Origin of the sequence: Pantoea conspicua (assembly GCF_002095315.1) — a bacterium.
GTDB lineage: Bacteria > Pseudomonadota > Gammaproteobacteria > Enterobacterales > Enterobacteriaceae > Pantoea > Pantoea conspicua.
Map to the genome: position 1 here is coordinate 1 of NZ_MLFN01000008.1, position 57,671 is coordinate 57,671.

53 protein-coding genes and 3 pseudogenes are annotated in these 57,671 nt (G+C 57.4%); 33 read left to right on the forward strand and 23 right to left on the reverse strand.

Translation table 11 applies throughout. The annotated features are described in order from the left end of the window. Together xylB and xylA are read right to left on the reverse strand one after the other, a co-directional pair. Positions 1–1,310: xylulokinase (gene xylB / locus HA41_RS04810; protein ID WP_094119814.1), on the reverse strand; the 1,310-nt coding region annotated here is incomplete at its 3' end. Between the two features lie 17 nt (positions 1,311–1,327). Continuing rightward, a complete protein-coding gene (xylA, locus tag HA41_RS04815) occupies positions 1,328–2,650 on the reverse strand; it encodes a xylose isomerase (RefSeq protein ID WP_094119815.1) in 1,323 nt (440 codons plus the stop codon). Between the two features lie 343 nt (positions 2,651–2,993). Here xylA and xylF point away from each other — a divergent pair, with 343 nt between their 5' ends. From xylF to HA41_RS04865, 8 genes are all read left to right on the forward strand, one after another. Next, complete coding sequence (gene xylF, locus HA41_RS04825) at positions 2,994–3,986, forward strand: D-xylose ABC transporter substrate-binding protein (RefSeq protein ID WP_094119816.1); 993 nt, start codon at positions 2,994–2,996, stop codon at positions 3,984–3,986. A gap of 28 nt (positions 3,987–4,014) precedes the next feature. Further along, a complete protein-coding gene (locus HA41_RS04830; protein ID WP_094119817.1) occupies positions 4,015–5,535 on the forward strand; it encodes a xylose ABC transporter ATP-binding protein in 1,521 nt (506 codons plus the stop codon). Next, positions 5,528–6,718 carry a xylose ABC transporter permease XylH gene (xylH, locus tag HA41_RS04835; RefSeq protein ID WP_094119818.1) on the forward strand — a complete coding sequence of 397 codons (1,191 nt, stop codon included), beginning with the start codon at positions 5,528–5,530 and terminating at the stop codon, positions 6,716–6,718. The genes HA41_RS04830 and xylH overlap by 8 nt, the downstream gene beginning before the upstream one ends. Positions 6,719–6,812: 94 nt before the next feature. Then, positions 6,813–7,991 carry a D-xylose utilization transcriptional activator XylR gene (xylR, locus tag HA41_RS04840; RefSeq protein ID WP_094119819.1) on the forward strand — a complete coding sequence of 393 codons (1,179 nt, stop codon included), beginning with the start codon at positions 6,813–6,815 and terminating at the stop codon, positions 7,989–7,991. Positions 7,992–8,221: 230 nt separating this feature from the next. Then, on the forward strand, positions 8,222–8,713 hold the full coding sequence (locus HA41_RS04845) for an Hcp family type VI secretion system effector (protein ID WP_094119820.1): 492 nt from the start codon (positions 8,222–8,224) through the stop codon (positions 8,711–8,713). A gap of 89 nt (positions 8,714–8,802) precedes the next feature. Next, entirely contained in the window at positions 8,803–9,123 is a 321-nt protein-coding gene (locus tag HA41_RS04850; protein WP_244175092.1) for a polymorphic toxin type 44 domain-containing protein, read from the forward strand. Continuing rightward, on the forward strand, positions 9,068–9,529 hold the full coding sequence (locus HA41_RS04855; RefSeq protein WP_244175087.1) for a hypothetical protein: 462 nt from the start codon (positions 9,068–9,070) through the stop codon (positions 9,527–9,529). Before HA41_RS04850 ends, HA41_RS04855 begins: the two co-directional genes overlap by 56 nt. 561 nt (positions 9,530–10,090) lie before the next feature. Further along, complete coding sequence (locus HA41_RS04865) at positions 10,091–11,542, forward strand: sugar porter family MFS transporter (protein ID WP_094119824.1); 1,452 nt, start codon at positions 10,091–10,093, stop codon at positions 11,540–11,542. Positions 11,543–11,575: 33 nt separating this feature from the next. Here the strand turns inward: HA41_RS04865 and HA41_RS04870 are convergent, their stop codons facing one another. The 6 genes and pseudogenes from HA41_RS04870 to HA41_RS04895 form a co-directional block, all read right to left on the reverse strand. Beyond that, a complete protein-coding gene (locus HA41_RS04870; RefSeq protein ID WP_094119825.1) occupies positions 11,576–12,709 on the reverse strand; it encodes an ROK family protein in 1,134 nt (377 codons plus the stop codon). A gap of 127 nt (positions 12,710–12,836) precedes the next feature. Beyond that, positions 12,837–14,348, reverse strand: coding sequence for a sodium:solute symporter family protein (locus HA41_RS04875; protein WP_094119826.1), 1,512 nt, complete (start codon positions 14,346–14,348; stop codon positions 12,837–12,839). A gap of 150 nt (positions 14,349–14,498) precedes the next feature. Next, positions 14,499–15,239, reverse strand: coding sequence for a replicative helicase loader DnaC (dnaC, locus tag HA41_RS04880; protein WP_094119827.1), 741 nt, complete (start codon positions 15,237–15,239; stop codon positions 14,499–14,501). Then, complete coding sequence (gene dnaT, locus HA41_RS04885) at positions 15,239–15,775, reverse strand: primosomal protein DnaT (protein ID WP_094119828.1); 537 nt, start codon at positions 15,773–15,775, stop codon at positions 15,239–15,241. The genes dnaC and dnaT overlap by 1 nt, the downstream gene beginning before the upstream one ends. A 110-nt stretch (positions 15,776–15,885) precedes the next feature. Further along, positions 15,886–16,559 (reverse strand): annotated as a pseudogene (locus HA41_RS04890) (hypothetical protein). A gap of 75 nt (positions 16,560–16,634) precedes the next feature. Next, positions 16,635–17,264: an autotransporter gene (locus HA41_RS04895; protein WP_244175088.1), complete on the reverse strand. Its 630-nt coding sequence runs from the start codon at positions 17,262–17,264 to the stop codon at positions 16,635–16,637. A gap of 253 nt (positions 17,265–17,517) precedes the next feature. Here HA41_RS04895 and HA41_RS04900 point away from each other — a divergent pair, with 253 nt between their 5' ends. The 9 genes from HA41_RS04900 (at position 17,518) to HA41_RS04940 (ending at position 26,642) form a co-directional block, all read left to right on the forward strand. After that, complete coding sequence (locus HA41_RS04900) at positions 17,518–18,078, forward strand: DNA-3-methyladenine glycosylase I (RefSeq protein ID WP_094119830.1); 561 nt, start codon at positions 17,518–17,520, stop codon at positions 18,076–18,078. Positions 18,079–18,193: 115 nt separating this feature from the next. Beyond that, on the forward strand, positions 18,194–18,856 hold the full coding sequence (locus tag HA41_RS04905; protein ID WP_094119831.1) for an OmpA family lipoprotein: 663 nt from the start codon (positions 18,194–18,196) through the stop codon (positions 18,854–18,856). 148 nt (positions 18,857–19,004) lie between these two features. Then, positions 19,005–19,985 carry a LacI family DNA-binding transcriptional regulator gene (locus HA41_RS04910; protein ID WP_094119832.1) on the forward strand — a complete coding sequence of 327 codons (981 nt, stop codon included), beginning with the start codon at positions 19,005–19,007 and terminating at the stop codon, positions 19,983–19,985. Between the two features lie 72 nt (positions 19,986–20,057). After that, a complete protein-coding gene (locus HA41_RS04915; RefSeq protein WP_094119833.1) occupies positions 20,058–21,083 on the forward strand; it encodes a LacI family DNA-binding transcriptional regulator in 1,026 nt (341 codons plus the stop codon). Positions 21,084–21,225: 142 nt separating this feature from the next. After that, positions 21,226–21,972: a sugar phosphate isomerase/epimerase family protein gene (locus HA41_RS04920; protein ID WP_094119834.1), complete on the forward strand. Its 747-nt coding sequence runs from the start codon at positions 21,226–21,228 to the stop codon at positions 21,970–21,972. Between the two features lie 9 nt (positions 21,973–21,981). Then, on the forward strand, positions 21,982–22,935 hold the full coding sequence (locus HA41_RS04925; protein ID WP_094119835.1) for a sugar kinase: 954 nt from the start codon (positions 21,982–21,984) through the stop codon (positions 22,933–22,935). Between the two features lie 33 nt (positions 22,936–22,968). Further along, on the forward strand, positions 22,969–24,252 hold the full coding sequence (locus HA41_RS04930) for an MFS transporter (protein WP_094119836.1): 1,284 nt from the start codon (positions 22,969–22,971) through the stop codon (positions 24,250–24,252). Between the two features lie 83 nt (positions 24,253–24,335). Further along, positions 24,336–25,310, forward strand: coding sequence for a glyoxylate/hydroxypyruvate reductase GhrB (gene ghrB / locus HA41_RS04935; protein ID WP_094119837.1), 975 nt, complete (start codon positions 24,336–24,338; stop codon positions 25,308–25,310). An 81-nt stretch (positions 25,311–25,391) separates the two neighbouring features. Beyond that, positions 25,392–26,642 (forward strand): valine--pyruvate transaminase, encoded by a 1,251-nt coding sequence (locus HA41_RS04940; protein ID WP_094119838.1) that lies wholly within the window; start codon positions 25,392–25,394, stop codon positions 26,640–26,642. On the opposite strand, the gene HA41_RS04945 is transcribed toward HA41_RS04940, so the two are convergent. Further along, positions 26,639–28,090 (reverse strand): aminotransferase-like domain-containing protein, encoded by a 1,452-nt coding sequence (locus HA41_RS04945; RefSeq protein ID WP_094119839.1) that lies wholly within the window; start codon positions 28,088–28,090, stop codon positions 26,639–26,641. The two genes, HA41_RS04940 and HA41_RS04945, sit on opposite strands and share 4 nt — an antisense overlap. Before the next feature lie 227 nt (positions 28,091–28,317). Here HA41_RS04945 and HA41_RS04950 point away from each other — a divergent pair, with 227 nt between their 5' ends. Genes HA41_RS04950 through HA41_RS04975 form a run of 7 tightly spaced genes read left to right on the forward strand, consistent with a single transcriptional unit; the run spans position 28,318 to position 34,038 of the window. Beyond that, positions 28,318–29,784, forward strand: coding sequence for a hypothetical protein (locus HA41_RS04950; RefSeq protein ID WP_094119840.1), 1,467 nt, complete (start codon positions 28,318–28,320; stop codon positions 29,782–29,784). A gap of 17 nt (positions 29,785–29,801) precedes the next feature. Beyond that, on the forward strand, positions 29,802–30,158 hold the full coding sequence (locus HA41_RS21310) for a hypothetical protein (protein WP_244175089.1): 357 nt from the start codon (positions 29,802–29,804) through the stop codon (positions 30,156–30,158). Further along, a complete protein-coding gene (locus tag HA41_RS04955; protein ID WP_244175090.1) occupies positions 30,089–31,075 on the forward strand; it encodes an ATP-grasp domain-containing protein in 987 nt (328 codons plus the stop codon). Before HA41_RS21310 ends, HA41_RS04955 begins: the two co-directional genes overlap by 70 nt. Further along, positions 31,063–31,770, forward strand: a complete 708-nt coding sequence (locus HA41_RS04960; RefSeq protein ID WP_094119841.1) for a class II glutamine amidotransferase — start codon at positions 31,063–31,065, stop codon at positions 31,768–31,770. Before HA41_RS04955 ends, HA41_RS04960 begins: the two co-directional genes overlap by 13 nt. A 5-nt stretch (positions 31,771–31,775) precedes the next feature. Next, complete coding sequence (locus HA41_RS04965) at positions 31,776–32,576, forward strand: 2OG-Fe(II)-dependent halogenase WelO5 family protein (RefSeq protein WP_094119842.1); 801 nt, start codon at positions 31,776–31,778, stop codon at positions 32,574–32,576. Positions 32,577–32,605: 29 nt separating this feature from the next. After that, entirely contained in the window at positions 32,606–33,106 is a 501-nt protein-coding gene (locus HA41_RS04970) for a YbaK/EbsC family protein (protein WP_094119843.1), read from the forward strand. Positions 33,107–33,126: 20 nt separating this feature from the next. Then, complete coding sequence (locus tag HA41_RS04975) at positions 33,127–34,038, forward strand: EamA family transporter (RefSeq protein ID WP_094119844.1); 912 nt, start codon at positions 33,127–33,129, stop codon at positions 34,036–34,038. Positions 34,039–34,077: 39 nt separating this feature from the next. Here HA41_RS04975 and ibpA read toward each other — a convergent pair whose 3' ends face one another. Next, positions 34,078–34,494 (reverse strand): small heat shock chaperone IbpA, encoded by a 417-nt coding sequence (ibpA, locus tag HA41_RS04980; RefSeq protein ID WP_046289498.1) that lies wholly within the window; start codon positions 34,492–34,494, stop codon positions 34,078–34,080. A 288-nt stretch (positions 34,495–34,782) separates the two neighbouring features. Here ibpA and HA41_RS04985 point away from each other — a divergent pair, with 288 nt between their 5' ends. Further along, positions 34,783–35,154 (forward strand): YceK/YidQ family lipoprotein, encoded by a 372-nt coding sequence (locus HA41_RS04985; RefSeq protein ID WP_094119845.1) that lies wholly within the window; start codon positions 34,783–34,785, stop codon positions 35,152–35,154. Here the strand turns inward: HA41_RS04985 and HA41_RS04990 are convergent. The 12 genes and pseudogenes from HA41_RS04990 to dnaA all read right to left on the reverse strand — a co-directional run bounded on the left by HA41_RS04990 (position 35,126) and on the right by dnaA (position 49,246). Continuing rightward, positions 35,126–36,388, reverse strand: a complete 1,263-nt coding sequence (locus HA41_RS04990) for a YidR family protein (protein ID WP_094119846.1) — start codon at positions 36,386–36,388, stop codon at positions 35,126–35,128. The two genes, HA41_RS04985 and HA41_RS04990, sit on opposite strands and share 29 nt — an antisense overlap. A 47-nt stretch (positions 36,389–36,435) precedes the next feature. Then, positions 36,436–37,707, reverse strand: coding sequence for an MFS transporter (locus HA41_RS04995; RefSeq protein ID WP_244175091.1), 1,272 nt, complete (start codon positions 37,705–37,707; stop codon positions 36,436–36,438). Positions 37,708–37,870: 163 nt separating this feature from the next. After that, positions 37,871–39,019 (reverse strand): galactonate dehydratase, encoded by a 1,149-nt coding sequence (gene dgoD, locus HA41_RS05000; protein ID WP_094119848.1) that lies wholly within the window; start codon positions 39,017–39,019, stop codon positions 37,871–37,873. Then, a complete protein-coding gene (locus HA41_RS05005) occupies positions 39,016–39,633 on the reverse strand; it encodes a 2-dehydro-3-deoxy-6-phosphogalactonate aldolase (protein WP_094119849.1) in 618 nt (205 codons plus the stop codon). Before HA41_RS05005 ends, dgoD begins: the two co-directional genes overlap by 4 nt. Then, complete coding sequence (locus tag HA41_RS05010) at positions 39,617–40,492, reverse strand: 2-dehydro-3-deoxygalactonokinase (RefSeq protein ID WP_094119850.1); 876 nt, start codon at positions 40,490–40,492, stop codon at positions 39,617–39,619. Before HA41_RS05010 ends, HA41_RS05005 begins: the two co-directional genes overlap by 17 nt. Then, positions 40,489–41,187, reverse strand: a complete 699-nt coding sequence (locus tag HA41_RS05015; protein WP_094119851.1) for a FadR/GntR family transcriptional regulator — start codon at positions 41,185–41,187, stop codon at positions 40,489–40,491. Before HA41_RS05015 ends, HA41_RS05010 begins: the two co-directional genes overlap by 4 nt. Before the next feature lie 130 nt (positions 41,188–41,317). Next, the gene (yidA, locus tag HA41_RS05020; protein WP_094119852.1) at positions 41,318–42,127 is read right to left on the reverse strand and encodes a sugar-phosphatase; all 810 of its coding nucleotides are present in this window, start codon (positions 42,125–42,127) and stop codon (positions 41,318–41,320) included. A gap of 100 nt (positions 42,128–42,227) precedes the next feature. Then, positions 42,228–42,707 carry a NanQ anomerase/TabA/YiaL family protein gene (locus HA41_RS05025; protein ID WP_094119853.1) on the reverse strand — a complete coding sequence of 160 codons (480 nt, stop codon included), beginning with the start codon at positions 42,705–42,707 and terminating at the stop codon, positions 42,228–42,230. A gap of 194 nt (positions 42,708–42,901) precedes the next feature. After that, positions 42,902–45,310 carry a DNA topoisomerase (ATP-hydrolyzing) subunit B gene (gene gyrB, locus HA41_RS05030; protein WP_094119854.1) on the reverse strand — a complete coding sequence of 803 codons (2,409 nt, stop codon included), beginning with the start codon at positions 45,308–45,310 and terminating at the stop codon, positions 42,902–42,904. Between the two features lie 18 nt (positions 45,311–45,328). Next, positions 45,329–46,414: pseudogene (gene recF / locus HA41_RS05035) on the reverse strand (DNA replication/repair protein RecF). A gap of 314 nt (positions 46,415–46,728) precedes the next feature. Continuing rightward, positions 46,729–47,829, reverse strand: coding sequence for a DNA polymerase III subunit beta (dnaN, locus tag HA41_RS05045; RefSeq protein WP_094119855.1), 1,101 nt, complete (start codon positions 47,827–47,829; stop codon positions 46,729–46,731). A 4-nt stretch (positions 47,830–47,833) separates the two neighbouring features. After that, complete coding sequence (dnaA, locus tag HA41_RS05050; protein WP_031375181.1) at positions 47,834–49,246, reverse strand: chromosomal replication initiator protein DnaA; 1,413 nt, start codon at positions 49,244–49,246, stop codon at positions 47,834–47,836. A 596-nt stretch (positions 49,247–49,842) separates the two neighbouring features. On the opposite strand from dnaA, the gene rpmH reads away from it, so the two are divergent. From rpmH to HA41_RS05095, 8 genes and pseudogenes are all read left to right on the forward strand, one after another. Beyond that, a complete protein-coding gene (rpmH, locus tag HA41_RS05060; RefSeq protein ID WP_003849659.1) occupies positions 49,843–49,983 on the forward strand; it encodes a 50S ribosomal protein L34 in 141 nt (46 codons plus the stop codon). Positions 49,984–49,997: 14 nt separating this feature from the next. Continuing rightward, positions 49,998–50,357 carry a ribonuclease P protein component gene (gene rnpA / locus HA41_RS05065; protein WP_008926396.1) on the forward strand — a complete coding sequence of 120 codons (360 nt, stop codon included), beginning with the start codon at positions 49,998–50,000 and terminating at the stop codon, positions 50,355–50,357. Beyond that, a complete protein-coding gene (gene yidD / locus HA41_RS05070; protein ID WP_072051038.1) occupies positions 50,321–50,578 on the forward strand; it encodes a membrane protein insertion efficiency factor YidD in 258 nt (85 codons plus the stop codon). The genes rnpA and yidD overlap by 37 nt, the downstream gene beginning before the upstream one ends. Before the next feature lie 2 nt (positions 50,579–50,580). Continuing rightward, positions 50,581–52,227 (forward strand): membrane protein insertase YidC, encoded by a 1,647-nt coding sequence (yidC, locus tag HA41_RS05075; RefSeq protein ID WP_094119857.1) that lies wholly within the window; start codon positions 50,581–50,583, stop codon positions 52,225–52,227. 91 nt (positions 52,228–52,318) lie between these two features. After that, on the forward strand, positions 52,319–53,683 hold the full coding sequence (mnmE, locus tag HA41_RS05080) for a tRNA uridine-5-carboxymethylaminomethyl(34) synthesis GTPase MnmE (protein ID WP_094119858.1): 1,365 nt from the start codon (positions 52,319–52,321) through the stop codon (positions 53,681–53,683). Positions 53,684–53,985: 302 nt separating this feature from the next. Then, positions 53,986–54,575, forward strand: a pseudogene (locus HA41_RS05085) (malonic semialdehyde reductase). A gap of 189 nt (positions 54,576–54,764) precedes the next feature. Further along, the gene (locus HA41_RS05090; protein ID WP_094119859.1) at positions 54,765–55,514 is read left to right on the forward strand and encodes a 4'-phosphopantetheinyl transferase family protein; all 750 of its coding nucleotides are present in this window, start codon (positions 54,765–54,767) and stop codon (positions 55,512–55,514) included. A gap of 308 nt (positions 55,515–55,822) precedes the next feature. Continuing rightward, the gene (locus HA41_RS05095; protein WP_094119860.1) at positions 55,823–56,683 is read left to right on the forward strand and encodes a sugar phosphate isomerase/epimerase family protein; all 861 of its coding nucleotides are present in this window, start codon (positions 55,823–55,825) and stop codon (positions 56,681–56,683) included. A 43-nt stretch (positions 56,684–56,726) separates the two neighbouring features. Here HA41_RS05095 and HA41_RS05100 read toward each other — a convergent pair whose 3' ends face one another. Continuing rightward, a complete protein-coding gene (locus HA41_RS05100; protein ID WP_158086614.1) occupies positions 56,727–57,638 on the reverse strand; it encodes a sugar phosphate isomerase/epimerase family protein in 912 nt (303 codons plus the stop codon). Between the last annotated feature and the right edge of the window lie 33 nt (positions 57,639–57,671).

The window sequence follows — 57,671 nt, forward strand, 5'->3', positions numbered from 1 at the left end:
TCCAGCGCCAGCTGGGCCAGCCTGGCCGCACCGAGCGCCGGACCGACTTCACCACCGTGACAGTAATCAAGCGTCTGGCCGCTGATGTCCGCCAGCATCTGACGCCACATTGCACTGCGCGCGCCGCCCCCGATCAGCATAATACTTTTCGGCTGTACGCCGCAGTCGTGCAGCACATCAATGCCCTGTGCCAGCGCGAAACCGACACCTTCCAGCACCGCCCGCGCCAGCTCCGGCCGACCATGCTGGTGGGTAAAGCCAAAAAAGGCGCCTCTGGCGTTGGGGTTGTTATGCGGCGTGCGCTCACCCGAGAGATAGGGCAAAAACCACAGCGGCGGCACATCATCTCGTGCCCGTGACGCCTCATTCAGCAGCGCGGGCACATCGTTGCAGCCGGTCAGCGCAGCCGCCCAGTCGAGGCAGGAGGCAGCGCTGAGCATCACTGACATCAGATGCCAGCGCTGCGGTAAGGCATGACAAAAACTGTGAACCGCCCGCTCAGGATTACTGAGATAGCCTTCACTAACCACAAAGTAAACGCCAGAGGTGCCCAGCGACAGCATGCCCTGACCCGGCTCGGTCATGCCGACGCCAACCGCACCCGCCGCATTGTCGCCACCGCCCGCCGCCAGCGGCACCGGTTTCATTTTCCAGCGCGCCGCCAGGTCAGCATTCAGCGTGCCGGTCAACGCGTTGCCTTCATACAGCTGCGGCATCTGCGCACGGCTGAGGTCACAGGCACGCAGCATCTCATCACTCCAGTCACGCCGCGCCACATCCAGCCACAGCGTGCCAGCCGCGTCGGACAGATCGGTGGCGAAGTCGCCACTCATCCGCCAGCGCAGGTAATCTTTCGGCAACAGCACTTTGGCAACCTGACTAAAGATAGCCGGTTCGTGCTGCTGCACCCACAGCAGCTTGGGCGCTGTGAAGCCCGGCATCATCAGGTTACCGGTGATCGCCCGGGCGTCCGGCACCTTCTGCTCCAGCTCACGACACTGCGCCTCGCTGCGCCCATCATTCCACAGTATCGCCGGACGCAGAACGCGGCTGGCGCTGTCAAGCAGGGTCGCGCCATGCATCTGGCCGCTCAGCCCGATCGCCTCAACGGCGCGCAGATCGTGCTGCCCGCTGAGCGCCTGCATGGCGTGGTCCAGCGCCTGCCACCAGCTTTCGGGATCCTGCTCGCTCCACAGCGGCTGTGGACGTGAAACCTGCAGCGACGCCGTTTCTGTCGCCATCACCTGGCCGGCGGCATCCACCAGCACCACTTTGATGCCGGAGGTGCCTAAATCGATCCCGATAAACATGCTCTGCTCCTGAAATTTTAAAAATCAAACAGATAGTGATTCACCAGGTTTTCCAGCTGCTCCTGGCGTCCGCTCTGATGCTGCGGATTCAGCTGCTGTTGCTGAGCATGCGCCGCCAGCGAGGCGAGGGAAAACTCGCCTTTTAAAATTTGCTGGCCGAACTCACCATTCCAGCCGCTGTAACGCTGTGCTACGCGCTTATCCAGCTCGCCGTCGCTGATCATCCGGGCCGCGACCTTCAGCGCCAGCGCCATGGTATCCATTGCGCCGATATGACCGTAGAACAGATCGTATTTGTCGGTGCTCTGACGCCGCACTTTGGCATCAAAGTTTAAGCCGCCGGTGGTAAAGCCGCCCGCCTTGAGGATCTCATACATCACCAGCGCATTCTCTTCCACGCTGACCGGGAACTGATCGGTGTCCCAGCCACACTGCGCGTCACCGCGGTTGGCATCGACCGAGCCAAAAATGCCCAGCGCAATGGCGGTAGCAATTTCGTGATGAAAAGAGTGACCCGCCAGCGTGGCATGGTTCGCCTCGACGTTGACCTTGATCTCCTTCTCCAGCCCGAACTGTTTCAGGAAGCCATACACGGTGGCCACGTCGTAGTCGTACTGATGTTTGGTCGGCTCCTGCGGCTTCGGCTCAATCAGCAGTGTGCCCTGGAAGCCAATCTTGTGTTTGTGCTCAACCACCATCTGCATAAAGCGGCCAATCTGCTCACGCTCCTGGCGCAGATCGGTATTCAGCAGGGTTTCATACCCTTCGCGGCCGCCCCACAGCACATAGTTTTCACCGCCAAGGGTTTTGGTGGCCTGCATCGCGCTGCACACCTGGGTTGCGGCCCAGGCGAAAACGTCCGGATCGGGATTGGTGGCGGCACCGGCACCGTAGCGCGGATGGGTAAAGCAGTTCGCCGTGCCCCACAGCAGCTTCACCCCGGTCTCCTGCTGCTTCTCCAGCAGCTTATCGGTCATCACGGCAAAGTTATCCTGATAGCTGCGCAGCGAATCGCCTTCAGGCGAGACATCAACGTCATGGAAGCAGTAATAGGGCACGTTCAGCTTGTGAAAGAACTCAAAGGCGACGTCCGCTTTTTGCTTCGCCAGCTGCAGGGCATCCCCGCTCTTTTGCCAGGGACGGTCAAACGCGCCGACGCCAAACATATCCGCGCCATTCCAGCAGAAGGTGTGCCAGTAACAGGCCGCAAAGCGCAGATGTTCGGCCATGGTCTTGCCGAGGATCACCTCGTCAGGATTGTAATGACGAAAGGCGAGAGGCTGAGTCGATTTGGTGCCTTCATAACGGACGCGATCGATCTGATCGAAATAAGCGTGCATGGTTTGCTCCTTAGCATCAGGACCCGAATGGTCTGCATTGAAGCGATATTTGATAATGGCTGTCGGCGCGTCTCAATTACGATATTTCACACTGACGGTCAGATAATTATTATTTGTGGACTGGCTCGCAAAATAACCCCTTTTTTTTACGCTGCCACGCCAGTGATATTGGTTACTCCGAAAAAGATGAAATATCGATCGCGCTCATAAAAAAAGAAATAAACCAAAAAACGTAATAGCTGGATAAAAATCAGTAATTGATGTGGCGGGAAAATCAGGGCAACAATTCATCCGCCTGGTTCATGGGCCAACGACAATAGCCTCAACCTACAGGATGCACATAATGAAGATAAAACATGCGCTGTTAGCCGCCTGCGCTGCGCTGGCTCTGTTCAGCCAGACCAGCGTGGCCAAAGAAGTAAAGATCGGCATGGCAATTGATGATTTGCGTCTGGAACGCTGGCAAAAAGACCGCGATATTTTCGTCAAACAGGCGGAGTCGCTGGGCGCGCAGGTGTTCGTTCAGTCGGCAAACGGCAATGAAGAGACCCAGATGTCGCAGATTGAAAATATGATTAACCGCGGCGTCGATGTGCTGGTGATTATTCCCTACAACGGCCAGGTTCTGAGTAATGTGGTGGCGGAAGCGAAACGGGAAGGGATTAAAGTTCTGGCGTATGACCGCATGATAAATAACGCCGATATCGATTTTTATATCTCGTTTGATAATGAAAAAGTGGGTGAAATGCAGGCCGAAAGCATAGTGAAGCAGGTGCCTAAGGGTAACTACTTTTTAATGGGCGGCTCCCCGGTCGATAATAACGCCCGCCTGTTCCGTGCCGGCCAGATGAAAGTATTAAAACCCTTTATTGATAACGGCAACATTAAAATTGTCGGCGATCAGTGGGTCGATGCCTGGCTACCGGAAAACGCACTGAAAATTATGGAAAACGCGCTGACCGCTAACGGTAACCACATCGATGCGGTGGTGGCTTCGAATGATGCCACCGCGGGCGGCGCGATTCAGGCACTGAGCGCGCAGGGACTGGCGGGCAAAATCGCCATCTCCGGTCAGGATGCCGATCTGGCCGCCATCAAACGGATTAAAGCCGGTACCCAGACCATGACGGTCTATAAGCCGATCACGGAACTGGCCACCGAGGCGGCAAAAATTGCGGTCGAGCTGGGTGATGGCAAAACGCCGGCCAGCAACAGCACGCTGAACAACGGGCTTAAAGAGGTGCCGTCGCGGCTGCTGACGCCGATTCAGGTCAACAAAGACAATATCGAAAGCACCGTGGTGAAAGACGGTTTCCACAAACAGAGCGAACTCTGACCGCGCCTGGCGTGAGGGAGAACAGTCGATGCTGCTGGAAATGAACAACATCACTAAGCGTTTCGGCGCGGTGAAAGCGCTGAATGATGTCAGCCTGCGGCTGGATGCGGGTGAAGTGATGTCGCTGTGTGGCGAAAATGGCTCGGGCAAATCGACCCTGATGAAAATCCTGTGCGGACTCTACCCGCACGGTGATTTTGATGGCCAGATTCACTTCTCCGGTGACGAAATTCAGGCGCAGACCATTCGGGATACCGAGCGCAAAGGCATTGTGATCATTCATCAGGAGCTGGCGCTGGTGCGGCAGCTGACGGTGATGGAGAACATTTTCCTCGGTGCCGAGCTGGGGCGCTTCGGTCTGGTGGATGATGAAACCATGACGCTACGCTGCCAGCAGTTGCTGGCGCGGGTCGGGCTGAACGTCTCGCCTGCCACACGGGTAGGGGATTTGGGCCTCGGTCAGCAGCAGCTGGTGGAGATCGCCCGCGCGCTGAATAAACAGGTGCGATTACTGATTCTGGATGAGCCCACCTCCTCACTGACCGAACAGGAGACGGAGGTGCTGCTCGGCATCATCCGTAACCTGCGTGAACACGGCATCGCCTGCATCTACATCTCCCACAAGCTGAACGAGGTCAAAGCGATCTCCGATACCATCTGCGTGATTCGCGACGGCCAGCATATCGCTACCCGGGCGGCAGCGGGCCTGAGTGAAGATGACATCATCACCATGATGGTGGGACGTGAACTGACCGCGCTCTATCCTCATGCCCCGCATCAGATTGGCGACACGGTGTTGAAGGTGGAGAACCTGACGGCCTGGCATCCGGTTAACCGCCATATCCGCCGCGTCAACAATGTCTCGTTCAGCCTGAAGCGTGGCGAAATTCTCGGTATCGCCGGGCTGGTCGGTGCGGGCAGAACCGAAACCGTGCAGTGTCTGTTTGGCGTCTGGCCGGGACGCTGGCAGGGCGATATCTCGATCAACGGCAAGCCGGTCAGGATCACCGATTGCCGTGCTGCCATTGCGCACGGTATCGCCATGGTGCCGGAAGATCGTAAAAAAGATGGCATCGTGCCGCTGATGGCGGTGGGGAAAAATATCACCCTCGCGGCGCTGGACCAGTTCAGCCACCGGCTTTCCACGCTTGATGAGGCGCAGGAGCAGCAGGCGATCAACGCGGCGATCACCCGCTTACGGGTGAAGACCTCCTCATCCGAATTGCCGATTGGCCGGCTCAGCGGCGGTAATCAGCAAAAAGCGATTCTGGCGAAGTGCCTGCTGCTGAATCCGCAAATCCTGATTCTGGATGAACCGACGCGCGGCATTGATGTGGGCGCGCGTCAGGAGATCTATCTGCTGATCAATGCGCTGGTGCAGCAGGGCATTGCGGTGATTGTGATTTCGTCCGAGCTGCCTGAAGTGCTGGGCCTGAGCGATCGGGTGCTGGTGATGCATGAAGGGCAAATCAAAGCTGATTTGATCAACGATAACCTGACTCAGGAGCAGGTGATGGAAGCCGCCCTGCGGAGTGAACATTATGCTTAAAAGTGAAAGTACCCAAAGCAGCCTGTCCGGGTCCGGTACGCCGGGCAAGCCGTCGCCCGGCAAATTCTCCCTGCCCAACTTACAGGTGCTGGTGATGCTGGGGGCGATTGTGCTGCTGGCGCTGTTCTTCACCTGGACCACCGACGGTGCCTGGCTCAGCCCGCGTAACGTCTCCAACCTGCTGCGCCAGACCGCCATTACTGGCATCCTGGCGGTGGGAATGGTGTTTGTGATTATCTCCGCGGAGATCGATCTGTCGGTCGGTTCAATGATGGGACTGCTGGGCGGTGCTGCGGCAATTTTTGATGTCTGGCTGGGCTGGCCGCTGCCGCTGACCATTGTGGTAACGCTGGTCATGGGACTATTGCTCGGTACCTGGAACGGCTGGTGGGTCGCCTATCGCAAAGTGCCGTCATTTATCGTCACGCTGGCCGGCATGCTGGCTTTTCGCGGCATCCTGGTGGGCATTACTGATGGCACCACGGTGGCGCCAATCACGCCGGGCATGTCGCAGATTGGCCAGAGTTATCTGCCGGGCGGCGTCGGGTTTGGTTTTGGTTTTGCCGGACTGGCGCTGTTTATGCTGTGGCAATGGCGTTTGCGTCTGCGCCGTCAGCAGCTCGGGCTGGCACAGAGCGCCGCCAGCGGCACCGTCGCGCGTCAGGCGATCACCGCCATTCTGGTGCTGGGCGCAATCTGGCTGCTGAACGATTATCGCGGTGTGCCAACCCCGGTGTTACTGCTCGCCTTGCTGCTACTGGCCGGGATGTTTATGGCGACGCGTACCGCTTTTGGCCGCCGCATTTACGCTATCGGCGGCAATATTGATGCAGCGCGGCTGTCAGGAATTAACGTGGCGCGCACCAAACTGGCAGTGTTTGCGATTAACGGCGTGATGGTGGCGATTGCCGGGCTGATCCTCAGTTCGCGACTGGGTGCCGGCTCGCCTTCGGCGGGCAACATTGCCGAGCTCGACGCCATCGCCGCCTGTGTCATTGGCGGCACCAGTCTGGCCGGCGGGGTTGGCTCGGTAGCGGGCGCGGTGATGGGGGCCTTTATCATGGCCTCACTGGATAACGGCATGAGCATGATGGACGTGCCGACGTTCTGGCAGTACATCGTCAAGGGTGCCATTCTGCTGCTGGCGGTGTGGATGGATACCGCCACACGGCGTCGGGTGTAATCGCGCGGACGATCACATTGTGACGCAAACCCTTTTTATGCCTGCTGTCAGCCGTGCTATGCAATGCGCTGAGAATCTAAGGGAACGCGCCACTATGCATGATAAACGTTACCGCATTACCTTGCTGTTCAACGCCAATAAGGTCTATGACCGTCAGGTTGTCGAAGGCGTCGGGGAATATTTACAGGCGTCGCAAACCGACTGGGATATTTTCATTGAGGAGGATTTCCGCTGCCGTATCGACAACATTCGCGAGTGGCTGGGTGACGGCGTGATCGCCGATTATGACGATCGCTCCATCGAAACCCTGCTGTCGAATGTGCCGGTGCCGATCGTTGGCGTCGGTGGCTCTTATCACCGACAGGAGGATTATCCGCCGGTGCATTACATCGCCACGGATAATGCGGCGCTGGTGGAGCGGGCCTTTATGCATCTCAAAGAGAAAGGCATCAACCGCTTTGCTTTCTACGGGTTGCCGGCCTCAGGCGGTAAGCGCTGGGCGCAGGAGCGGGAACAGGCGTTTCGTCAGCTGGTGATGCGTGAGCGCTATCAGGGCGTGGTCTATCAGGGCATGGAAACCGCCCCGGAAAACTGGCAACACGCCCAGAACCGGCTCGCCGACTGGCTGCAGACGCTGCCCCCGCAAACCGGCATTATCGCCGTCACCGATTCACGGGCGCGCCATCTGCTGCAGGCCTGTGAGCACCTGAAAATCCCGGTGCCGGAAAAGCTGGCAGTCATTGGCATTGATAACGAAGAGCTGACGCGCTACCTGTCGCGCGTTGCGCTCTCCTCGGTGGCGCAGGGCTCGCGGCAAATGGGCTATCAGGCGGCCAAACTGCTGCACCGTCTGCTGGATAAGCAATTACTGCCGCTCCAGCGCATTCTGGTGCCGCCAGTGAAAGTGATTGCCCGCCGCTCTACTGACTTCCGTTCACTGCGCGATCCCGCTGTTATCCAGGCGATGCACTACATCCGCTTTAACGCCTGTAAAGGCATCAAAGTCGAGCAGGTGCTGGATGCTATCGGTATGTCCCGATCCAATCTGGAAAAACGATTTCGCGATGAAACCGGCGACACTATCCATGCAATGATCCACCGCGAAAAGCTGGAAAAAGCCCGTGAGCTGCTGGCGTCATCGTCACTCAATATCAATGAAATCTCGCAGATGTGCGGTTATCCGTCTCTGCAATATTTCTATTCGGTCTTCAGGAAAGGGTACGACACCACGCCGAAAGAATATCGCCAGCTTTATGGTGAAAACGTGTTGTAACAGCGCGGCAGGTCTGATCAGGGTAATCGATGGGAAGAGGCTGGGAATCAGGAGATAGCCCTGGAAAAGCGTGTTTTTATGAACAGGCTCAATGGAGGTTTTACCTGTCCCGTCGCCCTCCTGGGCAACCTTATTTCATAATAGCGTGCCGTTCAATTTGGTTATTTACTCAGCAATGGCAATTACATACACTTTGTAGGGATTTAATCACAACACAAGGATGAAGGAACATGGCTATTCCTGCCTACTTATGGCTCAAAGACGACGGCGGCACTCACATTCAAGGATCGGTGGATGTTCAGGACCGCGATGGCAGCATTGAGATCAACGGTTTTTCCCATAACCTGAGCATCCCGACAGATGGAATGACCGGAAAGATTACCGGGACACGCAGGCATTCCGCTGTGATTATTCAAAAAGAGTTTGATAGGTCCAGCCCCTGGCTTTATAAAGCCGTTGCCACGGGACAAATCCTCAGGTCAGCAGAGTTTAAATGGTATCGCATTGATGACGCTGGACAGGAAAGGGAATACTTCAACATGCTGCTTGAAGGTGTGAGGATTGTCGGCATCTCTCCTGTGATGCATGACACGAAAGATCCGACCAAAGAAAAACATAACCACCTTGAGTGTGTAGAACTTCGCTACGAAAAAATCACCTGGAAGCACTGCGACGGCAACATCATGTTTACTGATAGCTGGAACGAGAGAGTGCAGGCGTGAGATACCCAACTTTAGCTGCATCACCTCATCCTCCCTATGATGTCGCCTCTTTTACACCTTCTGGAGTCAGCATTGTCAATAACATGATGATGGCGCGATTTCATCGCGGACCCTCAGCGCTGACCTATTTATGGTTTTATCAGCAGGTGAGAGGACATGGCCCATGGGATTACAAACAGCGCGGCCCGCAATTCGAAAACTTCGGTAACTTTCATTACGGTGCTGTTGGTCATGCTGCCGGGATTACCGATGAGGTGTTACTCAGAGGCGCAGGATGGGCACAAAGCAGGGCAGGAACAGCTGACCCAGCCTGGGGGAACTGGACAGGCTCAGCGCCTTACGGTGATGATCCTGATGATCAGTATTGGATTAGGGCGGGCATTGATTATGCAAAACGCGCGGGCTTTTAAGAAGCGATACCTTCTCCTGATGCTGCTGGTCGCGGCCGTTTTCGGCGCTTACCGGATGTGGCACTTCTCACCGCTTAAGCAAGAGTTGGTCAGGAAAGAGAAGGTAAACAACCTGGCGAATCTTTACATCACACAAGTCAGTGCCGGTGCCACTACCGGCTTCTCGTATCGCTTCTATTTGTATGATGCCTCCAAAGATGACAACGCGTTTATGGCAAGTCTGAACGATGATGATAATGCACCTTTCATCATCACCACGGATAAAGAGGCCCTGAAGAAGATCAGCAATAACGCGGTCTTTTTGGCGGTGAAAGGAACCGTTTATGCGTTTCATAGTCCTGCGGATTATCGGGCAGGCGGGGCAATTTATTCCGTTCCGGTTTACCTCTCATCCTCACCTTTCTGAGCGCGGTAAGGCTATCGGACATTTTTGTAGGATCAGCTCTTTTTTTAAACAGACCGCCAATAGTCAGAACGGTTTTTTGTTCTGAAAAAATCATGACTGGAAATTATATTTCATCAGCCGGGCAGGGACATTGATTCTGAGACGCTGCCCGCCCGGCGGCCGCAAACCGCTCTCTCTGCACCGACCCGCATACCCTTAAAAATCAGCCGTATGGCAGCAGCCTTCTCCGGTCTCATTTCGCGCGCTTTTTCACCAGACTTGCTCTTTTTCACTTTCTTATCGGCACCCACCGTCGCCGCTGCAATCATGCGTATAGTGAGGTGAATTGCGCAGTTATGTTTTATAGCATTGATTATTAATAGATTTAATGATGGTTTTTCCTCATCGCGCGCAAAAAAATTCCAACGCGGCTCACACTTCCGAAAGAATTAATCCAAATTATCTTATTTAGAAAATATATTTCACAAGTACCCAAGCGCTGAAACACTTAAACCACGGACAATCATACCTCCTCTTTCTGAACCGATCCGGTTCAGGCAGTAGAGAACAGGAGCCTGAAAAATGGAAACCCGGCAAAAACGCTACAACATGAAATATGTCATGCTCTGTTGCACCGTCGCCGCCTTTGGCGGTCTGCTGATGGGCTATGACTCATCGATTATCTCTGGTGCTATCGAACCGCTCAGTGACTATTTTCAGCTCACCCCAGCTGAAACCGGCTGGGCCGTGTCAAACATCCTGCTGGGCAGCCTGGTGGGTTGTTTTATTGCCCCGAAGCTCAGTGATAAATTTGGCCGCAAAAAATCACTCGCCATTACCGCGTTGCTGTTCACCGCCTCGGTGGTCGGCACCGCTATCGCCCACAACTTTTTCACCTTTGTCGCGTTCCGCATCCTCGGTGGATTAGCGATTGGCCTGGCCTCAGTGATCTCGCCGATCTATCTGGCAGAACTGTCACCGTCGAAGTTTCGCGGCCGCACCAGCGCGCTCTACGCCGTCTGCTGCGTTGGTGGACAATCGGTGGTGCTGCTGACCAACTACATCATCAATAAATCGATGCTGCCCGAGGCGATGGTTGATATCGGCTGGCGTTACATTCTGGCCACCGCGCTGGTGCCGTGCGCGCTGTTCATCTTTTTCATTGCTTTTATTCCGGAGTCGCCACGCTGGAACGTGCTGAAAGGCAAAGACAAAGAGGCGCTGGATACCCTGAGTAAAATTTCAAACCCGGCACACGCAGCGAGCGTATTCGATGAGATTAAACAGTCGTTCTCTGATGAGGCCGCCAGCCGCCATCAATCCCGCTTCCGTCTGAATAAAACCACGCTGCCGTTGTTGATCATCGGTATTGGTCTGGCGGTGGGCAACCAAATCAGCGGCATCAACGTGATTCAGTATTTCGGCCCGACGTTGCTGAAAAATGTCTCCGGCAGCACTGATTCAGCGCTGCTGCAGACGTTCTGGCTGTCAGTCTGCCAGTTTGTCGGCGTGCTGATGGGGATGGCGCTGATCGATAAAGTCGGGCGGCGTAAGCTGTTGCTGCTGGGTGCGATTACCTCCGCCATTTTCCTCGCCTATACCTTTATCGCGTTCTATTACCGACTGCCAGGGCTGCTGGCGGTGGTGGGTTTGTTTGCCTACATGGTGTTCTTTGGTATGACCTGGGGACAGATTGTCTGGACCGTACTCGGCGAGCTGTTTCCCACCGAAATTCGATCAATCTGCGTGGGCATCTCCATCTGCGCCATGTCGATGGCAAACTTTGTTATCAGCACCACGTTCCCGATCCTCAACAGCAACGCTTTCCTGCTTGAGATGTTCCACGGCGGTTTCCCGTTGTTGCTGTTTGCGCTGTTTTCACTGGGTATGTACTTCTTCACTTTTCGCTATCTGCCAGAAACGGCTGGACTGCCGCTGGAGAAAATCCATGCGCGCGTACTGGATAAGTTTAATATTGACCCGCGCGAAGCAGACGAGGCGATCAGCGTGCCGGTTAGTGACGTCCGATCATAAAAAAAGGCAGCTCACGCTGCCTGATAACCCGTGTCAACCGACCCGCTGCTCGGTCTGCTCAATCAGCGCCAGCGCCAGCCCGTTGGCCGGGTCGATGCGGTTATCAAGAAAAAGCAGCTGGGTATGCGCGGCGGTAAAGGCGAGGGCGCTGGCCTGGGTGTTATCGCGTACCGCCTTGCAAAAGACCGGGCTGGCATTCCACGGACAATCAATCATGATGGTCGCCGGATTGAGCAGCAGCATAATCTGGCTCAGCGCCACCCCCAGATAGCTGCCCGCCTGCGCCATCACCTCATCCACTATCCGCGGCGCGCTGTCGCGGTTCTGCCAGCTCAGACCAGGCTGGCGCTGCGCCAGCTGCTGTTTTACCGCTGGCTGGCTGATCAACGCCTCAAGACAGCCGCGGCGGCCGCAGCTACAGCGCGGGCCTTCAGGCTGCACCGTCAGATGGCCCGCTTCACCGGCGGTCCAGCTGTGGCCGGTAAAGACTTCACCGTGCTGCACCAGGGCCCCGCCAATCCCCTCCGAGATACGCAGATAAAAATGACCGCTGTCGACTGACAGACCGCGTTGCTGTACCGCCAGCAGTGCTGCAGCTTTCACATTGTTCATGATGCGGATCGGTAACCGGACGTGCTTACGCAGCGCGGTCAGCAGATCCACATCCTGCCAGTCGAGGTGTGAAGAGAGATGCATCCAGCCGCGCCGGGGATCGACGATGCCGGGAAAACCCAGGCCGATACCCAGTAAATCGGGATAACGACCGGCCAGTTCCCGGCATAGCATCGCCAGTTCGGCCAGCAGACGGGTCGGATTTTCAGTATCGGTACGCAGCGTCTGTTCAGCCAGCACCTGAGAAAAGTAGTCGCAGACCCGCCAGTGGATCACATTGCGTTCCACCATTACTCCTGCGCTTTTTAGCTTCTCTGGCCGCAGGCTAATCTCAATTTTGGGCCGTCCGGCCGCAGCCACGCTGACCGGCCCCAGCTCTTCGATCAGCTCCTGCTCCAGCAGATCATCAATGATCAGTGAGACCGTATTTTTGCTGAGCGATAAGGCCTGGGCCAGATCCTGGCGCGAAGTGACGCGCAGTCTCCGCAACTGGGTCATTACCCGTTTCTGGTTATTAAGTCGCAGTAAGGCGGGACCTTTGCCGTTTGCTTTCATGGCGGATTCACCCAACAGAGGAGGAATAATTCAGTGTATCAGCCTGTGCCGGTTCGTCATCCCACACTTTTGCGCGCTGTTTCACACAACGAGGTGAGATCCCGCTGGCCGGCCGGGCGAGAAAGGCTTAACGCAGGATTTTCTGTTGCTCCGGGGCGGTAGCCGGCACGGGGCGATCCTGATTAAGCGCCTCCAGTAGCGCATCGACCTGCGGGCTGACCGGCGAGCGACGCAGCCAGCCCATCAGGGTAAACAGCAGCAACGAGGAAAACACCGGCGCTGCCACCAGGGTCGCCAGACTGGCGTCGTCGATCACAAACCGTACGCAGAAAAAGGTGCCGACGCCTGTGGCCCAGCTGACCAGCGCCGCTGTGCTGCCAGAGCGACGAAAAGCGGGCAGCAGGCCCAGCAGCATCGGAATTGAAATCGGCCCGACCAGCCCGCCAAACCAGATAACCAGCAGCGACAGTACGCCGCCGAACCGGCTGGCATTCAGGGCGATCACCAGCGTGGTGAGAATAAACAGGAAGGTAATACAGCGCGCCACCGGCAGTGAACTCTGGCCGCGCGGAAAAGTACGTGGCCAGATAGCAGGCAGAATATCGCGGGTGACCACCGCCGTAATAGCATTAGCGTCTGAAGAGGTCATGGAAAGCGTATGGGTAAACATCGCCACCAGCATCAGTCCGATCAGACCGTTGGGCAGTAACTGCATCGCCATCATCGACCAGGCGCGCGACGGGTCGGCCAGATTGGGAAACAGCAGCGGTGCGGCCCACATCGGCCAGAACAGCACCAGTGGCCAGATCAGATAGAGCGCCGCTGACAGCAGCGCCGCCTTGCGCGCTTCGCGTCCGTCCGGTGCGGCGATAAACCGCTGCGCCAGATTCCAGGTGCCGCCGTTGTAACTCAGGGTGTAGATCAGCAACCAGGAGAAGATAAAGCCGGTGGTGTAAGGGCCCTGCACGATTTGCAGGTGGCTGGCCGGCAGCCGATCCCAGATCGTCAATAGTGCGCCAGCGCCGCCGAGCTGCAGCCCAACCGCCACCAGCATCACCAGCGCGGCGACAAACTGCACCAGAAACTGACCAAAATCGTTGCAGGCATCGGCCCACAGACCGCCGATGATGCTGTAAAACAGACTCAGCCCGCCAGCAATGGCAATGCCCGCTGGCAGTTCGAGGCCGGTAAAGACGTTGATAATCACCGCAATGGCGGCCCATTTCGCCCCGACATCCACCGTTTTTAGCAGCACGCCGCTGCAGGCCAGCACCATCTGGGTCGGCAGGTTATAGCGGGTCAGCAGATACTCGGTAGGGGATTCAATCTGCATATAACCACGCAGCCTGGCCCAGCGCGGGGCAAACAGCGATGAACCGATCAACACCGCCAGCGAGATCGGTAGCGCCCACCAAAACCAGATGGTAATGCCCATGTTGTACGCCACCGCGCCATAAGCCACAAAAACGGCGGCGCTGTAGCCAGACATATGGTGGGAAATGCCGGAGAGCCACCAGGGCATCCGGCCACCGGCGGTAAAGAAATCACGGGTATTGCCGACTCTGCGCATCGCCCACAGCGTGATCAGCACAATCATCAGCGCGTAGAGCGCAATTACAGCGTAATCAAGCAGGTTCATGGCGGACTCCACCCGGCCTGCCGCCTGGCTGGCAACGCGGCGCAGGCAGGTCAGCAGCAGGGCGACTGACGATGAATCGGTCCGGCGGCGTTACGCCGGCTGAGTGCAGAGACGCCGCTCAGCCGTGTGGTCAGCCCGGCGGGCAGGGGATTAATATTCGTCGCCGCGGACCCGGCTGCGATAACTTTCCCAGTCGAAGCGCACCCAGAGGCTGTTTCCAAGTCGCATCCGGTCCATGACGCGTTCGCCAAGCAGCGCGTTCATACCGGCATGGTCAAGGTTAGAAAGCATGCCGGTCGGACGCTTGGAGGAGGATCGGCGATCCACGATCTGATTGATGATGACTTTTTCGTAGCGGGACTCGCTCTGCATGCCAATCTCATCAATCACCAGCAGATCAACGCTGCTGAGGTCCTGAATCAGTCGCTCTTCGGTAATGCCGCTGCTGCCGCTGAAGGTGCCTTTCATGCTCGACATCAGATCGGCGACCGTGACGATCAGCACGCTCTTACCGCGCAGGATCAGATCGTTACCAATCGCCGCCGCCAGATGGTTTTTACCGGTGCCGGGACGGCCCGAAAAAACAAAGCTGGCAATACTGCCGTCAAATTCGGCGGCGTACTGCCGCGCCAGATCCAGCGCTTTGCGCTGGCCCTCATTTTCCACCCGGTAGTTATCAAACGAGCAGTTCATATGCAGTTCACGGATACCGGAGCGGCCCATAATGCGCTGCATTTTCATGGCGCGGTTTTCACGCACAATCGCTTCAGAGCGCAGACGGCCCTGCTCCTGATTCCATGCCAGCAGCTCTTCGCCATTAGAAAATTTTGGTCGGGTGCCGGCAGGCATCATTCTTTTCAGACGGCTAAAGAGATCGTTCGGCGTTTTCATCACTCACCTCGGAAACCATCGGGAATGGTACGGTCAGGGTCAGGCAACTGCGTGATATCACGCTTCGGTTGCCCGCCGTTGGCGGCGCGGTTCATCTGAATGCTGCGCGCCAGTTTTTGTTGCCACTGCACATGGTGAAACAGCCGACCTTCTGCCTGCCAGTAGGCGACAAAGGCCGCCAGCTCGGTGGCGGTTACCGGTTCGCTCAGCGCCACGCCCCAGATGGCGGCCTGGCGGGTAAAGTCGGCGTCGGGCTGCCAGCCAGCATACATGGCGAACTTACCGACCGGCGCAGAGATGGCCGCAGGCGCATCGTCATACAGGCTGTCATCCAGCGCCACATCATTCGGCTGCCGGGCAGCGGCTTCCAGCGCCAGGAGCTGCGCCAGACGCGCCGGGGTGATGGCGTACATCACCGGCGCGTAATCCTCTAACACCGCCAGCGTACCGTTCTCCGCCTGTTGCAGCGCGGTCAGCGGGTCCTGACGGAAGGCATCCAGGCCAATGAGCGTTGAAGTTAAGATTTTGACTGACATGAAAAGACCTGAGGTTAACGAACACCTTGCGTCGGGACATCGCCGCCGACGCAGAAGTGTTTATTGTACCTTTTTTAAGGGTGCGGATCGCTCAAAAAGCGCGAGCATTATCAGTGAGAGGTCGCCGGGGAGGTGGCATGACGGGCAGCGGCGGGCTGGGTCGCACTGACGGCGACAGCCGCCGGGCGCGTTTGCCATAAATAACGCACTGAAGCCAGCCAGCAGAGGCCGTAACCCAGCAGCTCGGTACCCTCTTCCGCCATGTTTTTAACCACGCGGTTGTAATCGCCCAGCATCAGATGCTGCCACAGCGAATGAATGCCAAACAGGCGGGAAAAGACCAGCACCACCAGAAAACCGGAAGCCATCACCGGCCAGCTGCGGTGTTGCAGCAGCCTGGCCAGCGCGTGCAGGGTTTTTTCGGCGTCCGCAGCGCGACGGCCAGACAACCGGCCGTCACCGCCAGCGCGAACCAGATCCAGCTGCCGTGCTGGATAGTATCAAACACAAAGTCGAGTTCACGGATCAGCATACAGCTATAGAAGCCCGCCACTAAGGTCAGCGCGCCGCGCTGTGCCGGACGGCGATGGGCAGTGATAAAGAACAGGACGGCAATCACCGCCAGCATAATTTCCTGGGTGGTTTCAGTAAAAGAGGTTTCGTGCAGCGCATCGTTCATCCAGGCCACATCGATATAGATGGGCAAAATCAACAGGGCGAGAAAGAGTGCTGCCAGTACGAAGACCGTGATTTCACGGCCAATAATTGTCAAATCGTTGCGCATAGTGTTACCAGTATAATGATTAGCGGACTCATTATATTTTAAACGACTGACGTCCTTTCTCTTTTTATGCCCCGCCTAGAAGCTGGCGCTGATGCCGAGACTATACAGCAACGGCTCATCACTATTCAGCGCACTGTTTTGTGAAAACGAGGCGAAAGCGGCCAGATTACGGTTTAACGGCAGCTGTGCCCCCACGCTAAGATCAATTCCGCTCTCCTGACGCGTGCCGACTGCCGTCTCGCGCCGATCGTTTTGTGACGACTCGTTCAGGGGACGGCTGTAGCTGAGCTGAGCCCACGGCGTAATCCATCCCTGCTGCAGATCGACACGCCAGCCGACGCTGGCAACCTGCTCACGGCTCTGCTGATCGCTGTAGTCACATTGCAGGCAGCCCATCTGCTGAGGATCGACCGCATATTGCGCCACCGGACCGGTGGTAACGGCGTCGCCGACCGGCAGTTCCAGTCCGGCGCGATAGCGTTTTCCCAGCGGCGTGGTCCCGACGGTGCCGGTTTCACTGTGCAGCTCTACCGGCAGGCTGGCCGGCGAATTGAGCGCGGCCTCGAACAGGGCGCGATTCTCATTGCTGAAGTCGAGCGACGAGCGGGAGATTTTTTCTGCCAGAATGGTGTCGTAATCGGGGTGAGCCACGGTCATTGCGGGCGCAGCAAAGTCGCCGCCCCAGGCAAAGGTCGGTTGCGTCAAAAATAAAAGTCCTGCACCACACCAGACGCGTATCCGATAGCGCTGGCCTCTCCACCCACTTTTCTGCACCATACCCTCTCCAGTCGGAGGCTGAAGTTATTCCCGGGCGTCTGGATTAACCACCGGTTTGTGAGCCTGTTTACTCGTCGTGAAAGTACCGATCATCATATAGTCGTTAGTTGTTTAACTATTGACCGATTGTTTCTAAGATCAAGCGCCCCGATAAAATTTTTCTGCGATAAGGAACCCGATAATGCAACGATGCGGCTGGGTAACCCAGGATCCCCTCTATCTGACCTACCACGATACCGAATGGGGCGTGGCGCAAACCGACAAGCGCGCGCTGTTTGAGATGCTCTGCCTTGAAGGGCAGCAGGCGGGATTATCCTGGATCACAGTATTGAAAAAGCGGCAGAATTACCGTGCGGCGTTTCACCATTTTGACCCGCAGGCGATTGCGTTAATGGACGATCAGGATGTGGCAGGGCTGCTGCAGAACAGTGGAATTATTCGTCACCCCGGCAAAATTGCCGCCATTATCGCCAATGCCCGGGCGTTTCTGGCGATGGAAGCAAAGGGTGAGGATTTTGCCCGCTTCGTCTGGCAATTTGTCGATAACGCGCAAATTATTCACCATTATCCTGACTACAAGCTGGCACCCACTACCTCAGCGCACGCCATCGCGCTCTCTAAGGCGCTTAAACAGCGTGGCTTTAAATTCATCGGCCCGACAATATGCTATTCCTTTATGCAGGCCTGCGGACTGATAAACGATCACCAGACCGGTTGTTTTTGCCATCCTGACAATCTTTAAGCGCCGTTACGGGCAATTTAAGACTTTCCCTTATCCTTTCCTGACTTTTACGCGGCATAATCGTGCCGCTTATGGGGACAGTTTTCCCCTGTGTGTCGAACGTAAGGGAACAAAAATGCAGAAGAAATTGATCGCGATTACCTTGTTATTGAGCGGAAGCCTGGCCCTGTCCGGCTGTACCACCAACCCTTACACCGGCGAATCGCAGGCGGGTAAGTCAGGTGTAGGTGCCGGTCTGGGTGCCTTAGTGGGTGCTGGGGTTGGTGTACTCTCTTCATCCAAGAAAGATCGCGGCAAAGGCGCACTGATTGGTGCCGCAGGCGGCGCAGCGCTGGGTGGCGGTGTCGGGTATTACATGGATGTGCAGGAAGCGAAGCTGCGTGACAAGATGCGCGGTACTGGCGTCAGCGTGACCCGTGAAGGCGATAACATCGTTCTTAATATGCCGAACAACGTGACGTTTGACTCGAACAGCAGCAACCTGAAACCGGCGGGCGCGAATACCCTGACCGGCGTTTCAATGGTACTGAAAGAGTATCCGAAAACCGCGGTAAATGTGGTGGGTTATACCGACAGCACCGGAACGCGCGCCCTGAATATGCGTCTGTCACAGCAGCGTGCCGAGAGCGTCGCCAGCGCACTGATCGTCCAGGGTGTTGCCAGCGATCGTCTGCGTACTCAGGGCGCAGGCCCTGATAATCCGGTCGCCAGCAACAGTACCGAGGCTGGAAAAGCGCAAAACCGTCGTGTTGAAATTACCCTCAGCCCGCTCGGCTGATTGCGGTCGCCCCCGAACGGGGGCGCATTCACGCTATTGGCTTTTTCTGTAAAGATGAGTGTTAAAGGTTCCAGTAAGGTTTCTGTCCATAGAGCCACTTCAGGCTTTATGGTAGTCTGATCGAAATTTGATCAGCGGGTCGTGTTTTATGTCACTTAAAGCGATTGCTGCGGCATTAGGGCTTTCTGTCACCACGGTCAGCCGCGCGCTCAACGGGTATCAGGATGTTGCACAGGAGACCCGTATACGGATCGAAGAAGAGGCGCAACGTCGCGGCTATCGGGCTAATGCAGCCGCCCGTCGTCTGAAAACCGGACGCGCCAATGCAGTCGGTTTGCTCTATCCGATCGGTACATCGCCACTGAGCGACGGCCACTTCAGTGAAATGTTGCTGGCGCTGGATCAACGCCTTGCCCACCACGAAATCGATCTGCTGCTGCTGGCTGATAAACCGCAGAGCCAGCCATTCCTGACCCGTCTGCTGCGCAGTCGCGCCGTGGATGCCATCGTTGTTACCCATATCACCCCGCAGGACAAGCGGCTCTCCACGTTGCTGCAGACCGACCTTCGCTTTCTGGCGCTGGGGCGCAGCGATCTGCCGCCACGCTACGCCTGGTTTGATGTGGATCATGCGGCCGGTTCGCAACTGGCGGTCGGCTATTGTCTGTCACAGGGAAAAGGGCAGATTGCCTGGCTGGGCAGCAATGAAACCCGCACCGGGGTACGTGATCGTCGTCAGGGCTATCTGGATGCGCTCGGTACCGCCACGCCTTATGCGCAGGCCGCGGTACCCGCTACGCGGCGTGCCGGCTACCAGCAGACCTGTGCCTGGCTGGCACAGCAAAATCCGCCCGACGCCATCATTACCGATTGCGGTCCACTGGCGGAAGGCGCCGTGGTCGCACTGCAGCAGGCCGGGCGGGCAGAGGGCGATCACGCCATTATGCTGATCGGCTGGGACGGGTTACCGCGCGATGCGATTCTTGATTATCCCCTGATCACCATCCGGCAGGCAGCACAGCAACAGGTCGGCGAGCAACTGGCAAAGATGATGTTACAGCTGCTGAATGGCACGCCGCCGCCGCAATTACAGACGCTGTGGCAGCCCTGGCTGCAATTACCGGCCTAGCAGCTGTGCTTTTTTGCGACTGGACGCGGCTGTGCTAGTCTCTGCCTGGTTTCTACTTTTGCAGGATATTTCATGAAAATCAGGCCGCCTCGCGCCACCATCAGCGATGTTGCTCACGCGGCACGAACCGGAAAAACCAGCGTTTCACGCTATCTCAATGGTGAGCTGCATCTTCTGTCAGCCGATCTAAAGGCCCGGATTGAGCAGGCCATTGCTGACCTCAGCTATCGTCCAAGCCAGATGGCGCGTGGCCTGAAGCGTGGCCGTACCCGGCTGATTGGACTGATCATCGCCGACATCACCAACCCCTATTCGGTTGATGTGATGAGCGGCATTGAAGCGGCCTGCCGCGAACAGGGTTTCACCCTGCTGATGTGTAATACCAACAATGAAGTGGACCTGGAACAGCACTATCTGCAGCTGCTGAGTAGCTATCAGGTGGAAGGCATTGTGGTCAATGCGGTGGGGATGCGCGAAGAGGTGCTGAGTCATCTGCAACAATCCCTGCTGCCGATGGTGCTGATTGACCGCAAAATCCCCGATTTTCCCTGTGACGTAGTGGGCCTGAACAATGCCGAAGCGGCGGAGACAGCAACGCGTCATCTGGTCGATAACGGCTACGAGGCGCTGCTGTTTCTTAGCGAGCCGCTGGGCAGCGTCAATACGCGTCGTGAACGTTTGCAGGCTTTCCGCCAGGTGCTGGCGGCCCATCCGCAGGTGCAGCATGAAAATGCCGAGCTGGCGCTGCATCAGCCCGCCGCGCTGGATCAGGCGCTGCGCGACTTTCACCAGCGCCATGCGGGTAAACGCAGCGCGGTCATGGTGGCGAACGGCGCGCTGACCTTGCAGGTCGCGCGATCGCTGCAGCGCATCAATCTGCACTGGGGCAGCGATATCGGTCTGCTCGGCTTCGACGAGCTGGAGTGGGCTGCGCTGGCGGGCGTCGGCATTACCACGCTGAAACAGCCCACCTGGCAGATTGGCTACAGCGCGCTGGAACGCGTCATTGCCCGTATTGAAGGCAGCGATCTGCCGGTCGGCGAACAGGTCTTCTCTGGCGAACTGATTGTTCGTGGCTCCAGCCAGCCGCTCCGCTGATCTGATTTTCAGACTTTTACTCGTCAACTGCGTGCTCGCTTCGTGAGCACGATCATAATTTCATCCTTTGCTGCTTTGCTTTGGAACCGGTTCCATCTAGGGTTTTTACAGAACTTAGTTAAACGCCCCGATGGAGCACAACATGAAGCCTGACATTATCGTGGTGACTGCCGCTTACGGCCATACGCAGATTGCCGCACTCGGCGGTCAGACTGCACTGCTGCCGATCATTCAGCAGGCAGGCGCTGACGGTGTCGAAATCCGTCGTGAACTGTTCGATGACGCCACGCTGGCCGATCTGCCAGCGCTGGCTGCCGCGGTGACGCAGCATCAGCTGCGCGCCAGTTATTCGGTGCCGGATACGCTGTTTTGTGATGACGGTGACGTAAATCCGCGGATAACTCACTACTTTGAAGAAGCACGCCAGTTAAACGCACAACGTCTGAAACTGGCGCTGGGCCCCTTCAACGGTACGCTTCCGGCGTCGCTTTCATCATTGCTGGCAGACTCGCCGTTGCCGTTGACGGTGGAAAATGACCAGACGGTGCACGGCAGGCTCGACCCCAGCGTGCAGTTTTTTGCGGCGGTCCACGCGGCGGCGCTGCCGATCGGCATGACGTTTGATATGGGCAACTGGTGCTGGACCGGCGAAGATGCGATGCAGGCCGCGCAACGGCTGGCGTCGCAGGTCAGTTATGTGCATGTGAAAGCGGCGATCCCGCACCATGACAGCTACCGGGCAATTGCGCTTGATGAGGCTGGCGATGCGTGGCGCGCGCTGCTGCAACAGCTGCCCGCCACGGCACCGCGCGGCATTGAGTTTCCGCTGGAAGGCGACGATCTGATTGCGGTCACCCGTCACTATGTGTCGCTGCTGCGCAACGTTTGAGGAGTGAAGATGACTACGCATCACAACGGTACGCTTGATGTTGTCACCATCGGAGAAGCGATGGCGATGTTTATCGCCCGTGAAACCGGCGATCTGGCGGCGGCAGAAACTTTTATTAAACGTGCGGCGGGTGCCGAACTGAACGTGGCGACCGGCCTGGCGCGTCTTGGCCTGAAAGTGGGCTGGGTCAGCCGCGTTGGCGATGATGCCTTTGGCCGCTTTATCTGTCAGCAACTGGAGAAAGAGGGTATCGATCACCGCCAGGTGACGGTCGATAACCGCTATCCAACCGGCTTCCAGCTTAAATCCAAAGTCGATGACGGCTCCGATCCGCTGGTGGAGTATTTCCGTAAGGGCTCGGCGGCCAGCCATCTGTCGGTTGAGGATTTCGACGCTGACTATTTTGGCTCTGCCCGCCATCTGCATCTGAGTGGCGTGGCAGCGGCGATCTCCGACAGTTCGCTGGCGCTACTGAAACATGCGGCCAAAGAGATGCGCGCGCGCGGTAAAACCCTCTCTTTCGACCCCAACCTGCGGCCGGTGCTGTGGCGCAGCGAAGAGGAGATGCGTAAGCAGCTTAATCTGCTGGCGGAGTACGCCGACTGGGTACTGCCGGGCGAAAAAGAGGGGCTGATTCTGACCGGTTATCGTCAGCCCGAGGCGATTGCCGATTTCTACCTCGATAAAGGGGTGAAAGCGGTGGTGATTAAAACCGGCTGTGACGGTGCCTGGTATAAAACCGCTGAAGGCGAAAAAGGTCAGGTTGCCGCGGTTAAAGTCGATAACGTGGTCGACACCGTGGGCGCTGGTGACGGTTTTGCTGTTGGGGTGGTCAGTGCGCTGCTGGAAGGTATGAGCCTGACGCAGGCGATTCAGCGCGGTAACAAAATTGGTTCGATGGCGATTCAGGTGATTGGCGACAGCGAAGGTCTGCCGACGCGTCAGCAACTCGGCGACGCGTAGCCCGCGCCTCACATATTGACACAGGAGTTCTCGATGAAAACGCAGACAATCGCGCCAAAACGCTGGTGGTTCATCATGCCCATCGTGTTTATCACCTACAGCCTGGCCTATCTCGACCGCGCCAATTTCAGCTTTGCCTCGGCGGCGGGAATAAACGACGATCTCGGCATTACTAAAGGCATGTCCTCTCTGCTGGGCGCGCTGTTCTTCCTCGGCTATTTTTTCTTCCAGATCCCTGGGGCGATTTACGCCGAACGCCGTAGCGTTAAGAAACTGATTTTCTGGTGCCTGATCCTGTGGGGCGGCTGTGCCTCGCTGACCGGTGTGGTCAGCAACATTCCGATGCTGGCGGCGATCCGCTTTATCCTCGGGGTGGTTGAGGCGGCGGTGATGCCCGCGATGCTGATTTACATCAGTAACTGGTTCACCAAATCTGAACGGTCACGCGCCAATACCTTCCTGATCCTCGGTAACCCGGTGACGGTGCTGTGGATGTCGGTGGTGTCAGGCTACCTGATCGAATCCTTCGGCTGGCGTGAAATGTTTATTTTCGAAGGGATCCCGGCGGTAATCTGGGCGGTCGCCTGGTGGTTCCTGGTGCAGGACAAACCGGCGCAGGCGCGCTGGATGAGCGATGCCGAGAAAGCTGCACTGCAGGCGGAACTGCAAAAAGAGCAGGACAACATCAAAGCGGTGCGTAATTACAGCGAAGCGTTCCGTAACCGCAACGTGATTATTCTTTGCCTGCAATATTTCGCCTGGAGCATCGGCGTTTACGGTTTCGTGCTGTGGTTACCGTCGATTCTGCGTAATGGCACCCAGATGGGGATGGTCGAAGCGGGCTGGCTGTCTGCAGTGCCTTATCTGGCGGCGACCATTGCGATGGTGGTGGTATCCTGGGCCTCGGATAAGACGCAAAACCGTAAGCTGTTTGTCTGGCCACTGCTGCTGATTGGCGCGCTGGCGTTCCTCGGCTCTTATCTGCTGGGATCGGGCAACTTCTGGCTCTCCTATACCCTGTTAGTGATTGCCGGTGCGGCGATGTATGCCCCTTACGGCCCGTTCTTCGCCATCATTCCTGAAATGCTGCCGCGCAATGTCTCCGGCGGGGCGATGGCGCTGATCAACAGTATGGGTGCGCTCGGATCGTTTATCGGGTCGTGGATTGTCGGCTATCTTAATGGTGCCACCGGCAGTCCGTCAGCCTCCTACATCTTTATGGGATCGGCGCTGCTGGTGTCAGTGTGGCTGACGCTGATTGTTAAACCGGCGCAGAATAAGACGACGCCTCCGCTGCACGGGGCGAAACACGCCTGAAAGCGTAAGCCCAGACGTTAGCCCTTATCTTCCGGGCGGCCCGAGCGCCGCCCGTCACTGTTTTAATGACCGGGAGCCACTGAATGAAACCCGCTGTGATTCTGTATAAAAAACTGCCTGATGACCTGCGCGCCCGCCTGGCAGCGCACGCTGACATTACTGAAATCAGTGACCTGTCGCCCGCCAGCCAGCAGCAGCATGCTGAGGCGCTGGCACAGGCGGAAGGTCTGCTGGGCTCAGGCGGGAAAGTGAATGGTGAGCTACTGGCAAAAATGCCAAAACTGCGCGCCTGCTCCAGCGTCTCTGTCGGCTATGACAATTTTGATGTCGACGCGCTGAACCAGCGCCACGTGGTGCTGATGCACACCCCGACCGTGCTGACGGAAACCGTTGCCGATACCATCATGGCGCTGGTGCTGAGCACCGCGCGTCGCGTACCGGAACTGGATGCCTGGGTGAAAGCGGGTAACTGGCAGAAGAGCATTGGTCCGGAACGCTTTGGCATCGATGTGCACCATAAAACGCTGGGTATCCTCGGCATGGGCCGCATCGGCATGGCGCTGGCGCAGCGTGCCCACTTTGGTTTTGGCATGAAGATCCTCTACAACGCGCGGCGGGAACATCAGGAAGCGCAGTCGCGGTTTGGCGCAGAGCGCTGTGAACTGGAGACGCTGCTGGAACAGAGTGATTTTGTCTGCATCAGCCTGCCGCTGACTGAACAGACTCACCATCTGATCGGGGCAGAGCAAATCGCCCTGATGAAGCCGGAAGCGGTGCTGATCAACGCCGGACGCGGGCCGGTGGTAGATGAGAATGCGCTCATCGCTGCCCTGCAGGCGGGAAAACTACACGCCGCCGGGCTGGATGTGTTCGAAAAAGAACCGCTGCCTACTGACTCGCCGTTGCTGTCGCTGCCCAACGTGGTGACGCTGCCGCACATCGGTTCCGCGACCCACGAAACCCGCTACGGCATGATGCTGGATGCGGTGGATAATCTGATCGCTGCGCTCAGTGGCAAGGTCGATAAAAACTGTGTTAACCCGCAGGCGCTGAAGTAATCCCTGCGCCTTTCCATTGCGCCCGCCGATGGCGGGCGTTATGGTGGACCCCCGATTAGCTATCACAAATTTTTAACCGCTATGTCCTTTTCTCAGTTCGGCGACAAATTTACCCAACATTCCGGCATCTCACGTCTGATGGAAGATATGGGCGCGGGTTTGCGCACCCCCGGCACCATCATGCTGGGTGGCGGTAATCCGGCGCAAATCCCGGCCATGAACGACTATTTTCAGCAACTGTTGCAGCAGATGCATGAGGAAGGCAAGCTCAGCGAGGCGCTCTGCAATTATGATGGCCCGCGTGGCAAAGCAACGTTGCTGGAGGCGCTGGCAGAACTGCTGCGCGAGCAGCTGGGCTGGCCAATCAGCGCGCAGAACATTGCGCTGACCAACGGCAGCCAGAGCGCCTTCTTCTATCTGTTTAACCTGTTCGCCGGCCGTCGGGCTGATGGCAGCAAAAAGCGCGTGCTGTTCCCGCTGGCGCCAGAGTATCTCGGCTATGCCGATGCCGGACTGGAAGAGGGCATGTTTGTCTCGGCTAAACCGAACATTGAACTGCTGCCGGCCGGCCAGTTTAAGTATCACGTCGATTTCGAACATCTGCCGATGAATGACGATATCGGACTGATCTGCGTGTCACGTCCGACCAATCCCACCGGCAACGTGATCACTGACGATGAGCTGCTGCAGCTGGATGCGCTGGCACAGCAGCATGATGTCCCGCTGCTGATCGATAACGCTTATGGCGTACCGTTTCCCGGTATCATCTTCAGTGAGGTTCGCCCGCTGTGGAACCCCAACATTATTCTCTGCATGAGTCTGTCGAAGCTCGGCCTGCCAGGCGCGCGCTGCGGCATTATTATCGCTGACGAGAAAACCATCGGCGCGCTGAGCAATATGAACGGCATCATCAGCCTGGCGCCGGGCAGCATCGGACCGGCGATTGCCGGTGAAATGATTCGCCGGGGCGATCTGTTGCGCCTGTCAGAAGAGGTGATTAAGCCGTTTTATCAGCAGAAAGTGCAGCAGACGATTGCTATCCTGCGCCGCTATCTGTCGGAAGAGCGCTGCCTGATCCACAAACCGGAAGGAGCGATTTTCCTCTGGCTGTGGTTCCGCGATCTGCCGATCAGCACCGAAATGCTCTACCAGCGGCTCAAAGCACGCGGCGTACTGATGGTACCGGGCCACTTCTTCTTTCCTGGGCTGGAGCATGACTGGCCACACACCCATCAATGCATGCGGATGAACTACGTGCCGGATGCGGAGAATATTGAGCGGGCGGTGCAGATTCTGGCTGAAGAGGTTGAGACTGCCTGGCGCGACGCTTAATCCTGCAGCCCGGTTAACGACAGCTGGCACCACTGCGCCAGCTGTTGTATCGCCTGTTCCACTTCAGCATTCCAGCCAAAACCGGCGTTGAGCCGGAAACAGTGATCGTAGCGCTGATCGGTGGCGAAAATATGGCCCGGCGCAATGCCGATGCCCGCATTGCGCGCTTTCAGAAACAGCGACCGCACATTCAGCGCCTGTGGCGGCATCTCCACCCATAACACATACCCCCCTTCTGGGTCCGAAACCCGGGTTCCCGCCGGAAACTCCCGCAGCACCGACTGACGCATGGCGCTGATTTGCTGCGCCAGCTCACGCCGCAGTTTGCGCAGATGCGCATCATAGCCGCCGCTGCGCAGCAACTCGGCTACCGCCGCCTGCGACAATACCGACGTGCCCATGGTCGAGGTATATTTCAGGGAGGCGATTTTGCGCATGTAGTTAACGCTGTGTACCCAGCCGATGCGGATGCCGGGCGCCACGGTTTTGGAGAAGCCACTGCACAGAATGGCGTTCGGGCTAAAGGCGCGCATCGGGAAAGGGCGGCGTTCGCCAAAGGCGGTATCGCCAAAAATATCGTCCTCAATGATCACCACATCATTTTCATCCGCCTGACGCGCGATATAGGCTTTCTGCTCGTTTGGGATGCTTTTGCCCAGCGGATTATTAATGTTGCACAGGGTCAGAAACACCCGTACCGCTTTGCGCTGAAACAGTCCGGTGAGCTTCGCGACATTCACATAGCCTTCCGGCCCGGCGTCGACTTCGATCACTCGCAGATTGAGGTTATGCAGCATCTGCAGCAGCACGAAATAGCAGGGCGATTCGACTGCCACCACGTCGCCAGGCTGGGTGGTGGCGCGCAGCGACAGCGAGATCGCTTCAATGCAGCCGTTGGTGATCAGGATATCGTCAGTGCTGATATTGCAGCCGTAATCGACCGCCCGGCGGGCAATCTCCACTTTTAACGGCGCATAACCGGTGCCTTTGACGGTGTTACCCAGCAGCGCGGGTTTGCTGTAGCCCATCTGGCGCATCAGTAAGCCGAGCTTCTTTACCGGATAGAGCGCGCTGTCGCCGTTCGCCAGATCGAGCCGTACCCGGCAGTCGGAACCGAGCATTGCCAGATGCAGCTCAGTCTGTTCGTCGAGTGGGGCGATGGCGCGCGGCTGTTCACTGACGGCGGGCAACTGAGGCGGCCGATGGCGCTGTGGTGCGACAAAAAAGCCCGATTTAGGCCGGGCAATGGCGTAGCGCTCATCCTCCAGCGTACGTAATGTTTTCAGGGCGGTGGTGAGGCTGACGTTATACTGCGTCGCCAGGGTCCGCACCGACGGCAGACGGCTGTCGGGTGCCAGCGTACCGGCATGAATCGCCTGCTTGATCTGTTCTGCTATCTGGCGGTAACGACTGCTCTGACTCTCCTGTTCCCCGACAATATCGGCCATCTGTTCCACCCCATATCGCGCTGATCTGTGCATATTCAACAGAGTACATTCAAAGTACTTTAGGCTGCATCTCTTAATTATTCATGACGCTAAACGGATCTTTCGCCAGGGCAGGCGTGCGTCTGAGAGAGGGGCTGAGCGTGATGGTCATCCGCCCAGCCCGACCGCTGTGACCCCAGGCGTTCAGGCCATTGAGTGATTCTATTCGCGTAAGGAAAAAGTGAAAAATGAATAATCTGACCACCATGATGAAGGAGATTGAAGCGTACCTTTCACCCGCCATCATCGACTCTGCGCAGCGCTGTTCGGCTCGTCTGCTGGCGGCGTTACCCGATCGGCAGCAGCTTGAAAATAATCGTGTCCTGCTCGCCTATGGCGGGGGGAAAGACAGCAGCTACATGGTGGCCTATGTTCGTTATATTCAGGGCATCCTCTGGCAACAGCGCGGTACCACCTTTCGCCTGCGCGTCAGCACCAACCGCCATGCGGCGATGAATGACAGCGTGATGGAGAACATCAACCGGGTTTATCAATCGCTGGCGATGCAGGACGATCCGCTGGTGGAGTGTCTGGTGGTGGATGGAGTACAGATCCGCCCGTTCGCCCGGCATCTGCCGATGCCGGAGGCGGTGCGTCAGCAGAATCGCAGCGATGTGCTGATGAACGGCCACCGGTTTCGCGCGGATGGGCGCTCAACGTTCTGCAACGCCTGCAATCTCAGTATGGTGAACTCCTTTGGCCTGGCGGCGGATTACGACGGGGGAGTGGATGTGATCATCACTGGCGACTCGCCACAGGAGCAGGCGGCCTATGTAGCCTGGGCCCGGCATCTGTCACGGCTGTTTGATGCCCCGGTGGCGGAGAAAAGCCGTGGCTTTAGTGGCTTCCTGCAGACGCTGGATGGCGTTGCCGAACGCTATGGCAGCCGAATCTATGGCGCCGATCAACTGACACCGGCGCATCGCATTACCCATCAGCTGGCGCGTGATCCGCTGTTTTTCAATATCTATCAGGACACCGCCTATGAAGCGGGTGCGCACTGGGCGCTGCTCAGTGAATTTATGCGCTTCCGTTTTGATGAGCTGATGTTCAGCTTCTCCGAGTCAGACTGCGGTAACCCGACCCTGATGGCCCACCTGCGCGGTCTGCGGGCGGAAACCCTGTTACAGCGCAATTACGCGGAAGGCATCCGCGAATATGTGCGCTTTGCCCTCGGCTTAATGGTGCAGAAAGATTTTCCACCGCCGCTGATCGATGAAATGGCGGCGCGTTATCAGGATGATGGCGCGATCCAGCGCCAGCGCCAGCGGGCGGCGGCTTTCGCCGTCGAGGCGTTCGATCTCAGCGAAGATCAGCTGATCTGCATGATTTACTCGCCGTTTCTCGCCCAGGGACAACAGCTCGGACACTGGCTGAGCCAGCAGCAACTGGCGCTGGACGAGGCGGCAATCCGCGATCTGCTGGAGAACCGCAGCGACGATAGTGCGCTGGCGCAGCAGTTAACCCGGCTTTCCGGCATGACGCTGGCGCAGATGCGCCACTGCTGGCAGAGCCTGCCGGTCAGTTCGCTGCTGGAGGGCAAAAGCGCCGATCCGCTGTCGCGCGTACTGCGTTTTGATCCCCATAAAGCGGTGATTCAGGTGAACAACGGTGTGCTGAACGATACCGTGACTGAAATCATTTCCGGGCGATAGTCCGGTAAGGCGAGGCGATGAAGAAGATTTTTCTGCAGATTGGCGCGACCCGTGATGGACAGAATCCCTACTGTGCGGTGGCGAAGCGCGAAGGGTATTTTACCGTGCTGGCGGAGATGGGTGACTTTGTCGATTACCAGTCGCTGAGTCTGACGCTGCCGTTTGATCTGATCGTTCGCCTCGATCGGCCGGAAAATCCGTGGGAGGTGATGCAGGCCTATCTGCACGCCGGTTTGCTGTCGCATCCGCAGGTGGTGCTGGCTGGCTTTGAAGCCTACAACGCCAGTGCCGGACGGTCCGGGAAATGCTGGCCGGACCCGATGCGCCCGCCGCGTTTATCCCGCTGGATAAATATGCGCAGCGTATGGCGCTGAAAAAAGCCTGGCCCGCGTTTCCGCAGCCGGAGTTTCGCTTTTTCGCTTCGCCGCTCAGCATTCTTGATGCGAAAGAGGCGCTGATCTATCCCTGTGTGGTGAAACCGGTGGATGGCGGCGGCGGCCTGGGGATCTGGCTGATTGAGCGGGCTGAGCAGCTGTGTAGCGTAGTGAACAAGCTGGTTCAGACTATGAATTACGGCGGACGCGGCTTCAGCGGTTTTATTGTGGAAAGCGGATTATCGGGTGACGAGTTTTCGTTACAGGGTGTGGTGCATCAGGGACATCCGCAGGCGCTGACCTGCTGTCAGAAGGTGATTGAGCGGCATCGTGACGCCGACGGCTGCATCAGCTTCTGTGAGTCGGGGCATGTGGCGCTGGCCGCGGTCGCGCTGCCGCCGTCGTTTACCCGCCTGATGGCCTTTTGCTGTGAAACCTTTGGCTATCGTCAGGGCGCCTTTCATATTGATTTTATTCTGGTGAACGGTATCCCGCACTTTCTGGAGATGGGCTTCCGCCTTTCCGGTATGGGTGTGGCGACGCTGGTGCAGGAGGCCACCGGCATTGACTGGGCAGAGGTGACCTTTGGCCTGGAGGCGGGCGCGGTGTTACCGGCCTTTGCCTTCACCGCGCCGCGGGCGGTGGGTCAGTTACGGTTGCGTCAACCGGCACAGTTGCAGGCGGCTGAGCGCTGGATTGACCAGCATCAGCAGGGCCAGCTGATACCGACCCTCAGGCTGCCGACGCTGCAGGTGTCACCGCGATCGTCACTCTATGCCGATCTGACCCGCCACGCGGGCATTCTGGCGACTTTTTGCCTGACGGCGGCAGCGCGTGAGCCGATTCTGGCGGCCTTTCATCAGGTGATCGCCGCGCAGCCCGCGGCGGCAGGGAGAAATATTGTATGTGCAGAATGATCCTGGCGCATGGCCGGTTCGACAGCGCGGCGATTCTGGAAGCGGCGCGCGCCATGAGCTGCGGCGAGAGCGCCAGTCACGACGGACCCATCAAACAACATCCTAACGGCTGGGGTTGTCTGTGGCTGGAGGAGGGCGAGATCCGCACGCTCCACGGCACCGGCGCATTCGCTGACGCGCTGCCGGGCATTGATGTCGATCGGCTGCGCAGCCGCTTTCTGGCGGTACATGTGCGCCATGCCACCCTGAGTAAAAATCAGGGGCTGGAATTTTCTCATCCGCTGTGGTGCAACAGTGCGCAACATCGCTGGTACATGATGCACAACGGTTATCTGCCGACGATTTATCGCCAGCTTGGTTTGACGGAATCACGCTTCGATTCTGAAGAGTATCTGCGCTATCTGGTGGATCAGGTCACCCCGGCCGATTTCACCCGCGACTACCTGCGGGGGAAAATGGCGCAGGTTGAGCCGGGCGGCAGCGCCGGCAATGCCATTGTGGTTACCCGCGACAAGGCCTGGGCGTGGCAGTGGCATCCCGACGATACGCCGTATCCCGACTATTTCACGATGCATTTTCGGCAACAGGACGATTGTACGCTGATCGCGTCTGAACCGGTGGCAATACCAGGCAGCGCTGGCAACTGGCGGCGCATGAACAATCATGAACTCTATGAAATACCGTTTAGGGAGTGAGAAACATGGCTATTTTCAATCAGTTCCGCGTGATTAATCCCAACATGTTTGTGGAGTCGACCTGGCTGGATGACATCGTGACGGCACGGGTGCCGTTGCTGGTGCTGCGTAACTTCCTCACGCCGGACGTCCGCAAGGCGGTGGTGGCGGATCTCCAGCGCTGCCGGGAGAAGATTCGCGTCTCTCATTATCCCAACGGTGCGCTGACGACGCTTGGTCCTTATCTGGCAAAACATACGGCCGCGCCGGACAACTATTTTACAGAACTGCGCGATATTCAGTCGTCGCTGCCGCCGTCACTGAGCGTTCTGCGCGAACAGATCTACCACTGGGTGCAACATGCGCTGCGGCTGGAGAGCCTGCACACCGCGCACGAGCCGGGCCGCGGTGACTATGCCGGTTCGATAGTGCGCTTTCATGCCGATGGCGTGGCGAATCCGCTGCATAACGACAACATCGTGCGCGATGCTGCCAGCAGTGGTCTGGTGGTGACGCAGATCCTGCATCAGCTTAGCTGCGTGATCTGCCTGCAGGAGTGCAACGCGGGTGGCGCGCTGCGCATCTACAACAAAAAATGGTCGCCGGAGGATGAGCAGTTCAAAACCATCGGTGAACTGGGCTACCGCAGCGGTGTGATCGCGGGCAGTGAAACCTGTGAGTTCTCGCCACGTAGCGGCGATATCTACCTGTTTAACCCCGCTTTTTATCACGAAATCGACCGGGTTGAAGGCGATACCCGCATCACCATGGGCTTCTTTTTCGGCCTGACCGATAAAAAAATGAAGCACGCCATCGCCTGGAGTTAGTTCAGGTTGCGCCAGAGAAGGAGAGGGAAATGACGACGTTTGAAAAAATCACCGCGCTGCTGGATCAGCATCAGGCGAACTACCGCGTGGTGGAACATGAGGCAGTGGGCCAGACCGATCTGATCAGTCAGATGCGCGGTAATGCGCTCAGTCAGGCGGCCAAAGCGATGGTGCTGGAGGTCAGCATGCCGGAGGGGGCCGATGCGCGTTACCTGCTGGCGATTGTGCCGGGCGACTGCCGGATCAATTTTAAAAGCGCGGCGCGTGCCATTGGCGGCAGGAAGTCCGCCTTCGCCGCGCCGGAGATGGCGCAGGCGCTGACCGACTGTGTCATGGGCGCGGTGCCGCCGTTTAGTTTTGATGACCGGCTGGCGCTGCGGGTCGATACGCGGCTGCAACAGGTCGGGACCTTGTGGTTTAACGCGGGCGCGCTGGAGAAGTCGATTGCGCTGGCGGCAGAGGACTATTTTCGCATTGTTGGTGACGACTGCTGTGTGGATATCGCGACGCCGGTGGCGGTTACCGCCTGAGGCGGCACAAGGAGCACCTGATGTCGGTAAAAGATATGCTGTTAGCGCTGTGCGTGGTGGTGGCGTGGGGCGTCAATTTCGTGGTGATTAAGCTGGGGCTGCAGGGAATGCCACCTTTTTTGCTGGCCGGGCTGCGCTTCAGTCTGGTGGCCTTTCCCGCCATCTTTTTTGTTCGCCGTCCGCCCATTCCGCTGCGCTGGCTGGTGGTTTACGGCATGACCATCAGTTTTGGTCAGTTCGCGTTTCTGTTTCTGGCGATTAAGCTGGGGATGCCCGCCGGACTGGCATCGCTGGTGCTGCAGGCGCAGGCGTTCTTTACGCTGCTGCTGGGTGCGTTGCTGCTGGCAGAGAAGCTGCGCTGGAATCACATCGCCGGGATTATTATCGCCACGCTGGGGATGTTTATGCTGGCCACGGCGGGTATGGCGGGGCAGACCACGGCCGGCATCACCCTGACGACGATGATGCTGACGCTGGCAGCGGCGCTGTCGTGGGGGCTGGGCAACATTACCAATAAGATCATTATGCGTAACCACAAGGTGCCCATTATGTCACTGGTGGTCTGGAGCGCGCTGGTGCCTATCGTCCCTTTCTTTGCCTGCTCGCTGCTGTTTGACGGCCAGGCTGTCATCATCAACAGCCTGCTGCATATCGGGCTACAGACGATACTGGCGTTAATTTATCTGGCGTTTATCGCCACTATAATAGGCTATGCGATCTGGGGAAATTTACTTAGCCGCTACGAAACCTGGCGCGTTGCGCCGCTGTCGTTACTGGTGCCGGTGGTCGGAATTATCACCGCCGCGCTGGTGCTGGATGAGCATCTGTCGGGTCAGCAGATGCTGGGCGCCACGGTAATTGTTCTGGGATTACTGGTGAACGTGTTTGGTGGGGTAGTGAGCCAGCGTTTAGCGATGCGAACGCAATCCTGAAGGCAAAAAAAACGCCGCTGATGCGGCGTTTTTCACAGATTATTTCAGAATCTCAATACGACGTGGTTTCGCTTCTTCCGGTACCAGGCGTTCAAGATCGATGCTTAACAGTCCGTTTTCCAGGCGGGCATCACGTACCACAATGTGGTCGGCCAGCTGGAATTTACGCTCGAAATTACGTTCGGCGATACCCTGATACAGGTATTTACGCTCGGTCTGCTCTTCCGGATGGGCGCCCCGCACGATCAGCACGTTATCGTGGGCGGTGATCTCCAGTTCGCTCTGAGAGAAACCGGCTACCGCGATGGTGATGCGATAGTGGTTTTCATCGACCAGCTCGACGTTGTACGGAGGATAGCCGCCGTTGCTCTGGTTTTGGTTCGCTTCGAGCAGGTTAAACAGGCGGTCAAAGCCGATGGCAGAACGATAAAGTGGAGAGAGATCAAAATTACGCATATTAAGACTCCTGAGTTTCAGCAAGTTTTGGCAACCTTCCACTATGGGACAGGTTGTATACGGCACCTCACTGTCCCTTGCGGCAACGGTGAGTGCGTCCGTAATCTAAAAATGGGTGCCGGGCGTCAGCTTTCAAGAGGGGAAATGCAATTTTTTTCGCCTAATTGAGGAAATGACATACACTCAGGACTACCTTTGCCGGACCAGAACGGACAGTGCCCCAGAGCGATGACGTTGTCTGGCAAGCCAACTCAGTCAGGCTTCTGCCGGGGCTGAAGGATGATAATAATGAATCTGATGAAAACGTTACCGCTGGCGGGTGTGGTCTGCTGCGCCGTTGCGGCAAGCGGCTGCTCCAGCGTCATGTCACATACCGGTGCCAGTCAGGGCTACTACCCTGGCACGCGCGCCAGCGCCGACCTGCTGGTGGATGACGACACCAGCTGGGCACTGAAACCGCTGGCGCTGATCGATCTGCCTTTCTCCGCTGTGCTCGATACCTTGCTGCTGCCGTGGGACTACTATCGCAACGACAGTGACAGATCGATCGATTCTCCGCGTGAACGGGTATTAAAAAGCGAGAAGCTGGCGCATACCCAGGAGCATCTGGCGCAGGCCCAGCCGCTGCCGACTATGCAGCCGCCGTCGCTGCAACCGTAAACAGCTGCCGCCAGCCGTTCACCTCTCGCATATAAGCAATCTGACGTCCATCGGGTGACCAGACCACGGCGTCACCCGAGGGAGCTGCTTCCGTTCTGTCGGTCAGCCGCTGGCACTGTCCATCGGCGATCTCACATCGCATCACGCTGTTATCGCAGACAAAAGCGATCGCCTCACCGCTGGGGTGCCAGCTAAATGCCGACTGAATGCTGTGGCTCAGCCGGGTGATCTGGCGCAGTTCGCCGCCGTTAGGCGACACGCTCCACAGCTGGATCACCTGCTGCCGGTCCGCCATCAGAAAAGCGATCTGGCTGCCGTCCGGCCCGGCGCGCAGCCAGTGGCGCGGTTGCAACGCCAGCCCGTTGCTGACCGTCAGGCGACGCTGCTGTACGCCAGCCGGCGGTGCAGGAAGCTGCCGCTCACTGCCCTCCAGCGGCGCGTCGCCCGCCCGGGCGTAATCCTCCAGCGCCTCCGGCAGATCGACAATAAACACCTCAGGCCGCTTTTCTCCCTGCGCGTTCAGCGTGTCACCAATAAAGGCGATGGCCCAGCGCTGCCAGCTGCCGTCGGGTTTCTGATAACCGCGATCGCCAACCCAGCACTCTTCATAAGCACGATTAATCTGGTCGCTGCCGGGGAGGGGCTGCGGATGGGTAGAGCTGACCAGCAGGCAAAAATAGCTGCCGTCATATTCTCGAGGATGCTGCTTCACCGGCCTGACCGCGCCCAGCGGCACAGCGATGCCGACGTTACGCAAATCCTGACGGCTATCCCATTCATGCATCACATGATCGTTGTAGGTAAAGCTGAGGCGAGATCCATCGGGACTGAAGACATGGACGTGCGTTCCGCCGCGCAGCGCGCCGGGCGTAAAAGGTGGCGTGATGTCGCAGGCATCCAGATTCACCGCCTCGCCGTTCTGAACGATGACGCCACGTCGATGGTGAAAGTCATATTGCCAGGTCGCATCGGGATGTTCCGGCCCGTGGATGCAGACATAGCGCGGCGGCAGATCGGGGCTGATGGTGACCACCCCGACATGCGCACCGTGCTGCGCCTGATAGAGCACCTCCACCTCACCGGTCATGACATTGACCCGCTCAATGGTCTGGCTGGTAAAAGACGCGCCGGAGGGCCGGAGATCAAACGCCAGCCACTGGCTGTCGGCGGTCCAGACATTGATATTGGTAAGCTGATGCTGGCGGGCAGCAAAGGTGATCTGTTTTTCGCGCATGGGGGCAACCTGATAAAAATGTTGCCCCACACGCTACGCCAAACGGGCTAAAGATGCAGCTTCGATTTCGCCTCGCTGATTACCCGTTCTTCACCCTCGACGGTTTTTTTTCGTCCCAGCAGCAGGCCCAGCAGGCCACCCAGTACCAGCGCGCCCGCCACAATCAGCAAACCATCATGGTAACTGTGGGTGGCATCTTTAATGCGGCCCATGATCGGCGGAAAACCGAGGCCGGCGATGTTCGCCACGGCATTGATCAGGGCGATAGAGGCGGCCCCGGCAACGCCGGAGATGGTCTCGGTGGTGACCGCCCAGAAGACCGGGGTAATTGCCCAGTTAAGGCCCACCATCAGTACCAGCAGGCCATAGGCCAGCCACTGCTGCGAGACCGCCATCGCGCCCAGCAACAGCAGGCCCGCGGCAATCAGCGGTAATCCCAGATGGCGCGCGCGTTCGCCGGTTTTGTCGGAATGACGGCCGTTAAAATACATAAACAGACAGGCAAACAGGAACGGTACTGCCGACAGCAGGCTGACCATCAGGTTACTGCGCTCCTCCGCCACGCCCTTGACGATCAGCGGCAGGAACAGCGTGACGCCGATGGTGCCAAACGCCTGCAACAGCCACAGCAGGCTGAGCGCCCAGACGCGGCCACTTTTCAGCGCCACCCGCCAGTTATGGTGGTGAATCGCAGAATGTTTCTCGTCACGTTCAATGGTCTGTTGCAGCCAGCTACGCTGCTCGCCGGAGAGCCAGCGGGCTTTGGCCGGTGAATCGTCGAGATAAAACCAGGTCACAATCCCGAGGAAGAAAGCGGGGATGCCTTCCAGCAGGAACAGCCAGCGCCAGCCCTCCACGCCTAACATCCCGTGCATGTTCAGCAGGCTACCGGAGAGCGGCAGGCCAATCACCGATGCCAGCGCCGCACCGATATAGAACAGCGACATGGCGCGTGCGCGATCGCTGCGCGGATACCAGCAGGAGAGATAGAAGATAATGCCGGGCGTAAAACCCGCTTCTGCCGCCCCGAGCAAAAAGCGCATCACATAAAGCTGGGTGGGCGTCTGGACCAGGCTCATGCCAGCAGCGATGATGCCCCAGCTCACCATGATACGGGCGATCCAGCGCCGCGCGCCTACCCGCGTCAGCAGCACGTTACTCGGCACTTCGAAAATGATGTAGGTGACGTAAAAAATACCGGCGGCGATGCCGTACATCTCGGCGGTCATCGCCAGATCGGCATTCATCTGGAGTGCGGCGACGGAAATATTGGCACGGTCGATATAGGCAATCAGGTAGAGCAGCATGATGAATGGCATGATGCGCCGGTTCATTTTTTCACGGTACTCAGATGCAGATGTTCACTCATCGGGAGATCCTCACGTAGGGTATAGCGGACCCGGATCCCGCATCACGCGGGACCTGGCGAGTGTTTCTTATTATGGGGTGAAGCGGGTGACTGCTACGGTAAAGCGGCGAAGATTACCATTCGGCAACGGCGCCATCGGCGTGCCGCCACAACGGGTTGCGCCAGTCAGGGGCGTCGCGGCTGCGTTCGATCACCAGCGCTTCATCGATCTCGACTCCGAGACCCGGCTTCATCAGTGGGGCGAAGCTGCCCGTGTGCATGGCGAAATCCGCTTTATTCACTACGTAATCAAGCAGTTCTGCGCCCTGATTATAGTGAATACCCATGCTCTGCTCCTGAAATACCGCGTTATGCGAGACAAAATCAACCTGCAGACAGGCGGCCAGCGCCAGCGGACCGAGCGGGCAGTGGGGCGCCAGCCCGACGTCGTACGCTTCCGCCATCGCCGCAATTTTTACGCATTCCGTGATGCCGCCAGCATGGGAAAGATCGGGCTGCACGATGGCCAGTCCGCCCGCTGCCAGCACCCGCTTAAACTCGAAGCGGGAGTACATGCGTTCGCCAGCGGCAATCGGAAGGTGGGTTTGCGCGGCAAGACGCGAATAGTATTCCGCCTGCTCGGCCAGCACCGGCTCTTCAATAAACAGCGGACGATAAGGCTCCAGCTCTTTGATCAATATTTTCGCCATCGGCGCACTGACCCGGCCATGAAAATCGAGACCAAACTCTATCTGGTTACCGAACACCTCGCGGATTTGCGCCACGGTATTAACCGCCTCATCCACCGCCCGGCTGTTATCGATCAGGCTCATCTCGGCGCAGCCGTTGAGCTTGAAGGTGTCGATGCCGATGGCGCGCAGCGTTTCAATACCGGCAATCACCTCGGCAGGGCGATCGCCGCCCACCCAGCTGTAGGCCTTCATCCGATCACGTACCTGCCCGCCGAGCAGTTGCCAGACCGGCACGCCCAGCGTTTTGCCTTTGATATCCCATAACGCCTGATCGATACCGGCGATGGCGCTCATCAGTATTGGGCCGCCGCGATAGAAACCGCCCCGGTACATCACCTGCCACAAGTCGTTAATGCGCGCCGGGTCCTGGCCGATCAGATAATCACCCAGTTCCTGTACCGCCGCTTCGACGCTGCGCGCCCGGCCTTCAATCACTGGCTCGCCCCAGCCGCATACGCCCTCATCGGTTTCAATCTTCAGGAACATCCAGCGCGGCGGCAGGCGATAAGTGGTGAGTCTGGTAATTTTCATCGTACGGCGTCCTTATAAGCAGCAACAAAAGCCTGGGCTTTTTCTACGGTACGCGACAGCGGCTGACCGGCACGGTACAAATCGCTGCCCAGTCCGGCACCGACGCAGCCGACCGCCAGATAGTCCGCCAGGTTTTCGGGCGTTACTCCGCCGACGGCGAACAGCGGGACTTCCGGCGGCAACACGGCGTTGATCGCCTTGATATAGGCCGGACCAAAAACCGAGGCCGGAAAAATTTTCAGCGCCTGCGCACCGGCGTTAAGCGCGGTGAAGGCTTCACTGGCGGTGGCACAGCCGATCGCCGTCCAGATCTGCCGTCTGACCGCCCCGGCGATCACCTCTGCATCGGTATTCGGCGTCACAATCAGACGCCCGCCCGCTGCCGCGACGGCATTGACCTGGGCGACATTCAGCACCGTTCCGGCACCGATCATCGCCCGATCGCCAAACTGACGTACCATCTGCGGCAGGGTCTGCTGCCAGTCGGGTGAGTTGAGCGGCACTTCAATCGCGTCAAAACCCGACTCAATCAGAGCGCTGATGTGTGCCTCCGCTTCGTCCGGTCTGATGCCGCGCAGAATGGCGATCAGCGGCAGGTTAAAGGGTAAGGTCATCGATAATTCTCCTTATTCCATGCTGGAAGGCGCGGTCGCCCTCCAGCCATTGCAGCGGGATATCCAGCAGCGCAAAAGCCGCCTGATAGCGCCGGGCCAGCGACTCACTGGCAATCAGCGTCACCGGACCGCTCAGCCCTGACAGGGACCACTGGCTGGCGACTTCATGACCAATCAGTAAACCCGAGAGAAATTCGCTGACCGACCCGGGCGACAGCGTGCCGAGCAGATGCTGCGCCCGGACTTCAAACAGTCGCGCCAGCAGGGACGGATCGTTGATGCCGGTTTCCAGCCCGCGCTGAAAGGCTGCCGCATCCGGCTGCTGTGGCGGTAAACCGGCGCCGATCAGAGCGTGGTTCAGCAGCAGATGATGCAGTTCGCCGGTCATCAGAGTGCGGAAATCGGTGACGTAACGCCCTTCACATTGCACCCATTTGGAATGGGTGCCGGGCATCACGATCAGTTCCGCCGGTGCCAGGGTTTGTGCTCCCAGCAGCTGGGTCTCTTCACCACGCATCACGTTGTGATTATCGCGGCGGCTGACGCTTAATCCCGGCACGATCCAGCGGTTTTCACCGGCCACGGTCAGCTGCGCCGCGAGGGTGTCCAGCGCCTGTGGGCAGGAAAGATAAGGCGCGGGCAGCCAGCCGGCGTTACTGCCTACCATGCCCGCCATCACCACCGGCACGTCGTTCACTGGCCAGTGCTGAGTGATATCGTCAAATACCTGCTGGTGGCTGCGGCCATTTAAGCGCGTCACGCCTGATTCAGATTGGCGGCTCTCCAGACACTCACCGTCGCGATAATACCAGGCGCGCAGGTTGGTTGAGCCCCAGTCGAGCGCGATATAGTGATTCACACGATCTCCTTCAGGCGTTGGGTTGAACTGGCGATCATGGCGCGTGCCGCCGCTTCTGCAGCGTCAGCATCCTGATGACGAATGGCATTGAACAGGTTCTGATGTTCACGCAGAGTTTGCGGCATGTTGTCGCGATCGGCGCGGTAGGTGCGGGCAAAAACCGCTTTCTGAAGCTGAACCAGCGCGATGCTGAGCTGTTGCAGAATGGGATTGTGCACGGAGGCCAGCAGCGCCTCGTGGTAGCGCATATCGGCCTCGTTAAAGGCATCACGATCGTCGCGCCAGGCGATCATATCGTTGAGCGCCTGCTCGATAGCGGCTAAATCCTGTGAGGTGGCGCGTTCGGCTGACCAGCGCGCCAGCTGGGGTTCGACCAGCACCCGCACATCATTCATCGCGGCAATGAGCTTCGGGTCGTGATTGTGCTTTAACGACCATTGCAGCACGTCGCTGTCGAGGAAGTTCCAGTGCTGATGCGGGGTGACAAAGGCACCGCGGTAACGCTTAATTTCAATCAGGCGTTTCGCGGTCAGCGAGCGATAGACTTCGCGGATGATATTACGGGAGGTGGCAAACCGTTCGCACAGGTCCGCCTCGGCGGGCAATGACTGCCCCGCCGCAAACTGGCCGGAGACGATCTCTTCGCCCAGCGTTAAAAGAATCCGATCGGTTTTGCTGACGTCCTGCTTTTCCACTGTCTGTGTTCCTTTGCCCGGCCCATGCCTGAGCAAAAATTGTAGTACCACCCATCAAGGTGGTACTACAATCCTGATCACAAAACAGACAATCTATTGCGTTACAGTCTGCCAGTAACAAAGCAGACGATTACAGCACCAGCTCTTCAATCGCGTGCGCGACGCCATCTTCCATATTGGTTTTTGTCACGAACTGGGCGATTTTCTTAACCGAATCAATGGCATTCCCCATCGCTACCCCGGTACCGGCATACTCAATCATCGCCAGATCGTTTTCCTGATCGCCAATCGCCATCACTTCTTCCTGCTTCAGCCCGAGTTTCTCAGCCAGCATTTTTACGCCCTGGCCCTTGTTGACCCGACGATCAAGAATTTCGAGGTAGTAAGGCGCACTCTTCAGGATGGTGTAGGTCTGGCGCGCCTGTTCAGGCAGGCGGGCAATCGCCGCGTCCAGCAGAGCAGGGCGATCGATCATCATTAATTTTGGAAAGCGGGTGGCGCGATCCATCTCATCAACGGCGCGGTAGCGCACCGGGATCCCGGTCAGGCTCGCTTCGTGGATGGTGTATTCACTGATGTCTTTGTTCGGCGTATAGAGGTGAGATTTGTCGAATGCCTGGAAATGCACGCCCAGCTCACGCGCCAGCTGCTCAATGTAGAGATAGTCGTCAAAGGTCAGCGTCACTTCCGCCACGCATTCACCATCTTCGGCCTGATGGACCAGCGCACCGTTATTACTGATCGCATACTGACCCGGCGTCTGCATATCCAGCTCCATCAGATAGCGCTGGATACCGACAAACGGCCGGCCGGTGGTCAGTACAATCGACACCCCTTGCTGGCGGGCGCGATCCAGGGCGGATTTCACGCCCGGCGTGATTTCGTGTTGCGGATTAAGCAGGGTGCCATCCATGTCGATAGCGATCAATTTAATAGCCATAGGGTCCTCGTTGCGTCTGGGTTTTGTTCAATGCTAGCGCGATTCAGCTCACATTGACCAGTTTAGTGGCAAGCGATGACAAATGACTGACACCCGGAGCTTAGCCGGTAAAGAGATCGCGGTGGATTTTAATCACGGCTTTTCGAATGCGGGCCGGTTCGGCGGGCGCGCAGCAGGGACGATGCAGGTCGTGCGGGAAAAACAGCGCAAACATACCGGGCGTCAGGGTGATCATCGATTCGTTCAGCGTCTGCTGATAAAAAACCACGTCGCGCTGCTGAGCAAAATCTTCGGTCACCACCTGATCCGGATGCGCCCGGGCTACGCCGATATTTTCGGTGCCTTCTAGCAGATACTGAATATCGATGTAGCTGAAATGGGACTCAGCCTTACGTGCACTGGCCGGTTCGGTCATCATCTCCTGCACCAGACAGAACATTTTATCGTCCGGCAGAATGGCATATTTACCGGTTTCAAGCTGGCTGAAATCGGTCTCAGCAATCCAGCTTATCGCCCGGTCAACCACCGGATGAAAGGCGTGACGTTCTCTGGCCCAGTCGCGACGATCACAAATAATCATGGTTTAACTCCCTGTCAGAACAGAATAGTGCGCCGTACAGGCGCAAAGAGAGACAAGAGTAAGAGAGGGGCGCAGGCTAAAAAGTGATCGCGATCGCAGCCTGCAGGTAACGCGGTGCGATCGCCGTGGTTTTCAGGCGGCTGGCGCAAAAAAAGGCCATCACTCACGTGATGGCCTGTTATGTCAGCAACCGATTAAATATCGATGTTGGCGGCTTTCAGCGCATTCTCTTCGATGAAGGCGCGGCGCGGTTCAACCGCATCGCCCATCAGGGTAGTAAACAGCTGATCCGCGCCAATCGCATCTTTAATGGTCACGCGCAGCATACGACGGCTATCCGGGTCCATGGTGGTTTCCCACAGCTGCTCCGGGTTCATCTCACCCAGACCTTTGTAGCGCTGTACCGAGAGGCCACGACGTGACTCTTTAACCAGCCACTCAATCGCCTGCTCGAAGCTGGCCACCGGTTGACGACGCTCGCCACGTTCAATGTAAGCATCCTCTTCCAGCAGGCCACGCAGTTTGCCGCCAAGGCCGCAGATTTTGCGGTACTCAGGACCCTGAATGAAATCGGCTTCCAGCGGATAATCGGTATCCACACCGTGGGTACGGACACGCAGCACCGGTTCGAACAGGTTCAGCTCGCGGTTTTCACGCACCTGCGCCAGGTAGGTGCTGCCGTGCGCTTCGCGCTCGGTGAGATAGCTCACCAGACTGTTCAGCCAGCGGGTCACTTCCGCTTCATCGCTCAGATCGCTCAGCGTGTCGTGATAAATCAGCGCGCGCAGCAGGGCCAGCGGATAACGGCGCTCCATACGCTTGATCATCTTCTGGGTGCTGTTGAAGTCAGAGACCAGCGTCTCCAGCGGCTCACCCGCCAGGGCCGGGGCGCTGGCATTGGTGTGCAGCGTGGCACCATCCAGTGCGATAGCGATCTGGTATTGATCCATCGCGTCGTCATCTTTGATGTACTGCTCCTGCTTGCCTTTTTTCACTTTATACAGTGGCGGCTGAGCGATATATACATGGCCACGCTCAATAATTTCCGGCATCTGACGGTAGAAGAAAGTCAGCAGCAGCGTACGGATGTGCGAACCATCGACATCGGCATCGGTCATGATGATGATGCTGTGATAGCGCAGCTTGTCCGGGTTGTACTCGTCGCGACCAATACCGCAACCGAGCGCGGTGATCAGCGTGGCTACTTCCTGCGAGGCGAGCATTTTATCGAAGCGCGCTTTCTCAACGTTGAGGATCTTACCTTTCAGCGGCAGAATCGCCTGATTTTTACGGTTACGGCCCTGTTTAGCCGAACCGCCAGCGGAGTCACCCTCCACCAGGTAAATTTCTGACAGCGCCGGGTCGCGTTCCTGGCAATCCGCCAGTTTGCCTGGCAGACCGGCCAGGTCCAGCGCGCCTTTACGACGGGTCATTTCACGCGCACGACGCGCGGCTTCACGCGCGCGGGCGGCGTCGATGATTTTGCCCACCACGATTTTGGCGTCTGACGGGTTTTCCAGCAGATACTCCGCCAGCAGTTCGTTCATCTGCTGCTCAACCGCCGACTTCACTTCAGACGAGACCAGTTTATCTTTGGTCTGTGAAGAGAATTTTGGATCCGGTACTTTCACCGAAACCACGGCGATCAGGCCTTCACGCGCATCATCACCGGTGGCGCTGACTTTGGCTTTCTTGCTGTAACCCTCTTTATCCATGTAGGCATTCAGGGTTCGGGTCATCGCAGCACGGAAACCAGCAAGGTGGGTACCGCCATCACGCTGTGGGATGTTGTTGGTAAAGCAGTAGATGTTTTCCTGGAAGCCGTCGTTCCACTGCAGCGCCACTTCCACACCGATGCCATCTTTCTCGGTAGAGAAATAGAACACGGTTGGGTGAATCGGGGTTTTGTTTTTGTTGAGGTACTCAACAAACGCCCGGATGCCGCCTTCATAATGGAAATGGTCAGACTTGCCGTCACGCTTATCTTCCAGACGAATCGACACGCCTGAGTTGAGGAATGAGAGTTCACGCAGGCGTTTCGCCAGAATGTCATACTCAAAATCGCGCACGTTGGTAAAGGTTTCGTGGCTTGGCCAGAAGCGCACACGGGTACCGGTCAAATCGGTCTCGCCGGTCACCGACAACGGTGCCTGCGGCACGCCATGGACGTAGATCTGCTGGTGTACTTTGCCTTCGCGACGAATGGTCAGCTCCAGCTTCTGTGACAGGGCGTTTACCACCGAGACACCGACGCCATGCAGACCGCCGGAGACTTTATAGGAGTTATCGTCGAACTTACCGCCGGCATGCAGCACGGTCATGATCACTTCAGCGGCGGAAATGCCCTCTTCTTCGTGAATGCCGGTTGGAATGCCGCGTCCATCATCCTGCACCGAAACGGAGTTATCCGCATGAATGGTGACCACGATGTCACTACAGTGACCAGCGAGCGCTTCGTCGATTGCGTTATCCACGACCTCGAATACCATGTGATGCAGACCGGTACCGTCATCGGTATCGCCGATATACATGCCCGGGCGTTTGCGTACCGCATCAAGCCCCTTCAGGACTTTGATACTTGAGGAGTCATAAGAATTCGACATCAACGTTTCTCGCTCATTTTAATCTTCAGGTTGAACCGCTATTTTACCCTGTTCCACGCGGAACATCTTGCCCTTTTCGTCGGTCATGTCGATTACATGCTCGGCAGAAATCGCGCTGACAAACACCTGTGCCTGGGTCGCTTTTAACCGTTCCGCCAGCAGGCGTCGACGGCTGTCATCCAGTTCCGAGGCGAAGTCATCAATCAGGTAAACACAGCGGCGTCCGCTCTGGCTTGTCAGGAACTCGCCCTGCGCCAGACGCAATGCACACATCAGCAGTTTTAACTGCCCGCGTGAGAGTAAATCTTCCACCGGCGTCCCTTCAGCCCGAATACGAAAATCGGCTTTATGAGGACCGCTGGCGGTATAGGTCAGGGCGCGATCGCGCTCAAAGTTACGTTCCAGCAACTCGCCGTAGTCGCTCTCTTTATCCCAGCCGCGCTGAAACGAAAAGCGCAGATCAAATTCGGGCAGGAACTGACTGCAGGTGGCGGTAATCTCCGCCGAAATCGCCGCACTGTACCCGGCGCGCCACAGGCTGATCTGTTCAGCCAGCGGCACCAGTTCCTGATCCCAGGGACGAATCTGGCTGTAGCGTGACACCTAGCGCAGTGCGGCGTTGCGCTGTTTTAACAGGCGGCGCAGATTGCTCCAGGCGTTGAAAAAACCAGGGGTGTTATGGAAACAGCCCCAGTCGACATAGGCTCTACGGTATTTGGGGCCACCGTTGAGCAAAGTAAACCCTTCGGGGGTGATTAACTGCATCGGCAACAGCTGCGCCAGTTCAGCCACTTTATGGCCATCGCTGCCATCAATGCGCACTTTGCTATCACCGGCGCGGTTTTTGGTCAGTCCGACAGAGATTTCCCGCTCTTTACCTTCCAGCCGGCCATGCAGCACAAACGCTGCCTCATCATGACGAATCACGCGGCCCGCCTGCAGGCTGCGAAACGCCCGACCGTGGCCCAGGGTGTAAATCGCCTCTAATACGCTGGTTTTACCGCTGCCATTGGCGCCGACCAGGAAATTAAAGCCGGGTGCTAACGCCAGGTCAGCCTGCTCAATATTACGAAAATCTTTGATAAGGAGGCGGGTTAAAGCCATGAATCAATCCAGCGTGAAGGGCAATAAAGTTTTGGGCCTGGCGATCCAGGGCGTCAACGGCAAAGCAGGTTTGCCCGATACCTCAGTCACCAGGCCGTCGGCGTCGCAGCTACGTTGCGCCCCGCCAGCGCACAGCCACCGGAGCGTACTGAAGTACGTGAGGATGGCGAGCACTGCCGGGGCACAACGTAGCAAGTAAACCAGGCCGATATATTCTACAAGAAGCGCACAGGCCCTGGGAGCATACTGAAGTATGTGACCAGGGGCGAGCACTGCCCGGAATCAGAATGGCAAGTAAGCCAGGCCGATATATTCTACAAGCGCATGGGCATGACGACATAGGCCGCCGCCGGACTCGCCACATCCTCAATCTGCACGCTCGATACCGAGTCGGTCAGCAGCAGACGAACGTTTTCGCACTTCAGTGCGTTCAGCACATCCAGCACGTAACTGACGTTGAAGCCAATCTCCAGTTCGGTGCCGTTGTAGCTGACGTCCAGCATCTCTTCCGCTTCTTCCTGTTCAGGGTTATTGGCGGTGATTTTCAGCTGATTTTCGGTGATATAGAGGCGAACGCCGCGGAATTTTTCATTTGACAGGATCGCTGCGCGGGCAAAGGCCTGCTTCAACAGATCACAGCCCGCTTCCAGCGCTTTATCGGGATTCTTCGGCAATACGCGGCGATAATCGGGAAAACGACCATCAACCAGCTTCGAAGTGAAGATAAAGTCACCGACGTGCGCACGGATATTGCTGCCGCCAATCTGCACCTGCAGCGGGTTATCGCCGCCATCCAGCAGACGTAGCAGTTCAATCACCCCTTTACGCGGCACAATCACCGAATGACTTGGCAGCGCCTGGCCGATCGGCATCGAGCAGACCGCCAGACGGTGACCGTCGGTGGCGACGGTGCGCAGCTCTTCCCCTTCGGTTTCAAACATCATCCCGTTGAGGTAGTAGCGAACATCCTGATGCGCCATGGAAAACTGGGTCGCTTCGATCAGCCGTTTCAGCGTTGCCTGCGGCAGGGTAAATTCAACTTCACTCTGCCAGTCGTCAAGATTCGGGAAATCACTGGCAGGCAGGGTCGACAGCGAGAAACGGCTGCGGCCTGAACGCACTAACATGCGATCGCCTTCCAGTGAAAGGGTGATCTCCGCGCCTTCCGGCAATCCGCGACAGATATCGAGGAATTTCCGTGCCGGCACAGTGGTCGCGCCAGGCTCATGCGCCTGCGTCAGAGCCACCCGTGCCACCATCTCCATTTCTAAATCGGTACCGGTCAGCAACAGCGTTCCTTCCGTCACCTGCAACAGCAGGTTTCCAAGGATCGGCAGCGTCGGGCGACCGCCTAGCGGGCCGCTTACCTGTTGCAGCGGTTTCAGTAACTGCTCACGTTCAACAATAAATTTCATAGCGTCAGGAAGATAATGTTCTGATGAGATTAGAGAAATCTTCTTTAATATCGTGGCTCTCTTCACGCAGCTGCTCAATCTTGCGGCAGGCATGAAGCACCGTCGTGTGGTCGCGACCGCCAAAGGCATCGCCAATTTCTGGCAAGCTGTGGTTGGTCAGTTCCTTCGCCATCGCCATCGCCATCTGGCGCGGACGCGCCACGGAACGCGAGCGGCGCTTGGACAGCAGATCCGCGACCTTAATTTTGTAGTACTCAGCCACGGTCTTCTGAATATTATCAATGGTGACCAGCTTTTCCTGCAGCGCCAGCAGATCGCGCAGCGCTTCGCGCACGAAGTCGATGGTGATTGCCCGACCGGTAAAATTGGCGTTGGCGATCACGCGATTCAGTGCGCCTTCCAGTTCACGGACGTTGGAGCGTAACCGCTTGGCAATAAAGAAGGCCACTTCGCCAGGCAGACGAATGTCATTCTCGTCCGCTTTCTTCATCAGGATCGCCACGCGCGTTTCCAGTTCAGGCGGCTCGATCGCCACCGTTAAACCCCAGCCAAAACGTGACTTCAGACGATCTTCCACCCCGTTGATCTCTTTTGGATAACGATCCGAGGTCAGGATGATCTGCTGATTGCCTTCTAATAAGGCATTGAAGGTGTGGAAGAACTCTTCCTGCGAGCGCTCTTTATTGGCGAAAAACTGAATATCATCGATCAGCAGCGCATCGACCGAACGGTAGTAGCGCTTAAACTCTTCGATCGCGTTGTTCTGCAGCGCCTTCACCATGTCCTGAACGAAGCGCTCGGAGTGCATGTAAACCACTTTGGCATTGGGTTTACGCGCAATAATGCCGTTACCCACCGCGTGCAGCAGGTGCGTTTTCCCCAGACCGGTGCCGCCATAAAGGAACAGCGGGTTATACGCGCCACCTGGATTATCAGCCACCTGACGTGCCGCCGCGCGCGCCAGCTGGTTAGATTTACCTTCAACGAAGTTATCGAAGTTATGGCGGTTATTCACGTTCGAGCGATAAGTCACATCAGCGGGCGCCGGGACGTTATCCCAGCTTGGACGCATGATCTGCGTCGGGGCCGGACGGATGTGACTCTGTACCGGGATAGCAGGCGCGCTGACGCTGGCCATCACCGGCTGGCTGACGGCGGCCGTTTGCTGAACCGGGCGTGTCCCCACTTCAAAACGCAATAACGGCACATTTGGCCCGCAGAATTCATTCAGTAATGCGTTAATGCTGTTGAGGTATTTGTCCCGAACCCAGTCGAGTACGAAGCGATTTGGAGCATACAAGGCAAGCGTATTGTCGTTTAACTCAGCCTGTAGTGGACGAATCCACATGCTGAATTCGGTGGCAGGAAGCTCATCCTGCAAACGGGCAAGACACTGTTGCCAAAGCGTAAGTGACACGGCGGACTCCACTCGTACAAATTCGATAAGAATAGTAGGCGTTACTCTAAGAAACGTTCATTTTTGACACAGACGTAAGAAAGCGCCTGCGACCGCTATCAGCGGTTTTCCGTCCTGCAATCACCGGAGGATCGTCAGCGGAAGGGCGGATCATAGCGCAAAGCGAGACAGAGATCTTCCCTTTCTACACAGTTTTGATCCTTTTTATCCACAGGCGAAAGGCGCGCAGAGAAGTTTACGCCAGTTGCAGGAAAAACCAGCAGGAATCTGGCTGAATGCGTCAGATTTTCGGGCGACTTCTCGTTTTATCCCCACGATCCGCCAATTTGATCGCAATAAGATCCGGTGCGATCCTTGCGCTTTGACCGGGAGCCCGTATAATTCGTCACCCGGCGTTGTCGCGTTAAGCCCAATGCCCGGACTCAGCGGGCTGTATCCGTGTTTTCAGGTACTGCTGCACGCGAAGTAAATTGACTCGGGACTGTACAATTATTACAATCCCGCCTCTTTATTAAAGACACATTGAGGCGTCGGTCGATTTATTGGCCCGAAACGCGTCACCCAGTGAAAATTTTCAAGTTTAGGTAGAAACCGCCATGAAACGCACTTTTCAACCGTCCGTACTGAAGCGCAACCGTTCACACGGTTTCCGTGCTCGTATGGCTACAAAAAATGGTCGTCAGGTTCTGGCACGTCGTCGTGCTAAAGGCCGTTCTCGTCTGACCGTTTCTAAGTAATAAAGCTAACCCTGATGGGTAAGCTCGCATTTCCCAGGGAGTTACGCTTGTTAACTCCCACTCATTTCACTTTCGTCTTCCAGCAGCCACAACGGGCTGGCACGCCGCAAATTACTATTCTCGGCCGCCTTAACGCGCTGGGGCATCCCCGCATCGGTCTCACCGTCGCAAAAAAACATGTGAAACGCGCCCACGAACGCAACCGGATCAAGCGATTGACCCGCGAAAGCTTTCGTCTGCGTCAACATGAACTGCCGTCGATGGACTTCGTGGTGGTCGCGAAGAAGGGGGTTGCCGATCTGGATAACCGTATGCTGGCGGAAGCGTTGGAGAAATTATGGCGTCGTCACTGTCGCCTGGCGCGCGGCTCCTGATCGTCCTGATACGCGTCTATCAACGCGGCATCAGTCCATTACTGGGACCACACTGTCGGTTTCATCCGACCTGCTCTCAATACGGAATTGAGGCATTACGCAGGTTCGGCGTGATAAAAGGCAGTTGGTTGACGTTAAAACGCGTATTAAAATGCCACCCTTTGAACCCGGGTGGTGACGATCCTGTGCCGCCAAAAACCTTTGATACCAGAGAACATTAACGATGGATTCGCAACGCAATCTCTTTCTCATCGCTTTTCTGTTCGTGTCTTTTATGATCTGGCAAGCCTGGCAGACGGACCACGCTCCGCAGCCACAGCAGACGCAGACCACACAAAACACAAACAGCGTAGCGGGTGATGCCGCCAGTCAGGGTGTACCGGCCAGCGGTCAGGGCCAGACGATCACCGTTAAGACTGATGTCCTGTCATTAAATATCAACACCCGCGGCGGTGATGTTGAACAAGCGCAACTGCTGACTTTCCCGGACAAACTGGGTTCCGACCAGCCGTTTCAGCTGCTTGAAACGACGCCATCGTTCCTCTATCAGGCACAGAGTGGGCTGACCGGTCGTAATGGCCCGGACAACCCGAACAACGGCGCGCGTCCGCTGTTCACCACCACGCAGGATCACTTCGAGATGGCTGAAGGCCAGTCCGAGCTGCGTGTGCCGATGACTTATACCGCTGAAAACGGCGTGGTTTACACCAAAACCTTCGTGTTTAAGCGTGGCGAATATGCAGTTAACGTCGACTATCACGTCAACAACACCACCCAGCAGCCGCTGGAAGTGTCGCTGTTTGGCCAGCTGAAGCAGACCATTGATCTGCCGAAGCACCGTGATACCGGCAGCAACAACTTTGCGTTGCATACCTTCCGTGGTGCGGCGTACTCCACCAGCGAGTCGAAATATGAGAAGTATAAATTCGACACCATCGCCGATAACGAGAACCTGAGCACCACCACCAGCAACGGCTGGGTGGCGATGCTGCAGCAGTACTTCGCAACGGCATGGGTTCCGCGTACCGAAGGCACCAACACCCTTTACACCAGCAACCTGGGTAATGGCGTGGCGGCGATTGGCTATAAATCTGCACCGGTGACCATTGCCGCGGGCGCGCAGCAGAACCTCGGTGCAACCCTGTGGGTCGGTCCGGAAATTCAGGACAAGATGGCAGCGATTGCGCCGCACCTTGATCTGACCGTGGATTACGGCTGGTTGTGGTTTATCTCTCAGCCGCTGTTCAAGCTGCTGAAATTTATCCACAGCTTCATCGGTAACTGGGGCTTCTCCATTATCGTGATCACCTTCATCGTGCGTGGCATCATGTACCCGCTGACCAAAGCGCAGTACACCTCGATGGCCAAGATGCGCATGTTGCAGCCGAAGATTCAGGCGATGCGTGAACGTCTGGGTGATGACAAGCAGAAGCAGAGCCAGGAAATGATGGCGCTGTATAAAGCAGAGAAGGTGAATCCGCTGGGTGGCTGTCTGCCGCTGGTGATTCAGATGCCTATCTTCCTGGCGCTCTATTACATGCTGTCAGGTTCGGTAGAACTGCGTCACGCGCCGTTTGTGCTGTGGATCCATGACCTGTCCGCGCAGGACCCGTACTACATCCTGCCGATTCTGATGGGCATCACCATGTTCTTCATTCAGAAGATGTCACCGACCACCGTGACCGATCCGATGCAGCAGAAGATCATGACCTACATGCCGGTGATTTTCACCGTGTTCTTCCTGTGGTTCCCGTCAGGTCTGGTGCTGTACTACATCGTCAGCAACCTGGTCACCATTCTCCAGCAGCAGCTGATTTATCGCGGCCTGGAAAAACGCGGTCTGCATAGCCGCGACAAGAAGAAAGCCTAAGCGATGTAAAGCGGGAGCGATCCCGCCCTAAACGGTCTATCCTCAGGCGGTCAAAGCGACCGCCTTTGTTTTTTGTAGCGAGAGAGAATTTATGAGCCACAGCGATACTATTGTTGCCCAGGCCACGCCGCCCGGACGCGGCGGCGTCGGCATTTTGCGCGTCTCTGGCGCACGTGCCGCCGAGGTGGCGCAGCTGCTGCTGGGCAAACTGCCTAAGCCACGCTATGCCGACTATTTGCCGTTCACCGATGCCGACGGCAGCGTGCTGGATCAGGGTATTGCGCTGTGGTTTCCGGGGCCAAACTCGTTTACCGGTGAAGATGTGCTGGAGCTGCAGGGCCACGGCGGTCCGGTGATCCTCGATCTGTTATTGAAGCGCATCGTGGCGCTGCCCGGCGTACGTATCGCCCAGCCTGGTGAGTTTTCTGAGCGCGCCTTTCTCAACGATAAGCTCGATCTGGCGCAGGCCGAGGCGATAGCCGATCTGATTGATGCCAGTTCAGAGCAGGCGGCCCGTTCGGCGGTCAATTCGCTGCAGGGCGTCTTCTCTACCCGCGTCAATCAACTGGTGGAAGCACTGACTCACCTGCGAATCTACGTTGAAGCCGCTATCGATTTCCCGGATGAGGAGATCGATTTCCTCTCTGACGGCAAAATCGAAGCGCAGCTGAATGCGGTGATGGCCGATCTGGATGGCGTACGGGCTGAGGCGCGTCAGGGCAGCCTGCTGCGTGAAGGGATGAAAGTGGTGATCGCGGGCCGGCCTAACGCGGGCAAATCGAGCCTGCTGAATGCGCTGGCGGGCCGGGATGCGGCAATCGTCACCGACATTGCCGGTACCACGCGCGACGTCCTGCGTGAACATATTCATATTGATGGCATGCCGCTGCATATCATCGATACCGCCGGTTTGCGTGAGGCCAGCGACGAAGTGGAGCGTATCGGCATTGAGCGCGCCTGGCAGGAGATCGAGCAGGCCGATCGCGTGCTGTTTATGGTCGATGGCACCACCACCGACGCCACCGAAGCCGCCGCCATCTGGCCCGATTTTGTCTCCCGTCTGCCGCCTGAACTGCCGATTACCGTGGTACGGAATAAAGCGGATGTCACTGGCGAACCACTCGGGCTGACTGAAGTAAATGGTCACTCACTGATTCGGCTGTCGGCCCGGACCAGCGCCGGCGTTGATGAACTGCGTGACCATCTCAAGCAGAGCATGGGTTTCGCCGGCAATATGGAAAGCGGCTTCCTGGCGCGCCGCCGTCATCTGCAGGCGCTGGAGTTAGCGGCGACTCACCTGCTTCAGGGCAAAGCGCAGCTGCTGGGGGCCTGGGCCGGAGAGTTACTGGCAGAAGAGCTTCGCCTCGCTCAGCAGGCGCTAAGCGAGATTACCGGCGAGTTCACCTCTGACGATCTGCTGGGTCGCATCTTTTCCAGCTTCTGTATCGGTAAATAACCGCTGATTTGCCGGCCCGACGGCCTCCCGCCGTCGGGCCTGATTCTTCCTCTCGCTAATCACGCCACCGCCATCCTTTTGCCTCCTGCCTGCGGTGATTCTTGCTGATATGTTATTTTGCGGCGGCACGGCATTGCCGTATAACGGTCACAGCGCCGGTCTGATAAGTGGCTGCGGCAGGCTGTGATTTATCCTCTCGGATTAATGCTGCCACCCGTCGCCATTGCCGCGTTGTGCCGGACGCGAACCCCTATTCGTGGATACCCTTGGGCGACATTTTTCGCCTGAAACAGGAGAGTTGCATGAGTACACCGCTCGATACTGCCGCACTGAACACGCTGTTCACCGACGCCCGCACCCACAGTTACTGGCAGGCAAAACCGGTCGATAATACCCTGCTGGAAAAACTGTATGCCTTAACGGCGCTGGGCCCGACCTCGGCTAACTGCTCGCCCGCCCGTTTCGTTTTCGTGACCTCGGCAGAAGGCAAAGAGAAGCTGAAACCGGCGCTCTCTTCCGGCAACCTCGAAAAACCATGAGCGCGCCGGTAACGGTGATTGTCGCCTGGGATCGCGAGTTTTATGAACAATTGCCCGCGCTGTTCCCGCATGCTGACGCCCGCAGCTGGTTTACCGGCAGCCCGGAAGCGGCGAAAGAGACCGCTTTCCGTAACAGCAGCCTGCAGGCGGGTTATCTGATTCTGGCGGCCCGCTCGCTGGGGCTGGATGCCGGCCCGATGTCCGGTTTTGATCCGGCGAAGGTGAATGAGGCATTCTTTGCTGACGGCCAGTATCAGGTTAACCTGCTGATTAACCTCGGCTATGGTGAAGCAACAAAACTGCACCCGCGTCTGCCGCGCCTCAGTTTTGAGCAGGCGTGCCGTTTCGCCTGATGCGCTCAGCGTCGCGATGCCCGTCGCGACGCTTCTTGTGGCGCGATTGAAAACTCAGCGCCGCAAAACCTCTCTGATGGCTCGTCCTATTCCGAATTTGGTTCATTCTGTGTGTTGCCGGGTGCATTAAGCTAAGAAAATTCTTACAATGCAGATGATGATTATCTGACCATTTTCACGGAGCGACAGATGGCTGGTCATTTTGTACGCTGGACGGGCGATCCCGACTTCTCTGCAGAAGATATGCGCATTCCCCAGGATATCGTTGACACGGCTCAGCAGTTTGCTGATAAGCGCCGTGGACGTTTTCTTGCCGCACGGACACTGCTGGCGCAACTGATGTTGCGGGTTTATGGCATTAAACAGCTGCCGCGCCTGATTACCGACATCAATGGGCGACCCGCTTTTGCTGACAGCGATCTGCCTGATTTTAGCATTGCCTATGCCGGTAATATGGTCGGCGTACTGCTGGCTGAAGAGGGCGGACGCGCCGGGCTGGATATGGAAATTGTGCGGGCGCGCAGCCGCCAGACTCAGGAGCAGCTGATGCAGGGATTAACCTCCGGCGAGATCGCCTGGATTAATGCCCAGCAGGATTTTGTCGAAGCGGTGACACAAATCTGGACGCTGCGGCAGAGCATTCTCAAGCTGACGGGTCAGCGCGAGCAGGGCCTGGATTCACTGCGTCTGCTGCCAGGCGCAGGCCGTCTGCGCTCATCGCTCTATCCGGATATTCAGGTGGTGTGCGATGCTGAACCGACGCTGGTCTGGTCCTGTGCGCTTTCACCGGCGACCCAGCGCCTGCATCTGTGGCAGATGGATAATGACCATCAGTGGATCGTCTTACGCGAAGTGGAAATGAGTAAGCCTAATATCGGTCCCCGCGCCCTGCGGCTGACCAGCCTGCCCAGTGAACGCAGCCTGCATCCCGAAATCTAGCGAATAAGCGCGGCCGGCACATCACGAAAAACCACAACGCCATGATCAAAAGACCGTCGTCGATTCATCTGTTCAAGCAGCATTTACACTGATTTCTTTGCTAAATTCCCGCTGAAACAGCTCACATTTTTGGCTGTGATCCCAACCACAACGTCGCTAACGCCTGAGCACAGTGCGAAATTTTGTGACCGTCATCACTTCAATCCGCTCTGTTTGTTTCTATAACGTTGAACACAAGTAATCAGAGTGAACTTTTGTTTAGCAGAGGATCACCAGCGCTGCCATCAGTGGAAGCGCCTAAGGAGAGGATGATGGAAAAAATGAAGCTGGGCGTGAACAGCGCCATGTTCGACGGGCATCCGCCGGAAGTCGCCTTCCGTACCGTACGCGACGCGGGTTTCGATTATATTGAGCTGGCCTACAATCAGGGTTATGTGGGCCAGCTCGATCCGGCCCTGTTTGGCCGGGAGAATGCCGCACGCATCAACGATCTTAAACAGCAATATGGCCTGAAAATGCATGCGCTTGGTTGCACCATTAATCTGGCTGCCCCGGATGCTGTAGCGCAATTCCGTCTGCGGGTGGCCTTTGCTCAGCAGATCGGTGCCCGCTATCTTAACGCCTGCACCGCGCGACGCGATAACCGTGCGGCGTTAACGGATAACCTGCGGCGCATGGCACCAATTGCCGAAGAGGCAGGCTGCATTTTGTGTATCGAGAACGGGGGCGATCCGGATTATGACGCCTTTGCGGTGGCGGAGGATGGCTTCGCGTTGCTGGAGGCGGTGAGCCATCCGGCTGTGGCATTTAATCTCGATCCCGGCAACATGGTGTCGCTCTGTCCGCAGCAGGATCCTATCGCCGAGGCGCTGACGATGCTGCCTGGCGCCCGACATTGCCACATTAAAGATGTGATGCGGCAAAACGGAGAATATCATTTCCCGCCGATTGGAGAAGGTGAACTGAATTATGCGCCGCTGCTGCAGGCGCTGGCGGAAAATGCTATCCCGGCCAGCCTGGAGATCCCCTTGCGGATGCATCGCCAGCCCGACAGCTGGCCGCAGCGGGCTGACCAGCCGGTTGATCCAGCCATCAGCCTTGAAGTGTTAATCCGGTCGCGGCTGGCGCTGGAAAAAATGCTGGGCTATCAGCTGGCAGCAGACCACTAACGGACCGAACCTTAGCGGGTACGCACGCGGCGTACCCGCTGTGTCATGCGGTCATCGCTGCCCCGGCCAATGCCTGTTGTAGAAAATCCCGGCATGCCTGCTCGGTCTGCCAGCGATCGTCCTGATCGGTGGTGCGCATCTCTACGGCAATGCTGCGCTCCTCTAATAACGGATCGTCCGGTAGTTGCCGGGCTGCAGCCACGATATTCGCCGCCACGGCGGGCGTCAGGAAGCCGGGCGCGCCAAAACGCATATGGTGATCGCCGTAACCCGGATCGTTCGGATCGAGTATGGCATTGGATAAATGCAGTTGTGAGACCAGCGATCCGGACTGACGCAGAGCCACGATCGGATCTTCCTGATTCAATGCCACATGTGCGCTATCCCAGGCGAGATAGAGCCGTGGGCAGGTCCGGCGTAGCTGCTTCATCCAGCGCAGGGTTTCGTCAGTGGGGCCAATGAGCTGGCATTTGTGGGCGAAGCGGTCCAGCGGCTCCAGCTGCATGATCATCTGCGGGTACTGACTCATCACCTCACCGATCTGTTCCAGCGTCTCGCCGAGTGCGCTTTTTGCCGCTTCACGCTGTGCCGCACCGGGATCGCTGCCGCTGACGAAGGCAATCCGGGTTGCGCCACAGTCGGCAGCGCGATGTACCAGTTCGCAGGCCCGTTTCATGCTGCGCTTACGCTGTATCCGGTCAGGGCTGCTGAGGTTCAGCCCCTGCTGATTCAGCACAAAGGTCATCCACTGTGTCAGCTTCACCTGCTGCGTTTCACTGATATCCCGCAGTCGCCGGGCCTGCGCCGCTTGCATCACCATGCCGGTTTCAATGAAACGGTAAAATGGCTGCTGACTGAGGCGTTCAGCAATATCGACGACTTTGCTTTCATCCTGCATATCCGGAAAGAACAGCTCAGCAATATGAGCTGAGGGTACCAGCGCGGTCTGTTTCATCCTGCCTCCTGATTTATTCATAAGTTATTAATT

Coding starts and splice junctions, on each gene's coding strand:
- xylA (WP_094119815.1), bottom strand. CDS start 2,650: ATGCACGCTTATTTCGATCAGATCGATCGCGTCCGTTATGAAGGCACC.
- xylF (WP_094119816.1), top strand. CDS start 2,994: ATGAAGATAAAACATGCGCTGTTAGCCGCCTGCGCTGCGCTGGCTCTG.
- HA41_RS04830 (WP_094119817.1), top strand. CDS start 4,015: ATGCTGCTGGAAATGAACAACATCACTAAGCGTTTCGGCGCGGTGAAA.
- xylH (WP_094119818.1), top strand. CDS start 5,528: ATGCTTAAAAGTGAAAGTACCCAAAGCAGCCTGTCCGGGTCCGGTACG.
- xylR (WP_094119819.1), top strand. CDS start 6,813: ATGCATGATAAACGTTACCGCATTACCTTGCTGTTCAACGCCAATAAG.
- HA41_RS04845 (WP_094119820.1), top strand. CDS start 8,222: ATGGCTATTCCTGCCTACTTATGGCTCAAAGACGACGGCGGCACTCAC.
- HA41_RS04850 (WP_244175092.1), top strand. CDS start 8,803: ATGGCGCGATTTCATCGCGGACCCTCAGCGCTGACCTATTTATGGTTT.
- HA41_RS04855 (WP_244175087.1), top strand. CDS start 9,068: ATGATCAGTATTGGATTAGGGCGGGCATTGATTATGCAAAACGCGCGG.
- HA41_RS04865 (WP_094119824.1), top strand. CDS start 10,091: ATGGAAACCCGGCAAAAACGCTACAACATGAAATATGTCATGCTCTGT.
- HA41_RS04870 (WP_094119825.1), bottom strand. CDS start 12,709: ATGAAAGCAAACGGCAAAGGTCCCGCCTTACTGCGACTTAATAACCAG.
- HA41_RS04875 (WP_094119826.1), bottom strand. CDS start 14,348: ATGAACCTGCTTGATTACGCTGTAATTGCGCTCTACGCGCTGATGATT.
- dnaC (WP_094119827.1), bottom strand. CDS start 15,239: ATGAAAACGCCGAACGATCTCTTTAGCCGTCTGAAAAGAATGATGCCT.
- dnaT (WP_094119828.1), bottom strand. CDS start 15,775: ATGTCAGTCAAAATCTTAACTTCAACGCTCATTGGCCTGGATGCCTTC.
- HA41_RS04900 (WP_094119830.1), top strand. CDS start 17,518: ATGCAACGATGCGGCTGGGTAACCCAGGATCCCCTCTATCTGACCTAC.
- HA41_RS04905 (WP_094119831.1), top strand. CDS start 18,194: ATGCAGAAGAAATTGATCGCGATTACCTTGTTATTGAGCGGAAGCCTG.
- HA41_RS04910 (WP_094119832.1), top strand. CDS start 19,005: ATGTCACTTAAAGCGATTGCTGCGGCATTAGGGCTTTCTGTCACCACG.
- HA41_RS04915 (WP_094119833.1), top strand. CDS start 20,058: ATGAAAATCAGGCCGCCTCGCGCCACCATCAGCGATGTTGCTCACGCG.
- HA41_RS04920 (WP_094119834.1), top strand. CDS start 21,226: ATGAAGCCTGACATTATCGTGGTGACTGCCGCTTACGGCCATACGCAG.
- HA41_RS04925 (WP_094119835.1), top strand. CDS start 21,982: ATGACTACGCATCACAACGGTACGCTTGATGTTGTCACCATCGGAGAA.
- HA41_RS04930 (WP_094119836.1), top strand. CDS start 22,969: ATGAAAACGCAGACAATCGCGCCAAAACGCTGGTGGTTCATCATGCCC.
- ghrB (WP_094119837.1), top strand. CDS start 24,336: ATGAAACCCGCTGTGATTCTGTATAAAAAACTGCCTGATGACCTGCGC.
- HA41_RS04940 (WP_094119838.1), top strand. CDS start 25,392: ATGTCCTTTTCTCAGTTCGGCGACAAATTTACCCAACATTCCGGCATC.
- HA41_RS04945 (WP_094119839.1), bottom strand. CDS start 28,090: ATGGCCGATATTGTCGGGGAACAGGAGAGTCAGAGCAGTCGTTACCGC.
- HA41_RS04950 (WP_094119840.1), top strand. CDS start 28,318: ATGAATAATCTGACCACCATGATGAAGGAGATTGAAGCGTACCTTTCA.
- HA41_RS21310 (WP_244175089.1), top strand. CDS start 29,802: ATGAAGAAGATTTTTCTGCAGATTGGCGCGACCCGTGATGGACAGAAT.
- HA41_RS04955 (WP_244175090.1), top strand. CDS start 30,089: ATGCTGGCCGGACCCGATGCGCCCGCCGCGTTTATCCCGCTGGATAAA.
- HA41_RS04960 (WP_094119841.1), top strand. CDS start 31,063: ATGTGCAGAATGATCCTGGCGCATGGCCGGTTCGACAGCGCGGCGATT.
- HA41_RS04965 (WP_094119842.1), top strand. CDS start 31,776: ATGGCTATTTTCAATCAGTTCCGCGTGATTAATCCCAACATGTTTGTG.
- HA41_RS04970 (WP_094119843.1), top strand. CDS start 32,606: ATGACGACGTTTGAAAAAATCACCGCGCTGCTGGATCAGCATCAGGCG.
- HA41_RS04975 (WP_094119844.1), top strand. CDS start 33,127: ATGTCGGTAAAAGATATGCTGTTAGCGCTGTGCGTGGTGGTGGCGTGG.
- ibpA (WP_046289498.1), bottom strand. CDS start 34,494: ATGCGTAATTTTGATCTCTCTCCACTTTATCGTTCTGCCATCGGCTTT.
- HA41_RS04985 (WP_094119845.1), top strand. CDS start 34,783: ATGAATCTGATGAAAACGTTACCGCTGGCGGGTGTGGTCTGCTGCGCC.
- HA41_RS04990 (WP_094119846.1), bottom strand. CDS start 36,388: ATGCGCGAAAAACAGATCACCTTTGCTGCCCGCCAGCATCAGCTTACC.
- HA41_RS04995 (WP_244175091.1), bottom strand. CDS start 37,707: ATGCCATTCATCATGCTGCTCTACCTGATTGCCTATATCGACCGTGCC.
- dgoD (WP_094119848.1), bottom strand. CDS start 39,019: ATGAAAATTACCAGACTCACCACTTATCGCCTGCCGCCGCGCTGGATG.
- HA41_RS05005 (WP_094119849.1), bottom strand. CDS start 39,633: ATGACCTTACCCTTTAACCTGCCGCTGATCGCCATTCTGCGCGGCATC.
- yidA (WP_094119852.1), bottom strand. CDS start 42,127: ATGGCTATTAAATTGATCGCTATCGACATGGATGGCACCCTGCTTAAT.
- HA41_RS05025 (WP_094119853.1), bottom strand. CDS start 42,707: ATGATTATTTGTGATCGTCGCGACTGGGCCAGAGAACGTCACGCCTTT.
- gyrB (WP_094119854.1), bottom strand. CDS start 45,310: ATGTCGAATTCTTATGACTCCTCAAGTATCAAAGTCCTGAAGGGGCTT.
- dnaN (WP_094119855.1), bottom strand. CDS start 47,829: ATGAAATTTATTGTTGAACGTGAGCAGTTACTGAAACCGCTGCAACAG.
- rpmH (WP_003849659.1), top strand. CDS start 49,843: ATGAAACGCACTTTTCAACCGTCCGTACTGAAGCGCAACCGTTCACAC.
- rnpA (WP_008926396.1), top strand. CDS start 49,998: ATGGGTAAGCTCGCATTTCCCAGGGAGTTACGCTTGTTAACTCCCACT.
- yidD (WP_072051038.1), top strand. CDS start 50,321: ATGGCGTCGTCACTGTCGCCTGGCGCGCGGCTCCTGATCGTCCTGATA.
- yidC (WP_094119857.1), top strand. CDS start 50,581: ATGGATTCGCAACGCAATCTCTTTCTCATCGCTTTTCTGTTCGTGTCT.
- mnmE (WP_094119858.1), top strand. CDS start 52,319: ATGAGCCACAGCGATACTATTGTTGCCCAGGCCACGCCGCCCGGACGC.
- HA41_RS05090 (WP_094119859.1), top strand. CDS start 54,765: ATGGCTGGTCATTTTGTACGCTGGACGGGCGATCCCGACTTCTCTGCA.
- HA41_RS05095 (WP_094119860.1), top strand. CDS start 55,823: ATGATGGAAAAAATGAAGCTGGGCGTGAACAGCGCCATGTTCGACGGG.
- HA41_RS05100 (WP_158086614.1), bottom strand. CDS start 57,638: ATGAAACAGACCGCGCTGGTACCCTCAGCTCATATTGCTGAGCTGTTC.